The sequence below is a fragment of the Microbulbifer echini genome, from assembly GCF_041447225.1.
GTDB lineage: Bacteria > Pseudomonadota > Gammaproteobacteria > Pseudomonadales > Cellvibrionaceae > Microbulbifer > Microbulbifer echini.
Map to the genome: position 1 here is coordinate 1 of NZ_JBGMEL010000009.1, position 57,671 is coordinate 57,671.

Consider the following 57,671-nt stretch of genomic DNA (forward strand, 5'->3'; position numbering starts at 1 on the left):
TTTTACACATCCTGGTCGCTGAATCAAGTGTTTTTTTCAGCTTTTTTCTCGGCGATCCGTGTGGCCCAAAGAGCTTTCCGGATCCCTGCAAGGCCGTTTCCGTCCTTGCTTGAGTGGCGTGCATTATAGCGGCCTCTCGGTGCTTGGCAAGCTCTTTTTTGAAGTAATTTTCTTAAGAAAATCAATCACTTGGAGCTGCCTTCCCGCTACTGCCTGAGCAGCGAGGAGGCGAACTATACGGACTTCAGGGGGGGGGGGCAAGCACTTTTATGACAAAAGTGTAAAAAAGTTTTCAGTCTCGAAATTGCTGAAAAAAGCATCAACCTTCAAGGGTAAACAGGTGGTACTTTTTCTTGCCGAGACGCACGATAAAGTAGTGTTCATTCAGCGCCTTATCGCCAGCGAATACAGAAGCCGGTTGTGCATTGGCATCCATACCGACACCCTCACCATTTACCAATACCGCATTGCGTCCCAGCGCATCTTTCACCGGCTTACCGGAGGGAGCCATTCCTGCATCAACCAGCAAGTTAATCAGACTCTGCTCACCAAAATCCTTAGGGAGGATAGACGAGGGCAAACCATCGAGACGCAATTGCTCGAGATCACCAGCCGACAGATCGGTAATATTTCCCGTAAAGAGCGCAGCAGAAATGCGCTCAGCTGCGGCCAGTCCATCGTCACCGTGAACCAAGCGGGTTACTTCGCGTGCCAAAATCCCTTGAGCCTCTGGTTTGCCTGCACGCTCCCGGTCAGCAACCTCAATAACGTCAATGTCATCAACACTCAGGAAAGTGAAGTAGCGCAAGAATTTGTAGACATCCGCATCCGCGGTATTGAGCCAGAACTGGTAAAACGCGTAAGGGCTTGTGCGCTTGGGGTCGAGCCAGATGGTGCCGCTTTCCGTTTTACCAAACTTTGTGCCGTCCGATTTGGTCACCAACGGCAAAGTTAACCCGAAGACTTTGCCGCGGTGCTGGCGCCTAGTGAGGTCAACACCACCAGTAATATTACCCCACTGATCAGAGCCGCCGATCTGCAGGGTGCAGCTGTTGCGCTTATACAGCTCGGAGAAATCCATGGACTGCAACAACATATAGGAAAACTCCGTAAAGGAGATACCCTCACCCTCACGCTCAATACGTTGCTTTACCGACTCTTTATTAACCATGTTGTTAACAGAGAAATGCTTGCCTACATCGCGTAGAAAATCGAGCACATTGAGCTCGCGCGTCCAGTCCAGATTATTCGCCACAATGGCGCTACTTTCCCCGCAATCGAAGTCGATAAACTGGGAGACCTGGTTTTTCAGTTTTTCCACCCAGCCAGAAACCACATCTGGGGTATTCAGGCTGCGCTCTTGAGCCTTAAAAGAAGGATCACCGATCAAGCCCGTGGCACCACCGACCAATGCAATCGGTTTGTGTCCTGCCGCCTGAAACCTCTTCAAAGTCAGCAGCGGTACTAGACTGCCTATATGAAGGGAATCTGCGGTGGGGTCAAAACCGCAATATAGGGTCCGACTCTCCGACAAATGCTGTGTCAGTTCGCCGTCACCAGTCGCCTGATTAATTAATCCGCGACGGTCCAAGTCTTCTAGCAGTGTCATGTCGACCCCAGCCATGCTTACCCCTCATATTTAAGCTTGAAAAAGCGCCACCGGCCGGCGGCAAAATGCGCTGCAACATTACCGAACTTTGTGGCAAATACAAGCGGGTGATATTTCCCCCGCGTGGACAAGAAATACAAACTGAGGAACTAACTCATGGCCATATGGGTCAATTACCCAGTGAACCTAGGCGGCTTTTTTGCTATAAAGCCCCCTCAATGCCTGTTTTTTAAACACCCATTATTCCAAGCGCAGATAACAACGACAGCCGGCGGCGCCCGCTAATACCATGCAGAATCATCGCAAACCGACTTCACGTGTCCGTATAGGCGCCTTGCCCAAACATTTCCCCCGTGTACATGCATTCACGGCGAGTGCCGCTGCATGTGTGCTGGTGTTGGCGATCTTTATCCCAACTCCAGATGTTGAGGCTAGGCGTATGCCCCTCCCCGTCAACCTGACCTCTGCCGAGGAGGTGGTGGAACAACCCGAAAAGGTGGTGCCGTTAACTCCCCGCAAGGCTATTCCACTGGCTGCCGCGGCGACGGAGGCAATCCAGTCCCTTAGCCTGACAGTGCGTAATGGCGATACCCTGTCCGACCTTTTTAAACGCGCCAAGATCAGTGCTGGCGAGATGTACCAGCTGCTCGGCAGCGGCAGTGAAGCGAAGAAACTGGCACGCCTAAACCCCGGTGAGGAATTGACCTTCACTGTCGATACGGATGGGAAGCTGCAGCGCCTGGCACTGCAAAAAGATCGTCTCAGCCAAGTCAGGTTTACTCGTGATGCACAGAGCCAGTTTCAGCATGACCTGGTTCAGCGGGAGCCCGACAGTCATCCTGCTTATCGCCAAGCACTAATCGACAGCTCTTTGTTTGTTGCTGGCAGCGATGCCGGTTTAAGCGACAGCCTGATTATGGAAATGGCGGATGTCTTCAGCTCCGATATCGACTTTGCCCTGGATATCCGCAAGGGCGACAACTTCAGCGTGATGTTCGAAGAAAAATTTCTCGACGGAGAAAAGATAGGCAACGGCCCAATTCTGGCGGTCAGTTTTACCAACCAGGGGCAGACTTATAATGCGGTGCGTTATGTCGACGGCAATGGCGACGCCAATTACTACACCCCGGATGGCAAGAGCATGCGGAAGGCGTTCATTCGCACGCCCTTGGATATCGTGCGTATCAGCTCGCACTTTAACCCTCGACGCCTGCACCCAGTATTTAAATCCCGCCGCCCACATAATGGCACCGACTATGCGGCCCCGCGAGGCACGCCGGTTTACTCCACTGGCGATGGCCGTGTGATCGCTTCCGGTTACAGCAAAGCGAATGGCAACTATGTTTTTATCCGCCATGGCGAACGCTATGTCACTCGCTACCTGCATTTGACCAAGCGCAAGGTGAAAAAAGGTCAGAGAGTAAAGCAGCGCCAAATTATCGGTACCGTTGGCTCCACCGGTTACGCTACCGGGCCACACCTGCACTATGAGTTTCTGCTGGATGGCAGGCACCGCAATCCGGCCACAATTGTACGCAAACTGCCCAAAGCGAAGTCAGTTCCCTCATCTGAAATGACACGCTTTAAGAACCAAACGCAACCTCTGCTGGCTAAGCTGGAAAATTACCAGGGCCCGGCACTGGCAAAACTCGACGACGACAATTAATAAGCACCCTACTCTATGCCCGATCTTTTTATCGGTCTGATGTCCGGTACCAGCGTCGATGCCATCGACGCTGTATTGGTCGACTTTGGCGGCGAAGACAAAATTAAGCCGCATATTCTCGCCGCCCTGAACCATCCAATCCATCCCTCTATGCGCGATGCCATCCTGGCCCTGTGTTCCCCCGGACCATCGGAACTGGATCGCGCCGGGCAACTGGATCGACAACTGGGCCAGGTGTTTGCCGAGGCGACCAACACTCTACTGGCCCGTGCCGGCATTGAGCCGGATGATGTCACCGCAGTTGGCAGTCACGGTCAGACTGTGCGCCACCGCCCGCCTGGCACCGTGAATTCACCCTTCACTTTGCAGCTGGGTGACCCCAATACCATTGCCGCGCTCACAGGTATCCGCACGGTGGCCGACTTCCGGCGACGCGATATGGCGCTGGGTGGCCAGGGTGCGCCGCTGATGCCCGCCTTTCACCGCGCCGCCTTCAAAACCGGGGGCAATCGGGCAGTAGTCAATATTGGTGGCATGGCCAATATTACCGAGCTAAACGCCGATGGCAGCGTGTACGGATACGACACCGGGCCCGGCAATGCCTTGCTGGATTACTGGGTTGGCCTGCACAGAAAACAACCCTTCGACCGAGACGGTGCCTGGGCCACCAGTGGCCGAGCCAATCCCGAGCTGCTGAACCGCTTAATGTCTAACCCTTACTTCACTGCGGAGCCCCCAAAAAGCACCGGTCGCGAAACATTTAACGCTAGCTGGCTGGAGCAATCCCTGACCGGATTAGAACTGGCTCCAGCGGACGTGCAGGCTACTCTGTCGGAAGTCACCGCAGCGAGTATCGCCGAAGCGGTGCATTTATTCGCAGATGGTGGAGAATTACTGGTGTGCGGTGGCGGAGCCAGGAATAAAGACCTGTTATCCCGACTGCGAAGACGCTTGCCCACATGGTCGATCGCCGATACAGGAACCTATGGCATTGATGCAGACTGGCTGGAGGCGGTGGGCTTTGCATGGCTGGCGCGGCAGACACTACTCGGCCTGCCCGGCAATTGTCCCGGGGTGACCGGAGCCAAAAAAGAAGCCATTCTGGGAGCTATCTACCCCCCCTAAAACAGCCAGCAGGTGGGCGGCTCAGATTGAGAAAGAGGAGCCGCAACCACAGGTCGAGGAAGCATTCGGGTTTTGTACCAAGAAGCGCGAGCCGGCCAGCCCCTCTTCATAGTCCACATTGGCACCCACCAGATAGGGGTAGCTCATCGCGTCTACCAATACCTGAATACCATCTTTCTCGATAATAGCGTCGTCATCGGCAACCAATTCATCAAAGGTAAAACCGTACGAGAAACCCGAGCAGCCTCCGCCGGTGACAAATACCCTGAGCTTCAGATCCGGGTTGCCCTCCTCTTCCAACAGGCTCTTGACCTTGGCCACCGCTTTATCGGTGACCACCAGTGGCGCAGGAGAAAAGGATACAGCTTCTGACATAAGTCTCTCTCAACTCATCGGGACATTCGCAACTCGCATAAAAGCTATACAAAGTGCAGCCTCGGGGGCGTCATCTTGCTTAAACCCAGGAAATCAGTCAAGTATTTGGCGCAACAGACTCCGGCATTAGCGAAAAACGTAGTCCGTTAGTGATAGCCAGCCTCAGGAGGCCTCAATCACTGTTTCGTCTTCGGTGTAACCAATCATCGGGGTCTCACCGGCAGAGCTGAGATCCGCATTGGACAACAGTGCGCCATTGACCTGAGCACCTTTCATCATTTCGATCAGTTTGTAGTGTACGTTGCCTTCAACCATAGCCTTGGAGGCCAACTCCAGATGGCGAGCTGCGAATACATCACCATTTACATTGCCGTTAATGACCACCTGAGGTACACGGATCTCTCCTTCGATGACTCCGCCGTCTACGATCTGCAGGCGTGCATCGCTGTCGCTATGGGCCGATACATTACCTTTTACCTTGCCCTCAATAACCAGGTTTCCACGAAAGTGGATATCGCCGGTCACTTCCGTCTGGCGCGCTATCAAAGTGGTATGGTTACTACTGGTGCTGGCCATAGTTACTTGTTTCTCTTTTTTTCTTAACATAATCCCTAAACCTCATGCCTCTGGCATCAATGCTAGCTTTTCTGTACTAACCAGCCGTAACGCTGCTCAATATTAAAACCTTTGCGTCCGCTGGACTTGAGCGAAAGCTCCACACCCTCGGGAACAAACCCCTCCGGCAGATGTAGCTCACCCTCAATGTTCTGAAAATACTTAAAACGCAGTGGAATAGACTCTGCATCCACCTGCTTGGACAAATCCTTTAGCGAGTAGCGCTTTGGCTCTCCGTCCTGACGGCCCACTACGGTGAAGGTAGCCATCCCTTTAATGACATTGCGGCGCACAGCAGACTGTTGTACCTGCAACTTGTACTGATAACTGCGCGTATCCGCCGTTTGCGAGAGTATGAAGCGGCCAATGGAAACTCCGTCCTCCCCTTCCGCCGGAGCCATAACCCCGCGGTAGAAGGAAATCTCTTGTTTCAATTCGGCTATCTGACTCTCTTTTTGCACCAGCTCACTACGTACGGATTCGCTCGCCTGCTCGCCAATCACCAGGGACTGCTCGGCAGTGGCGGCACGCATACGCAGGGTTTCGTTTTCATTCTTGAGCGCCTCGAGTCGCTCTAGCACCCTGGTGTACTCCGAGGTCTTCTCATCGAGGTTCTTGCGCAGATGATACTGGCCGGCAAAATAGGAGCCAGCAGAGGTAGCCAATACCACCAGGGCGACGCCACCTACGGCAATCACGCCGGAGAAGGGACGGTGGGGCACCACTTTCATACGGTACTGCTTGCTGCCTTTCACTTTGAGCTCCATAAAATTCGCTGGGGCTTAACCGGAAAAAACCGGTTGTCGTATTTTTTTGATTTTAAGGCAGCAACGCAGGGCTCTCCAAGCCCAACGTCTCAGTTAAACCAAACATAATGTTCATATTCTGAACCGCCTGAGCCGAGGCCCCCTTGGCCAGGTTGTCGATCACCGACATAACCACCAGGGTATCCCGATCCTGTGGCTGCATCACAGAAATCCTGCACATATTTGTACCGCGCACACTGCGCGTCTGTGGGTGACTGCCGGGGGGAAGTACATCCACAAAGGGCTCATCTTTGTAGCGTTGTTCGAATAGGGTTTGCAGTTCCGTAGGCGACAAGCCGGCGCTGGATTTGGCGAAGAGCGTGGCGTGAATGCCCCGAATCATCGGCAGTAAATGTGGCACGAATGTCACTTGCGCCGGGCTTGCACCAGAGGGCTGAACCCCGCGCAAGCCCTGTTCGATCTCTGGTAGGTGGCGGTGACCTGCAGCGGAATACGCACGGAAATTATCACTATTTTCCGCCAGAATGAGTTCGGTTTTAGCCTGGCGCCCAGCACCACTAGCGCCGCTGGCCGCACTGGCGATCAACTGTGCCGGCTCCACCACTCCCGCCTCCAGTAAAGGAATCCAACCCAGTTGAATTGCCGTGGGGTAACAGCCGGGACAGGCCACCAGCTGAGCATCAGCGATATCTGCACGATTGACTTCAGGCAAACCGTAGATCGCCTCTTGGGCCAATGCTGGAGCCGCATGTTCCTGCCCATACCACGCCTCCCAAGCGGGAATATCCTTGAGGCGGAAATCCGCGGAGAGATCAATGACGCGCACCCCCCGCTCGATCAGTGCCGGCACCTGGGCCTGCGCAACTCCGTGTGGTGTGGCAAAGAAAACAAGGTCACAAGCACACAGCTGTTCGATATTTGGCTCACAAAAAGCCAGGTCGTAATGGCCGCGCAGGCTGGGAAACTGCTCGGATACGCGTGTGCCATTGAGGGAGCGCGAGGTGATAGCGGTCACGTCTACCTGTGGGTGTGTCGCCAAAATCCGCAACAGCTCCACTCCCGTGTAGCCGGTGCCCCCGACAATTGCTACCTTAATCACCTTGCTAGACTCTCCCGATCAATCTGCCAACTGAGACGATAATCATAAAATTAGCCAAGTACTCTACCACAAGCCTCAGACCTTAAAGGATGTGCGGTGTCACAGCGCCCCAGGAATTCACTTAAAAGTACCCTGACCCGTTACTTACCCAAGACGAACGGCCTGGAGCGCATTCGCCTGCAACTCTCCGCCCGGGACGCCCTGGCCCCTCTAGTTGGGATGGCCTTGATTACCGGAGCACTTGCCGGCGGTGTAACCGTGCTGTTCCGTTTCGCAATGGAGTGGCCGACCACCTTTTTCCTCTCGGTACCGCAGAATTATGAATCCCTGACACCACTATGGCGGTTTGCCCTGCCGGTAATCGGCTCGCTGTTAATCGGTATTATTTACCTGCTGCTCAGCCCCAAACGCTATGACGTGGGTGTGGTCCACGTGCTCGACCGCCTGTACAACCACCAGGGCAATATGCCGGTGCAAAATGCCCTGCTGCAGTTTTTCGCGGGCGCCATCGCCCTAATTAGCGGGCACTCGGTAGGTCGAGAGGGCCCAGCTGTGCATTTGGGTGCGGCCAGTGGCAGCTGGCTGGCGCGCACTCTGCGCCTGCCCAATAATTCTGCGCGCAGCCTGCTGGGCTGCGGCGTAGCCGCCGCCATCGCCGCATCCTTCAATACCCCGCTGGCCGGTATGGTATTCGCCATGGAGGTGGTCATGCTGGAGTATTCCGTAGCCGGCTTTTTACCCGTCATGCTGGCGGCCGTAACCGGCAGTGCGATTACCCAGGTTACTTTTGGCCGTGAACCAGACTTTAATGTCCCCGCAATTCAGTTGAACTCACTGGCAGAACTCCCCATTTTGTTCTTTTGCGCGCTGGCCATTGGAGTGCTTGCGGCGCTCTTCATACTGGCCCACCGAACCCTCACACGACAGAATACCCGCTCTCCTCTGCTGCGCTTTCTAGTCGTTGGACTGGTAACAGGCACCCTTGGTATTTGGGTGCCGGAGATTCTCGGCGGGGGGTACGACACACTGCAAATGGCGATGCTGGGGGAGCTGGGCGTAACGACTCTGGCGGTCATTGTTGCGGCCAAACTGGTGGCTACCGCCCTGGGGTCCGGGCTGGGTATTCCCGGGGGAGTCATTGGACCGAGCCTGATTCTCGGCGCCTGCCTCGGAGGTATTGCCGGGGGCCTTGCCAACACTTGGTTGGGTGAAAACACCGCGAGCCCTGGTTTTTACGCCATGGTTGGTATGGCCGCAATGATGGCGGCGATGCTCAATGCCCCCCTCGCAGCCCTACTCGCCATTCTCGAACTCACTTACAACCCCAATGTGTTGTTCCCCGGCATGATGATGATCGTAGTAGCGACACTAATCAGCCGCCAACTATTCTCCACCCAGGGGATTTACCTGGAGACGCTTCGCGCTCTGAACAAGGCCGGCACCCCCACCTGGCGCCAGCGGATGCTGAGTGGAGTGGGTGTGGCCAGCCAGATGGACCGACGCTTTGTGGTCGCTCAACAGGAGGTCAACCTGGAACAGGCGAAAATTTTTATCGCGCAACACCCCCAGTGGATACTGATCGATTTGCCAGACGGAAAGGCTCCTGAACTCTTGCGTGCCGTCGACCTGGCCACATTTTTACAGAGCTGTGAAAAAGGAGAGAGCGAAGATCAACTTCTCGAGCAGGAGCAAGAGAGAGAGGGAACAACAACACAGATCGACCTGCTGAAAATCCCCGGCGAGCGCAAACAGATGGCCGAGCTCAATTGGCGGGCAACCATGCTGGAAGCTCAGCAAGAACTCAAAAATACCGGGGCCGACGCCCTGTATATCAGTCGCCATCAAAGCGGCCCACTGGACAATCGCATTGCGGGCATTATTCTGCCGCTACAGATCGATAACTTTTACCGGAAATAAACAATTTCCAGCTTTTAATTTTTTAATTTTTGAGGGGATATTCGATGGAGTGGATCAAGGCTTTTCACATTATTGCCATGGTGTGCTGGTTTGCCGCGCTATTTTATTTACCACGCCTTTTTGTCTACCACGTAGATGCTACCGATGCCGTTAGCCGCGACCGATTCTGCATCATGGAACGGCGCCTGTACCGAGGTATCGCGATTCCCTCCATGATCGCCACCGTTGGCCTGGGTATCTGGCTTTATAGCTTGAACCCCGCTTACTACACTTCCGCGGGATGGATGCACGCGAAACTCACCTTCGTCGTACTACTGCTGGCCTATCATCATATGTGTGGCGCCTACGTACGTAAGTTTGCCCAGGGCAAGAATACCCGCAGTGGACGTTATTTCCGTCTCTTCAATGAGGCTCCCACAGTGGCCCTATTCGCTATCGTGATCCTGGTAGTGGTGAAGCCTTTTTAATTTGGCGCGTGATCATTCTTTGTATGGGGCACCCAGCAACTAAAATTAGGCGCACAGCAATTGGCAGTCATGTAGATTTTCTATGGATACACCGCAGCCTGTAATTTTGACCGTCACCCACCACGATCCCAGTGGCAGCGCCGGAATAGGCGCCGATACGGAGACGGCCGTTAGCCTGGGCTGCCACGCAGCCTCCGCCGTTTCCGCCATCAGCGTCTGCAATACTGGGGAACTCCTCGGTGTAGCGCCAGTGGATGACAGCCTCCTCGTTGAGCAAACCCGCACGGTCCTTGAGGATATGCCGGTAGCGGCTATCAAGGTGGGTTACCTGGGCTCGGTGGAGAATGTGCGCGCACTGCACAGCGTATTGCGGGACTACCCAGACATTCCCGTTATCATCGATCCAGATGCCACCCTGGCCGACAAAGAAAGCGTGCTGGCTCCTCCCCTGTGGGAGGCTATGACTTCCCTGCTACTGCCCTACGCCACCATGGTCTGTCCCAATCGGCGCGAGGCCCGTGCCATGGCCGTCGAGGCCGATGTTTTAGATGCTATGGCGCAGGAGTTACTGGAAAGTGGCTGTCGCTATCTATTGCTCACCGGGGTGCCCCACCAACAGCAGCTGCAAAATCGCCTCTACGACGAACGCGGCCTGATCCGGGAATTCCACTGGGAGCGCCTGCAACCCGCCGCCTACGGTGTCTGTGGCACCCTGGCCACCGCTATCGCCTGTCATATCGCTCACGGCCTAACGATTACCGAGGCGGTCAGCCGCAGCCAGCAATACGCCTGGAGCGCCATCCGCGACAGCCGTCGCCTGGGAATGGGCCGGCCGATCCCCAACCGCTTATTCTGGTGTGAGCGCTGACAGGCCCCAGCTCACGTTCCCATAAGCTTCAGCGAACGGGTAAGTCGATCCGCTCACCAAGCCGATCGACTTACCGGCCACCCCACTCTTCTGTGCCCTACCTAGCGCCACATTGTCCTCGAGGCCCAGCACCGCGATAATGGCCGCTGACTCTTGGCCTTTTTCGCAATTTCTGAATGAATTTTATGAGTAAATCCGAGCAACTCTTCGCAGAAGCCCAGCGGGTTATCCCCGGCGGCGTCAACTCACCAGTACGCGCCTTCCGCGCTGTGGGCGGCACACCGTTGTTTATCCGTCGCGCCGAAGGCGCCTACCTCTTCGATGCCGATGAAAAGCGCTATATCGACTATGTGCAATCCTGGGGACCCATGGTGCTCGGTCACGCCCATCCCGAGGTTATTGAAGCCGTTGTGGAGCAGGCCCAGTCCGGCCTGAGTTTTGGGGCCCCCACCGAGCTGGAAACTGAGCTGGCCGAGGAACTGTGCCGCCTGTGGCCGAATATGGACCTGGTGCGCTTCGTGAACTCAGGGACCGAGGCCACCATGAGCGCAATTCGCCTGGCGCGTGGTTTTACCGGACGCGATAAAATTGTGAAGTTCGAGGGCTGCTACCACGGCCATTCGGACTCCCTGCTGGTCAAGGCCGGCTCTGGGGCCCTGACGATGGGCGTGCCCTCCTCGCCTGGCGTTCCCGCTGCGCTAGCAGATCACACTATCACCCTAAGCTACAACGATGCCGAAGGCGTACGCAGCTGCTTCGAAGCATTGGGTGATCAAATCGCCTGTATTATCGTCGAGCCTGTCGCCGGCAACATGAACTGCATACCGCCAGTGCCGGGTTTTCTGGAAGCTCTGCGCGAGGTTTGCGACCAGCACGGCGCGCTGCTAATTCTCGACGAAGTAATGACCGGCTTCCGCGTGAGCCTTACCGGTGCCCAGGGTTTCTATGGAATCGAAGCGGATATCACTACCCTCGGCAAGGTAATCGGTGGCGGTATGCCAGTGGGCGCCTTTGGTGGTAAACGCGAAATTATGGAGCACATTGCACCACTGGGCCCTGTCTACCAGGCCGGTACCTTATCCGGAAATCCCGTGGCTATGGTTGCGGGCCTGGAGACCCTGCGCCTAGTGGAAGAACCCAGCTTCTACGAGCCACTTGTAGCCAGAACCAACCACCTGGTAGAAGGTATTTTGGCTGCCGGCAAAGCCGCAGGTATCCCCATTACCGCCAATAAAGCCGGTACCATGTTCGGTTTCTTCTTCACAGAGGAACCCCAGGTAACGAACTATCAACAGGTTATAGCGTGCAATAACCAGCGCTTTAATCAATTCTTCCACGGCATGCTGGAAGAGGGCATCTACCTAGCTCCCGCCTCTTATGAAGCAGGATTTATGTCCTCCGCGCACAGCGATGAGGATATTGAGGCAACAATCGCAGCCGCCGAGCGTGTCTTCGCCCGCCTCGACTAAATTTGCCTTTCCCCTATCCAGCACCCGCCTCCGGCGGGTGCTGCTATCCAATAAGAATCTCCACCTAAATCGTACTTCCAGCTTGGTGACGCCGCATTTCACTTTGCCGTAAAAGCATTGCACTTCAATAATTAACAATTAAAAATGTATACATAAAATTAAAGGTATACATTTTGAAAAGCTCACCACTTACAGACGCCAGCTTTTCCACTATCAGTGCGGGTTTTGTCGCGGTACTGGTCGGGGTAGCCAGCTCCGCCGCAATTGTGTTTGAGGCGGCGCGGGCCGCTGGGGCCAATGAGGCGATGATTGCCTCCTGGATTGGGGCACTGGGACTGGGTATGGGTCTCACCTGTATCGCCTTCTCCTGGTATTACCGAGCGCCCGTGATTACCGCGTGGTCAACCCCAGGAGCCGCACTATTGGCCACCAGTCTAAGCGGCATTCCCCTTGGTGAGGCCATTGGCGCCTTCCTATTCAGTGCGCTGTTAACGCTATTGGTTGGCTTGTCCGGGGCCTTTGAGCGGGTAACGCGAATGGTGCCGACGCCTATCGCCAACGCCATGCTCGCAGGCATACTGCTTCAGTTCGGCCTCTCTGTATTTACCTCCCTGCAGGCACAGCCGCTCCTGGTGGGTACTATGTTGTTGACTTATCTGGCCGGACGACGCTGGGCTCCCCGTTACGCCATTATTTTGGTATTGGCGGTGGGGGTGGCGACCTGCTGGAAACTGGAAATGATCGTACTTGAGCAGGTGCGCTGGCAGACAGCTCACCCGGTATGGGTTACCCCAGAGTTCCGCCTCTCAACCCTCGTCGGTATAGGCCTTCCTCTGTTTATCGTCACCATGACCTCCCAGAATCTACCCGGCGCAGCGACCCTCGCCGCCAGCGGTTACGGACGAGTCCCCCTATCACCAGTCATCAGTGGCACCGGCCTGACCTCCCTATTGCTAACGCCATTTGGCGGCTTTGCGTTCAATCTGGCAGCCATTACCGCCGCCATCTGCACCGGACCCGAGGCTCACCCCAATCCAGACAAACGCTATACCGCAGGCATTGCCGCCGGTGTCTTTTACCTCATGGTGGGTTTGTGCGGTGCCAGTGTGGTGGCATTATTCAACGCCTTCCCGCAGGCGCTCATCGCCACACTCGCCGGTCTGGCATTGATCGGGGTTATTGGCAGCAGTTTGGCCGGGGCAACGGCCGAAGCCGACAGCCGAGAGGCGGGAATGATCACCTTCCTAATCAGCGCTTCAGGTATCAGTCTCTTCGGCATTGGCGCCGCTTTCTGGGGTTTACTTGGCGGACTCCTATGCTACTGGTTTTTCAAACGCAGGAATTGATAAGCTTCGATGAGCCTTTACGAAAAAATCAAAGCGGATATACAGCAAGGACGCTTTGCGGCCGGTCAGCCTTTAAAGCAAGTAGAGCTTGCCAATTTCTATCGGGTTAGCCGAATACCGGTGCGCGATGTTTTGCAAAAATTGAAGAATGAAGGCTGGTTAATCCGACATGGCAAGCGCGGGGTCGCGGTGCCCCAATTCGATCCACTGGAGGTAGAAGATCTCTATCTGATGCGTGCGCGCCTGGAGCCACTGCTGCAGTCCCTGGCCCTGGAGAAACTCAGCGGGGAAATTCTCGGCCGTGCCAGAGATATATTGCTGTCTATGGAAGCTAGATCCGGGCTCTCCGCCGAACAGATCGGCAATCTGAACTGGCAGTTTCATGCCTGCATTTACCGGGCCGCCGCGCGGCCCACGCTCTTCGCCACCATAGAGCAACTGCACCGCCAGTGTGAGCGCTATATCGGTTACCAGTCCCGCAGTTTGCACTACCAAAGCACCAGCCAGGAAGAGCACTTTGCGATTCTCGAAGCCCTGCATCAGGGGCATGGGGAGCAGGCCGCTGCACTGCTGGCACAGCATATCGAAGCCGCCGGCCAATTACTGGTGAATCACCTGCGCCAACCCCAACCTTGAGCCCGTCACCCATAGACCCAAAATCACCTGTAACGGCAATTTGTTATGATGGCTGCCAGTTGCGGCCGCGGCGTTTCCGCGGCCCTATGGATAGCCGGAGTAAATTCCCTATGAGCCAAAGTTTCGGCCGCGGTGCCTACCCCAACACCCGCCTGCGTCGCCTGCGCGCACAGGATTTTTCCCGCCGCTTGGTGCGGGAAACCCAACTCAGCTGTAACGATTTGATCCTGCCCTTGTTTGTAATCGAAGGGCGTAGTGAGACCCAAAAAGTGGCTTCGATGCCGGGTGTCGAGCGCCTCAGCGTGGATCTCCTGGCGAAAAAAGCGAAGTCTTTACAACAACTGGGCATTCCCGCCGTGGCGCTTTTCCCCGTGGTTGATCCATCGGCAAAATCTGACTGCGCCAGTGCCGCCCACGACGCCAATGGTCTGGCCCAGCGAGCGGTTCGCGAGTTAAAAAATGCTGCGCCGGAACTCGGTGTCATTACTGATGTGGCCTTAGATCCATTCACCAGCCACGGTCAGGATGGATTGATGGATCACAGTGGATACATCGTCAACGATGAAACGGTGGAGGTGCTGGTACAACAGGCCCTGTCCCACGCCGCCGCCGGCGCGGATATAGTGGCGCCCTCGGATATGATGGATGGTCGTATCGGTGCGATTCGCGAGGCTCTAGAAGGCGCGGGCCACAGCAATACCCTGATTATGTCTTACGCCGCCAAGTACGCCTCTGCCTACTACGGCCCCTTCCGCGATGCGGTCGGCTCGGCCGGCAACTTGAAAGGCGGCAATAAGGCCAGCTATCAGATGGACCCCGCCAATACCAATGAAGCACTGCACGAATGTGCCCTGGATCTGCAGGAGGGTGCGGATATGGTAATGGTGAAACCCGGTATGCCCTACCTAGATATAGTGCGACGGGTGAAGGAAGAGCTGCGTGTACCCACTTTCGCCTACCAAGTGAGCGGCGAGTACGCCATGCACTGTGCCGCTTTTGAAAACGGTTGGCTACAGCGAGAAGCCGTGATTATGGAGTCCCTATTGGCCTTCAAGCGCGCCGGTGCCGACGGCATCCTCACCTACTTTGCCGAGGAAGCCGCGCAACTGCTGCAGAGCTGAGAGACCTGAAACAGAGCGCGGCTTTTGCCGCGCTGCTAACTCAGGGCCACTGATCTTCCAGGGCCGGGCCTATGGGCTGCGCCTCTTCCACAGGAACACGGCGGTACTGCACCTCACTGGATTCATCGCGGGGGAGCTCGATGGGCTCTAGTGCAGAGCCTCTTCCAAACTCCTCCGCATCGTCACCGCGCAGCTGTTCGCGCAACTGGCGGCGACGCTCACTGCGCTGCTGCGCTTCCCTGGGATCACTACCCCAGCCAGGAGTCATCTGCTCCCGCGGTGCCGCCTCGGAGCGCTCGTTGCCAAAGAGATTACGGAACCAGCGCCAGCGATTCTGTCCCTGACACTCCGGCGCCGGCTGCAGACGGGTTTCATAGGAGAAGGGGATCTCGTAGCCACCGCGGCAATAATCCGGGTCCATGTACTGTCCGCGCGCATTCACCGCTTTGAACTCAACACCACGCGGTGCCTCAACCGGGCCGTGCTGATGGGGCAACTTGCGCATAATCTCTGTCCAAATTGGCAGCGCACCAGTGGAACCGGTCAGGCGGGTGCGCACGTTGTCGTCCCGCCCGAGCCACACCACCGCGGTAACTTCCGGGGAGAAACCAGCAAACCAACTGTCGCGGTTGTTGTTCGTAGTACCCGTTTTGCCGGCAAAGGGCACACTACTGGGCAGGCGTTTGGCCGATCTGCGTCCGGTCCCCTCGCGCATGGCCTGCTCCAGTCCCCAGCGCAAGAGATAGGCCGGCACCGGATCAACACCGCGATTGGTGCGACGGCGAAAGCGCTGAACCCGCTCACCATTGGCGTCAGACACCGCTAACAGAGTGCGCGCCTGTACCGTTTCACCTCCATTGGCAATGGTCTGGTACATGCCCGCCACCTCAAATGGCGTCATCTCCACGGCACCCAGCAGCATGGCTGGTACACGCGGCAAATTGGTATCCACACCCAGGCGACGGATCGTTTGGCGCACATTCTGCAGTCCCAGATCGAGGCCCAGGTGGGCGGTGGCCAAGTTATAGGACTTGGCCAACGCCACATAAAGAGGCACTTGGCCGTGGGCCAGCTTGTCGAAGTTCTGTGGCATCCACACATCGCCATCAGCCTCCTCAATACGTACCGGAGCATCGTCAATCAGAGTGGCCAGATTGTACTCTTCGGGGCGCTCCAGCGCGGTGAGAAAGACCGCCGGTTTGATCAGGGAGCCCACTTGGCGGCGCGCTTCCAGGGCCCGGTTAAACCCGGGGAAGTCCGGGTCGCGGTCACCCACCATCGCGAGTACCTCACCCGTACCGTTATCCAATAACACCGTCGCGGCCTGCAAGGTATTCGCCTGGATCTTTCGATCTGTCTCCAGTTTCTGTAGACCGTTGCTGACAGCCTCTTCGGCGAGTTTCTGTACCGAAGGTGCCAGGGTCGTGTAGACACGCAGCCCCGTAGTGCGGAGCTCTTCATAGGAATAATAGGGGCGCAACTCGAACAACAGACGTTCAGTAAAAGCCGGATAGGGATTCTGCGCGGTCACACCACCTTTCACCACACCTAGTGGCTTGGCAGCGTAGAACTCAAATTGAGACTGGGTAATTAGCCCCTGCTCACGCATCAGCTCAAGTACCGTATTGCGCCGCTTCAGGGCCCGCTGAGGGTTACGCCAGGGATTGTAATAAGAAGCGCCTTTGGCGAGCCCCACCAACAGAGCCACCTGATGGGGCTCTAGGGTATCTAGGGGCTGCTGGAAGTAAAACTCCGAGGCCAGACCAAAACCGTAAATCCCCCGGGCCCCCTGCTGCCCCAACCACACCTCGTTGATGTACTCCTGCAGGATGTAGCCCTTGTCGTAATGGAGCTCCATCAGCACCGCCATCAGCGCTTCATTGATCTTGCGCTGGAGGCTCGGTTTGTGGTCAAAAAAGATATTCTTGACCAACTGTTGGGTGATCGTTGATCCCCCCTGAACGAATCTTCCGGCTTTGACGTTGGCGACCATAGCGCGGGCTATGCCCCGCAGGGAAATTCCGTGGTGATTGAGAAAATCCTGATCCTCGACCGCAATCAGGGTATTCGCCACCAGTGGCGGAATATCGTTGAAGCGGACCGGATTGCGGTCATCGCCACCGCCGAGTAGTGAGCCAATATTGGCCGCATCCAGGCGGAACTCTGTGATTCGCTGGCCATCACCATCGCGCAGGTTGTCTATTTCATCATTGCGCAGACGGAAAGTGGCCATCGCAGCGGGTTCGCGGCCATCCGCGTGAATAAAGTCCCGGCGCCAAACCCGGTAACTCATCCCCTCCTGGGTCCAGGAGCCGGGTTCCGCGAGGGTTTTTTGCTTGCGGTAATTGAGGGCGGCAAATTCGCTCGCCAGCTCATCCGGATGCATCGCCATGCCCTCGCGCAAAATCAGGGGGCGCGCAAAAACCCGCGCAGGCAACTGGTACTGACGACTGTCGAGGCGATCGCGCAGCTGTACATCCAGGTAGGCCATGTAGCCAGCGAGGGCGAGCGCAGCTACCAGGGCCAGCAGAAATAGGAATTTTAGCCAGCGATAGCGTCTTTTCGGTTTTGACGCTTTGCTGCGCCGGCGTTTCGTCGAGGCCATATTTAAGTAATTTCCAGCTGCCAACTCAGTACATCTCTCGACAGCGGGAGCACACAGCGTCTCGCCATCTCAGGCAGGACACCAGCAGGTGACAGCTCCGCTGGTATCTTGCCGCAGGCGCCTGAATCGGCACCTTGGGGAACATCCATGCACGGCCATAATCCGGGCCAAAAACCCAGGAATCATGTCACAGGCACAATAGATACCTGTCCGTGGATTGACCGCGGCTGCCTACTATAAGTTCATATTGAGGCATACGACGCCTTTATAAAGGCTGCCCGGTTGAAGTCAAACCCGGCGCCTTGCACTTGCTGTAATCACAGCCATAATGCGGCGGAAATCTGAACAAATCGCCCGAAAAGGATGGATATGCAGCAATATGACCTCTACGGCATTGGCGCCGCCCTGCTGGACACAGAAATCGAGGTATCCGACGGGGACCTGTCGGCCCTCGGTGTTGAAAAGGGAATTATGACCCTGGTGGACGACGCCCGGCAAAAGCAACTGGTAGACGATCTGCAGGATAACCTGATCACCGCCAAGCGCGCTTGTGGCGGCTCCGGCGCTAATACCGTTATCGCCGCCAGCTACTTTGGTCTGCGTACTTTTTACTCTTGTAAGGTCGCTGGCGATGATAATGGTGACTTTTATCGCAACAATCTCACCGCTGCAGGTGTTGACTACCCAGCCACGCTTCAGCGGGCCGATGGCGGTACCACCGGCAAATGTCTAGTGCTGATTACTCCCGATGCGGAGCGCAGTATGAATACTTACCTGGGCATCAGCGAACAGCTGTCGGTAACCGAGCTGGACAACGAAGCCCTTACTACTTCCCGCTGGGCCTACATCGAAGGTTATCTGGTCTCTTCCGAGACCGGGCGAAAGGCGGCGATTACTCTGCGTGAACAGGCGCAGCAGGCGGGTGTAAAGACTGCGCTTAGTTTATCGGACCCGGCAATGGTGCAGTTCTTCGGCGAGGGCTTGCGGGAAATGATAGGCGGCGGCGTAGATATGCTGTTTTGCAACCGCGATGAGGCCCTGGGCTTTACCGGCACCGATTCGCTGGATGCCGCCGCCGAGGCCCTGCGCGACTACTGCCGCAGTTTCGCCATCACTCTGGGTGCCGAGGGCGCTCTTTTGTGGGATGGCGCCCAGCATTATCAGGTGGCCAGCCCACAGGTACACGCGATCGACACCAACGGTGCTGGGGACATGTTCGCTGGCGCTTTCCTATACGCGATCAACCGGGATATGGGCTTTGTCGAGGCGGGGGAACTGGCCTGTCGTGCCGCCGCCCAGGTGGTCAGTCAGTACGGGCCGCGCCTGCAGGCGGAGCAGCACTCTGAACTATTAGCTGCGGTTATTTAGGGCCCCAGCAACAAACCGGGGAGCGGCCTATGGTCGCTCATCCTAGAATCCCTGAGCCTCTCCGATCTCCGGCAGCCCCGAGGCTGCAGCAATGCCAAAGCCCTGGGCATAATCCACTCCCATTTGGCAGAGTTTTTCCATCAACTCCGGGCTCTCGACATATTCGGCGATAGTGCTGATCCCCATACGCTTGGCCAAGTGGTCAATGGTGCTGACCATCGCGCTGTCGATTTCGTCTTCCAGCATATTACGCACAAAACTTCCATCAATTTTGAGGAAGTCCACCGGCAGCTGGCGCAGATAGGCCAGAGAGGAAACGCCCCGGCCGAAGTCGTCCAGAGCAAAACTACAACCGGCAGCGCGCAGCTTGTGAATAAAGATCAGCGCCCGCTCCAGATTATTAATGGCACTGGTTTCGGTGATCTCAAACTGTACCCGAGAGGGCGTCACCCCAGCCTCAGTCATCTCGCCCAGCACAAAGTCTGCAAAGGTGTCATCGCCGAGACTGATGCCTGAAATATTGATCGCATAGCTTGTTGCAGGAATGCCGATCAGTTGCTCCTGAGCCATATAACAGAACACCCGGCGAATAACCCAGCGGTCCACCTCTTCGATCAGACCATAGCGCTCCGCCGCCGGTAGGAACAGGCCCGGTGATATAACACCACCATCGCGCCCACGCATGCGCACCAGAATCTCGTAGTGATGAATCTGGCGCTCTCCCTTCAGGGAGATCACCGGTTGCCGATAGAGGAGCAACCGATCCTCGCGCAGGGCTGCGTGGATTTCCGCAACCCAGGTCGACTCACGGCGCTTTTCCAGTACTTGGCGCGAATCTCCGAACAGCTTCACCCGATTGCGTCCCTGATCCCTCGCGGAACAGCAGGCATCGTTTGCCGTCGCCAACAGCTGACTGGCATTGGGGGTAAAGCGGTCTACTCCGACCACTCCAATCGATAGCGCCACACGGCTGTCGCTTCCCTGCCAGTGAAAACCGAAGTTCTGTACAGATTCCCTTAGACGCGCCACCACACGTCCCCCCTCTTCCAGAGTGCAATCCCGCAGCAGAATGGCAAACTCGTCACTGCCCACCCGCGCAAATAAATCGGCTCTCGACAATCCGCGCTTTAATAGGGACACCAATTGCACGAGCAATTGATCACCGGCGACAAAACCGAGGGTGTCGTTGATCACTTTGAATTGATAGACGTCCAGATATAGCAGCACATGGTGCTGGCGCTTATCGACACACTGTGACAGCAGGTTTTGCAGCTCACCCTCAAAGTACTGGCGATTGGGTAAACGGGTAAGAGCGTCGTGGCTGGTCTGCCAGCTGAGACGGGTGGATACACGCCGGGCGGCGGAAGTATCCCGCAACACCAGCACATAATTTCTCAGTGTTCCAGCATCCCACAGGGCCATGACCTGCACCGAAACCTCCAGCGGGGGAAGGCTTTCATCCGGCCGCCTGATACTCGCGCGGATCTCTCGCACGCTGGGGACTTCATGGGGGGGGGTATCAGAGATTAACGGCGGTAAAAGCGCCCCTTGGCTGTCACACAACCGCAGCCCCTCATTGACCAACTGGCCGGGCAGAAGCCCCACCAGATCCCCGCTCATCTCACTGACCAGCGGATTGGCATACTGAATAATACCGTGAGAATCCGTGACAATGACTCCGTCGGCAATTTCCCCCAGAGCCGCCTCCGCCGCCTGCAGACTGATCCGCTCACAGGGGGAGAGCTGTGCCTCCAGCTCGGCCAGCTGTCCTAAATATTGGGCAGTTTGAGGATCAAAAAAGGGCACAACCGCACTCCCTGCGGAAACCGGAAGCCGCCCGGAAAGCAGCTACCGGCACGACCCGTTCAGGCGCATCGATGCAGAATATGGGCAAAATCAACATCTTGAACACCCAAAACCGCCGTTTTTATTCAACTCTTCGGCCTCCCGCCAAAACCCCTCTCCAGGATCTTAAGTTGCCTACTCAAAGATTTGCGCGCAAGAAGTTTTTTAATTTCTCATCCTCGAACACTCTCTGCATAGTTGCGCTCAATAGGCTATTTACCCGGCTTTCCACTTCTTCGCGACTGGGTTTAACCAGATTGCGATCTTTACCCGAGGTGCTATACGTACCGAAATAAGTGGCCCGGCCCGCCTTCACTTCCAAATGAATCTCGGCCGAAGTGTCAATCTGGGTGGTGTAGACCTTGCTGGGGCTGTTGTAGGTCAGCTTCACCAATTTCGCCGTAACCTGTACCTCGGGAGCCGAGTCGGTGATACGGAAAGACCAGCGGGCAAAGCCCTCACTCAACCCCGCGGCAATGGCGTCCCCTGCATCATTGGCGATACTCACCTGTGAGGTATCCGCATAGACACCGCCCAGAGAGCCAAGCCCGCCACCGGGTAAGTCATTCATACCACGGACATTGAGGCTGTGCCCCGCCCCAATAGATTCCGGCGCAACCTCGACCTGAGGATACAGTTGAATTTGCAGTGGACTGTGAGCACAGCCCGCCAGTATCAGAGCCCCCACCACCAACAACAATTTTTTCATTTTCTTCTTCCTTCTTTACTTCAATAAAAACTATTCACCCAGCACTGCGATGATGGCGGTGCCGATCTTTTTCAACCGCTTTCAGCCCCATTACCGGTACCTGAACCTGCAAGCTGGTCCCATCGGAGAAGAGGAGACGCAGTGGCAGCGACACCCCTGCATGCAACCGCACGCCGTGAATCATCAGGTGTACCCCACCCGGTGTCATCTGCAGCTGCTCCCCCGGAGCAATAACGAGCTTATCCAGAGGGCGCATACGACTGATGCCATCTTCCAGCCCGGTGGTATGTAAATTGACGGAGCCCCCGTCTATACCGGGAAGCTCTACCGCTGTCAGCTGCAGCAGCTGCTCACCGGTGTTGTGTAAAGATAGATAGGCCGCGCTCATCGGAGCCCCCGGCGGCGTTTCTCGGGCATATCCCGTCACCGACAAAGGCTGAGTAAGTGCGAAAGCGTTCAGGGTGAGCAACAGCACACCCGCAAATATCCCTGTGCGGATCGTCTTTTTATTCACTGGCCCCTCCACTGGGCTGGATAAGAATTAAGCGGGCGGGGCTGCCGATCTTTATATCTCCCCGAACCCGATAACCGGGAACGGCCTCGCGTAACTGCTGGTAAATCCAGCGGCCCGCAGTATCGTTCCCGGCGACAATTATGACGCGTAGCTGCTCACTGCGAACCCTATACGCCACTTGGTGCAGCTGCTCAACCAAGCTTTGCGATCTGGTTTTCAGACCCTCAGCAGGCAGGCCAATAGTCTCCCCCCTGGGCAAATCCAAGTGCGCGCGGCCACGCTCTCGAGCCAACTGTGCATGCACCTCGGCCACCAGGGGATTACCCGGTGCCAACATTTCTGCACGCTGCAGCAGGCGCCCCACCTCAGCAAAAGCACGCCGGCGCAAAGCCTCCCGCGCCCGCTCCACATAGGTGACCACAATCGTCTGGATTCCGGTCTGTGCATGACGATTTCCTGGATCCAGTTGCTGTACCCGCAGGTAGTAGTCATAAGCACTGGCACCGGCGGGTCGAGTGAGATGCCCCTTACCCAGAGCCCGTTCAGCGCGTTTCAGAAAATACGCCACATTATTGCGCCGCACCTGCTCGGCGGATGGTTTGGGCTTTTGCACGACCGGGCTGGGCGGAGGGGGGGCGGGGGCAGGCTTGTTCGAGCCGCAGGCGCCGAGGAAAACCGCCATCAAAAGACAGATTCCAAAGCTGTGAAGGCGTTCAAGTGACGGCAAAGCAATCCCTCGTTGTTGTTTTTTTGTACCACTGGCATCGCTATACTGCTTGCGCAACTGAACCCCCGTCCGGTGCAGCAGTCAAATCATGCGCCCGACTATAATGAATTTTTTCATCTATGGCTGTGATGACCAAAAGTTTCAGAAATAATTTCCTCGCCCTGCTGGCAATCTTGCTATGCCTTTCCGGTATCAATGCATTCGCACAGGTGAATAGCAACCCTTTTACGACTCTCGACGCCCCCCAGGAAAACTCTTTCCTCCCGGTGGAAGAGGCCTACCGACAGGACCTGCTGCTGAGCGGCAAGCAACTCAGCGCCCTGTTTGAAATAGCCCCAAAATACTACCTCTATCGTGACAAACTCGCGCTCTACCGAATTGAAAATGGGCAAAAGACCGCTGTTCCCCTGAGTTTGCCTAGCGGTGAAGTCATCTGGGACGATTACTTTGAAAAAGAGACCGAGGTTTATCGAGGTCAGCTGGAGTTCACAATCCCCGTCGCCGGCAGCCCCAGTAACCTACAGTTGGAACTGCACTACCAAGGCTGTGCCGATGCAGGGCTCTGCTATCCGCCAGAGGTCCGCCACTATCGCGTCAACATGAACTCAAGCAGTATTGAGGCCATCGCGGGCGGCTTATCCAGCTCAACACCGGACACTGGCAACACCTCCCCAAATACTCCTCAGGCCAATGGCAGCAGTATCAGCCTGCCTTTCGCCCTGCTCTTCGCCTTTGTTGGCGGCCTGCTACTCAACTTGATGCCCTGCGTGTTCCCAGTGCTCTCCATCAAACTGTTGGCAGTGAGCCAGTCGGCACATAGTGCCAGCCAGCGCCACCACCACGGCTGGGCCTACACTGCCGGTGTAGTATTGAGCTTTGTCACCATCGCCGCTGTGATGCTGGCTCTGCGCGCAGGCGGTGAGGCAATTGGCTGGGGCTTCCAGCTGCAGTCGCCATGGCTGGTAGCCGCCCTGGCCTACCTGTTCTTCATCATGGGCCTGAGTCTGTCCGGGGTCACCGAGTTCGGCAGCAGCCTGATGGGAATTGGCGGCAACCTGAGCAATAGCCGGGGGCTGCGCGGCTCACTCACTTCCGGCGCCCTCGCCACCCTGGTAGCCAGCCCCTGCACCGCGCCCCTGATGGGCTCAGCCCTGGGCTTCGCGGTAACACAGTCTGCGCCTGTAGCTCTCAGCGTATTCGCCGCTCTCGGCGCAGGTATGGCCGCCCCCTTCCTTTTGCTCACCTATATCCCCGCACTGGTCGATAAGTTGCCGCGCCCGGGGCCCTGGATGGACAGGCTCAAACAGTTACTCGCCTTCCCGATGTACCTGACCGCAGTCTGGCTGCTGTGGGTATTGGGACGCCAAGCTGGTGGCGACGGCGTCACCCTGGTGCTCAGCGGTGCGGTGGCTATCGCCTTCGCCCTGTGGCTATGGCCCAGCCCTCAATGGCAGTGGTTGCGAGGCTCAGTGGCCGTTGCAGCCCTGGCCTTTGCGGTTATGCTCTTGCCGCGTCTCGACACCATCCACCAGGCGCCGCAACAGGCCAGCGACTACTGGCAACCCTACTCTGCCGAACGCCTAGAAACTGCCCGCAGCGAGGGGCGCCCAGTACTCGCTAATATGACTGCGGCCTGGTGTATAACCTGTCTGGCCAACGAGAAGGTGGTGCTATCGAGCGATGCGGTGAGCGATGCCATCGAGCAGCTTGGCGTAGTGGCGCTCAAAGGGGACTGGACCAATCAGGACCCACACATCAGCAAACTGTTGGCGAAGTACGGCCGTACCAGCGTTCCTCTGTACCTGCTCTACCCCGCCAATGGTGGCGAAGCCAAAATTCTGCCGCAGATACTCTCCCGCGAGGCGTTACTGATGGAACTTGAGAGTGCCGCCGGGAGTGGGCTCAGCACCTCCTCTGTTCCCTAAAGGAAACTCCCGCCTTTGTAGCCAATTGCTCGGGTAAAAAAGCCACAATATGGATATATTGCACTAATTTTTAGGCAATTATCGCCGAACTGCCTCTAACTTCGATAAACTGAGCAGCAGGCATGGACAGGGAGTCACTTTTGCGGCACACTCGCCTAAAGCACTCGGGCAAAAAAGCCAAAATTCGAGTTTGCCCGCAAGATAGCCAACTTTAGACCATATTTTATGGTTTTTCGGCAATTTTCTCAGGGCAAATTATGGCTAAAATTCTTCTCCTGCACGGCCCCAACCTCAATCTACTCGGTAGTCGCGAGCCGCATATTTATGGTGCCGCTACGCTTGCGGAAATTAACGAGGCCGCAGGGCACCAGTGCGACAATGCCGGGCACGAGTTGGAGACTATGCAGAGTAACAGCGAGTCAGCCCTGATCGAGAAAATCCACCTGGCCGCTACCGGCGGGGTGGATTTTATTGTGATCAACCCTGCGGCATTTACCCATACCAGCGTAGCCCTGCGGGATGCCCTGGCCGCCGTTTCCATACCGTTTATCGAACTGCACCTGTCCAATCCCCACGCAAGGGAGACATTCAGGCACCACTCCTATTTATCCGACTTAGCCCGCGGCGTGGTATGTGGCTTCGGCCCACACAGCTACACCCTGGCCCTACAGGCAGCCATACACCAACTGGATCTGGCGCCTCACAACCAATGAATCAAACCTGCGAGTGAAAGAACTATGGATATCCGCAAAATTAAAAAATTAATTGAGCTGCTCGAGGAATCGGATATCGGCGAGCTGGAAATCAAAGAGGGCGAGGAATCCGTGCGCATCAGCCGTGGTGTTAGCAGCGCCCCCCAACCAATTGCCCCGTTTTACGGCGCTCCTGTAGCCCCGGCACCCGTCCCGACACCCCCGATCCAGACTGCAGCCCCGACAGCAGTCGAGAAAGAAGCCAAGCCGGCTATCAGTGGCCACGCGGTAAAATCTCCCATGGTCGGCACCTACTACGCCGCTGCCAGCCCTGGCGCTGAGCCCTTTGTTAAGGTGGGCCAACAAGTCAAAGTGGGCGATGTGGTGTGTATCGTTGAGGCCATGAAAATGATGAACCAAATTGAAGCCGACAAAAGCGGCACCATTGAGTCCATCCTGCTCGAAGACGGCCAACCGGTAGAGTTCGATCAGCCGCTTGTGACCATTGTCTGAGTGGGGTAAGTCACTATGTTCGACAAAATCCTGATCGCCAACCGCGGCGAAATCGCCTTGCGGATTTTGCGCGCCTGTAAAGAGATGGGTATCGCCACCGTCGCGGTGCACTCTCTCGTAGACCGCAACCTGAAGCATGTACGCCTGGCCGATGAATCGGTCTGTATCGGGCCCAACCCCTCTTCGCAAAGTTACCTGAATATACCCGCCCTGATCTCTGCTATGGAGATTACCGATGCGGTAGCTGTGCACCCCGGCTACGGCTTCCTCGCGGAAAATGCCGACTTCGCCGAGCAAGTCCAGAAAAGTGGCTTCACATTTATCGGCCCTGACCCGGATGTCATCCGCCTGATGGGTGACAAGGTATCCGCCATCGCCGCAATGAAAAAGGCCGGCGTCCCCACAGTGCCGGGCTCTGACGGCCCCCTGCCGGACAATAGCGAGCGATGCCTGGAGGTCGGTGAAAAGGTCGGCTACCCAGTGATTATCAAGGCCGCCGCTGGCGGCGGAGGTCGCGGTATGCGTGTAGTTGAGCGCGCTGAAGACCTAATTAACGCCATCGCCGTGACCAAATCCGAGGCTCAGGCCGCCTTCGGTGACGGCACTGTGTATATGGAAAAATTCCTGCAGAACCCCCGCCATGTGGAGATCCAGGTGATGTCCGACGGCCAGGGCAACGCCATTCACCTGGGGGACCGCGACTGCTCCCTGCAGCGCCGCCATCAAAAAGTGCTCGAGGAAGCGCCTGCCCCCGGTATCCCCGCCGAAGTGCGCAAACAGGTACTGGAGTCCTGCGTGCAGGCCTGTATTGATATTGGCTACCGCGGCGCCGGCACTTTTGAGTTCCTCTACGAAGATGAACGCTTCTATTTTATCGAGATGAATACCCGTATCCAGGTGGAGCACCCCGTCACCGAGATGGTCACGGGCGTGGATCTGATAAAAGAGCAGATTCGAGTCTGTGCGGGCGAGAAGCTCTCCCTCACACAGGAAGATATCGTGATTAGAGGGCACGCCTTTGAGTGCCGTATCAATGCGGAAGACCCACAGACCTTCTTCCCCTGCCCCGGCAAAGTGAACAACTTCCACATGCCCGGCGGCCTAGGTGTGCGTGTCGATTCACATCTCTACTCGGGCTATACGGTCCCCCCCAACTACGACTCGATGATTGCCAAGGTCATCACGCATGCCGAGGATCGCGAAACTGCTCTTGCGCGCATGCGCGTAGCCCTTTCAGAGCTGGTTGTGGATGGCATCAAAACCAATATTCCCCTGCAAGAAGAACTCGTTCGGGACGAAGCCTTTGCCAAAGGTGGGGTCAATATTCACTACTTAGAGAAGAAGCTGAGGATTTAGTCCCTCGCCAGCCGGGGCAAAGTTGGAGAGAATTGCACGGTTACGATGAATCCGAGCGCCAGGGATGGCGACAATCATCACAGGAAGGGGCGTTCAGCCCCACAGCTGTTACTCACCGTGGAATTCTTATGCCCTGGTTACAACTTCGCATCGACACAGATCGTGCACAAGCGGAAAAAATCGAAGACGCACTGCTTTTTGCCGGTGCCGTATCCGTTACCCTGCAGGATAACGCAGACCAACCCATTCTTGAGCCCGGCCTCGGCGAGACCCCCCTGTGGGACCAGACACGAGTAACCGGCCTATTCGATGCCGAGGTCGATACTTCAGTAACCGAGGCCAAAGCCGCCTCATTTCTGTGCGAACTTCTCCCCAATACCCGCTGGGAGCAGCTTGAAGACAAAGACTGGGAGCGCGAGTGGATGGACCACTACAAACCCATCCAGTGCGGTGACAATCTGTGGATCTGCCCCAGCTGGTGTGAGCCGCCGCATCCCGAAGCCGTCAACCTGTTGCTCGACCCCGGCCTCGCTTTCGGCACTGGCACCCACCCCACCACCTTCCTTTGTCTGCGCTGGTTGGCGCGAGAAGCTCTGCGAGGGAAAAGCGCCATCGACTTTGGCTGTGGCTCCGGCATTCTCGGTATCGGCGCCCTACTGCTCGGTGCGGAACATGCCATAGGCACAGATATTGATCCTCAGGCCCTGCTTGCCAGTCGCGACAACGCAGTGCGCAACGGCATAGATCCGCAACGCTTTCCCGTCTATCTACCCGAGCAAATGCCGCAAGAGCACGCGGATGTGATGTTGGCCAACATCCTTGCCGGCCCCCTAGTGGAGCTCTCTTCACAACTGATTGCCCTCACCAAAATCGGCGGGCGGATCTGTCTATCCGGTATCCTCACCTCCCAAGCAGAACAGGTAAAAAGTGCCTATGCGGAGAATATCGACTTCGATGAAAATGGAGAACACGAGGGCTGGGTGCGTTTAAGCGGCACCCGTATTTGCTAAATACGCTACCCACCACTACGCGGGGACCGGGTGGACTGATAAACTTGAGCGCAAAATAAACTGCGCCATAGTCGAATGTCTCAACTGGTAACCCGCTGCCCTCATTGCAGCACTTCATTTCATGTCAATGACCAACAGCTGCGCGCCGCCCGCGGTGCGGTGCGCTGTGGCTCCTGCCTGCAGGTTTTTCGCGCGGATGAGAATATCGTCTTCAATGACAGCGACCCCGGCACTCGCAGTGACCTGGAGGCGCTGCTGGAGGACGACGATTTCCTGATCCACGACGATATCGAACTGGAGGATGACGAGCCCGCAGAGGGGAAAGCGCAGCCCCACCCCCCTGCGCAACAACTGCTTTCCGACGCCCAAATCTCTGGAGAAGCGGCGCAATCCAGCCCGTACACAACAGCGGAAGCCAGCCCAGAAAGTTTTATCGGTGATGCATTTGGCGATAGTGAATGGCAGGAGCTGCAGGAAGAAACCGATAGTGCGGGGGAATCCGAAGAAGATCTTGCCTCGGTCCTCAAGCCAGACTGGAACGATGCCCCCGATTTCGACAGCGGCGCAATAGAGACGAGTGACGCCAAACTAACGGCTCCCACAGACAGTCACCCGGATGACAAAGGTCCCTGGGAACAGCCCCTCGGGGTTCAGGCTACAGAAAGCGTACCAGGGTCAGAGCCTGACGCTACCGCAGCGGCTTCCAGCCCCTCCCCACTAGACAGCCCTGAACCTTTAACCGTCCCCAGTAATGGGCGCCAAGAACCCTTTTTTGACTCTCCAGGCGACGCCGATCGCCAGCCCCAGGCGAAGCCTGAGCGCGAGCCCAAGCCAGTGCGAGAACAGCTTATCTCCGCCATCCAGCCGGCACCTTTAGAGGTATCCTGGGGTAGGACAACGCCGAAAAGATCCTTTAGCCCCTGGCTGTGGTGGCTATTACTGCCCCTGCTAAGCCTCGCGCTGTTCGCACAAGTGGCCTACTTCCAGTTTGATCGACTCAGCAAGCAGCAGCCATGGCGCAACCTCTACGCAGTAGCCTGCCCGATTTTCAGCTGCACCCTGCCCCAGCTCAAAGACCCCAGCGCCATCCAGGCTTCTAACCTGATGGTACGCAGCCACCCACAATTGGATGGCGCCCTGGTGGTGGACGCGGTGTTATTGAATACAGCTCCCTACCCGCAACCCTTCCCCAACCTGTTACTGAATTTCAGCGACCTGAAAAATAAAGCGGTGGCCAGCCGCCGCTTCACCCCCAGGGAGTACTTACAGGGCGAGCTGGCCGGGCGCAAGTTGATGCCCAAGGGTAGCCCCATCCATATTGCTATCGAGGTGGTTGATCCGGGCACTGAAGCGGTGAATTACGAGATGAAGATCACTCCATAGAAGAGTCATGCGCGCCATAGCCATTTACCCATTGGCATGAAAAGCCACTGAAACTGACCACTCCACAAGCTAAACGCACAGGGATCGATCAATTTGCCCGCTTTTTCGCTTTGCCAACGCTGGGCCAATCGTTATCATAGGCGGCCATTTTGCCAGGGCCCAGATCGCCCTTCCAAAGCCCAAACGGAGCTAGCGTGTCTATTGCTATAGGCCCCTACATTATCGACAACCCGGTAATCTTGGCGCCTATGGCCGGAGTCACCGATCGCCCCTTCCGCCAGCTGTGTCGCCAACTCGGTGCCGGGCTGGTGGTTTCGGAGATGGTAACCTCGGACACCCGCCTGTGGAACAGCCGCAAGTCACGCCTGCGCCTGGACCACAGTGGTGAGGCCGCTCCGATATCGGTGCAGATCGCCGGCGGCGATCCCGAGATGATGGCCCAGGCCGCTCGGGAAAACGTCCGTCGCGGCGCTCAAATCATCGATATCAATATGGGCTGCCCGGCAAAAAAAGTGTGTAAAAAAGCAGCGGGGTCCGCCCTGCTGCGGGATGAAAAGCTGGTTGCGGATATATTGCAGGCCGTGGTCCAGTCTGTCTCTGTCCCGGTGACGCTGAAGATTCGTACCGGCTGGTGTGCGGATTCCCGCAATGGCGTCACTATAGCCCAAATGGCCGAGAATGCCGGTATCGCCGCTCTGGCGGTTCACGGCCGCACTCGTGCCTGCGGCTACCACGGACAGGCTGAATTCGATACCATTGCCGAAATTGTATCCAGGGTAAGCATCCCGGTTTTTGCCAATGGCGACATTGGCAGTGCCGAGAGAGCCCGCCAGGTGCTTGATTACACAGGCGCGGCGGCGGTTATGATTGGCCGCGCCGCACAGGGAAGACCATGGATTTTTCGGGAAATAGCTCACTATCTCGCCACCGGCGAGCGGCTATCCGAACCAACATTGGACGAAGTGAGAAAAATACTGATCACCCACCTGAATGAATTGCACCAATTCTACGGTGAGGTGATGGGGGTCCGTATCGCCCGTAAACATGTGGGCTGGTACTTGAAGACACTCGCGAACAGTGAGTCCTTCCGCAAGACCTTTTTCCAGATAGAGAGCGCAGAAGTACAACATGCCAGCGTTCACGAGTGGTTTGAACGCCGAATAACGAGAGGGGCACAAGCGGCATGAATAACGAAGTATTGATTCCGGATACTGGCAGCGAAGAAGTATCCTCCAAGGGGCAAACGCAGCTGGCACAGCCACAGCAGCAGTCCCTGCGCGATGCCGTAGAGCACGCAATGGAGAACTATTTCCGCCACCTGGATGGCCAGATGGTTACCGATGTCTACGACATGGTGCTGTCAGAAATTGAAGCGCCCATGCTCGAAGTAGTGATGAAGTACACCCGTCACAACCAGACACGCGCCGCGCAATTGCTGGGTCTCAACCGCGGCACTCTGCGCAAGAAGCTGAAGCGCTACGGGCTTCTGTAAGCTTCCCACCGAGCAGAATTTTGAAGGGGGATGAGGTGACTCATCCCCCTTCGCTATTTTCCCGGCAGCACTTTTGTTGCCCCAGCGGACACTCCGCTACAACCTTTAAAAATCCTTTTCGAAAACCAGTTGGATCAAGTGCAATGACAGACAAGGTTTCCATCCGCCGCGCTCTCATTAGTGTCTCTGACAAGAGTGGCATCGTAGAGTTCGCCCAACAGCTCTCCGTCATGGGTGTTGAGATTCTTTCCACAGGCGGCACCCATCGTCAGCTCAAAGAGGCAGGCATTCCCGTCGTGGAAGTTTCCGACTACACCGGTTTCCCAGAAATGATGGACGGTCGCGTCAAGACTCTGCACCCCAAAGTACACGGCGGTATTCTCGGTCGCCGCGGCACCGACGATACGGTGATGGGCGAACACGGTATCACTCCGATCGATATGGTTGTGGTCAACCTCTACCCCTTCGCACAAACTGTTGCCAAGCCGGACTGCTCTCTCGAGGACGCCATCGAGAATATCGATATCGGTGGTCCCACCATGGTGCGCGCCGCGGCCAAAAACCACAAAGACGTCGCCATCGTGGTCAATGCCAACGATTACGACAGCGTTATCGATGAAATGAAAGCCAATGCCGGTGCGCTCAGCCACACCAGCCGTTTCGACCTTGCCGTAAAAGCTTTCGAACATACCGCCAGCTACGACGGCGCTATCGCCAACTACCTGGGCACCATCAAAGGCGAAGAGAAACAGCTATTCCCGCGCACTTACAACAGTCAGTTCATCAAGAAGCTGGACCTGCGCTACGGCGAGAACCCCCACCAGAAATCGGCGTTCTACACGGAGGCCAACCCGGCGGAAGCCAGCATCTCTACAGCAACCCAGCTGCAGGGCAAAGAGCTGTCCTATAACAATATCGCCGATACCGATGCGGCACTGGAGTGTGTCAAAGCCTTCGATGAGCCCACCTGCGTGATTGTCAAGCACGCCAACCCCTGTGGCGTCGCCACCGGCGAGGATATCGGCAAAGCCTACGATCTGGCCTTCGCTACCGACAGCGAATCCGCGTTCGGCGGTATTATCGCCTTTAACCGCGAACTGGACAGCGCCACCGCCCGCGCCATTGTCGAGCGCCAATTCGTCGAAGTAATCATCGCGCCCTCTGTCTCCGAGGACGCCAAGCAGGTCGTTGCCGAGAAGAAAAATGTGCGCCTGCTGGTCTGCGGCCAATGGGGTAGCGAGCGCACCCCAACCCTGGATTACAAGCGTGTCAACGGTGGCCTGCTGGTGCAGGATCGCGACGACGGTATCGTCACCGCCACCGACTTGAAAGTGGTCTCCAGGCGCCAGCCTACCGCAGCGGAAATCCGCGATCTGCTGTTCACCTGGAAAGTGGCCAAGTTCGTAAAATCCAATGCCATCGTGTACGGCAAAGACGGTCGCACCATCGGTGTGGGCGCCGGGCAGATGAGCCGTGTTAACTCCGCACGTATCGCCGCAATCAAAGCCGAGCACGCCGGCCTCGCTGTGGAGGGTTCCGTGATGGCCTCCGACGCCTTCTTCCCCTTCCGCGACGGCATCGACAACGCGGCCGCAGTGGGTATCCAGGCGGTGATTCAACCAGGCGGCTCCATGCGTGACGAAGAAGTTATTGCCGCAGCCGACGAGCATAATATGGCCATGGTCTTTACCGGCATGCGTCACTTCCGCCACTAAAAATGGCCAGCACCGCGGATCGCACGCTGCGATCCGCGGTAGCCTAATGATAACGGCCTTTACACTGGCTCCAATCAAGCGCCCACCCCAACGAGGCGCTCATTGCAGGCGGGCTACGCCACCTGTAGTGATTCCGCGCTAAACTAGCGCACCTGATACCTGTCCAATGGACCCAAGTGGTCGACTTAGGGGGATTTAAGAATGAATGTTTTAATCATCGGCTCAGGTGGCCGCGAACATGCCCTGGCGTGGAAAGCCGCGCAAAATCCGGCGGTTGGCACCGTCTTTGTGGCACCGGGCAATGCCGGTAGTGCCCGGGAAGACAAAGTAGAGAATGTGGCCATCGGCGTGGATAACTTCTCCGCATTGGCGGACTTCGCTGAAGAAAATGGCGTGGAACTCACTATCGTCGGCCCAGAAGCCCCGCTGGTTGATGGTATTGTGGACTTCTTTAACGGCCGCAGCCTCGCTATTTTTGGTCCCAGTAAAGGTGCCGCTCAACTCGAGGGCTCCAAGGCCTTTACCAAAGATTTTCTCGAGCGCCACAAAATTCCCACCGCCGCCTATCGCAATTTCACCGAAATTGAACCGGCCATCGAATATATTCGCGAACGCGGCGCTCCCATCGTAGTGAAAGCGGACGGCCTCGCCGCCGGCAAGGGCGTCATCGTCGCCGAAACTGAAGAGCAGGCTGAGCTAGCAGTACGCGATATGCTGTCTGGCAACGCTTTTGGCGAAGCCGGCTGTCGCGTCGTGATTGAGGAGTTCCTGCAGGGTGAGGAAGCGAGCTTTATTGTCTTGGTGGATGGGGAGAATATCTTGCCGATGGCCACCAGCCAGGATCACAAGCGTGTCGGCGACGGCGACACCGGTCCCAATACCGGCGGCATGGGTGCCTATTCCCCCGCACCAGTGGTTACCGATAGCGTATACCAGCGCATTATGCAGGAAGTTATCGAACCCACCGTAAAAGGTCTCGCCGCCGAAGGTACTCCTTATACCGGGTTCCTCTATGCCGGCCTGATGATCGACCCGGAGGGTGCTCCGCGGGTAATCGAATACAATTGCCGCTTTGGCGATCCGGAAACCCAGCCTATTTTAATGCGCTTGAAATCAGATCTGGTTGACCTGTGTCTGGCCGCGCTCGACAAGAAACTCGACAGCGTAAACGCAGAATGGGACCCGCGCCCATCTCTCGGTGTCGTACTGGCGGCACACGGCTACCCGGCCAGCTACCGCAAGGGCGATGCGATCAGTGGACTCGAGAAGGCCGACAGTGAAAATGCCAAGGTCTTTCACGCCGGTACCGCCGAAGACGGCGAGCGGGTGGTTACCAACGGCGGCCGTGTACTCTGCGCCACCGCTCTGGGCGACAGCGTTGCCGAGGCCCAGGCCAACGCCTACGAAGCCGCCCGCGCCATCTACTGGGACGGCGTTTTTTACCGGAAAGATATTGGCTATCGCGCAGTCGAAAGAGAACAAGCCGACAGCGTCAAGTAGTATCAGGCAAACATGGCGGTCGCTTCGGGCAACCGCCACCCAGAGGGAGCAACACGCAATGAGTGAACGCAATCTGAGTGGACTCGACCGCCTACTGATTCAGGCCGATCGGGCCCTGCGCACCCTGAGTCCGGGCGAACCCTGCCATAGACGTACCTCACCGGCAAAAGGTGAAACGGAAGCCGAACTCAGCGATGCTGAGCGCAAGCACGCCGCCGCCTTAATGCGCGTCAATCACAGCGGTGAGGTATGCGCACAAGCCCTTTACCAGGGCCAGGCGCTCACGGCAAAACTGCCCGAGGTGCGCGGGGAGATGGAGCGCGCCGCCGATGAGGAGATTGATCACCTGGCCTGGTGTGAGCAACGCCTCAAAGAATTAGACAGTCGTCCGAGCCTGCTCAACCCACTCTGGTACGGCCTGTCGTTTGGCCTCGGCGCCGCCGCCGGCAAAGTCAGCGATCGTATCAGCCTGGGGTTTGTCGCCGCGACGGAGGAACGGGTGTGCGAACATCTGGAGAGCCACCTGCAAAAGCTACCGCAGCAGGATAAAAAGAGCCGCGCAGTGGTAGAACAGATGTTAATCGATGAGAGTGAACACGCGCATGCCGCGCTGGCGGCGGGTGGAAAACGCTTCCCCGCCCCAGTGAAGGGCGCCATGTCCTTAGTTGCCAAGGTAATGACCTCAGCTAGCTATAAAGTTTAAACCCAACTATCGAGTCCCGGCGAAAGCCCGGCAAAAAATAACCGACCTCAGAAAACACTATTGGCCCGTTAAAAATTGAAAGCTTTTTAACGGGCCTTTTTATTATTCTTGTAAGTCCTGACTCAGGCCTCTTCCACGCGATAACTGTGCACAATTTCCACTCCCGCGTTGCGCAACATAATAGAAGCGGAGCAGTATTTCTCCGCGGAAAGCTCTACCGCACGTGCCACATGGGACTCTTTTAAACCGCGACCACGCACGACAAATTCCATCTCGATACGCTCGAATGGAGAAGGTGTGGTATCTGGGCGAATCCCGTTCAATTCGCAGTGACAGGAAATAATATCCTGACGCGCCTTCTGTAAAATGGAAACCACATCGTAAGCCGCACAGCCGCCTACACCGAGGAGAATCATTTCCATCGGACGCACGCCATTGTTAGTGCGCCCCCCCTCCATTACTACCGAATTACCACTGCCGGCCTCGCCGACGAAAGTCAAATCATTGACCCAGGTTACCTTGCCCTGCATTGCCATGCTCCCGCTAAAACTCAAGTCGCGAAGCTTAGCACACAGCACAAGATTATCCCGATACGCAGAATATTTCCGGTATAGTAACCACAGCACCTCCGCGCGAAATACCCACCGCAGAAGTTTCCATGCTTCATTGGTGAATTTACAGTCCAATCGCACCGGCGCCAGAGTGTCACAGGTCACACTGCGGAACTTTGCCGCAACCTACCTCTGTTGGGGACTGATTTTTCGCGCGATAATTCAATAGTGCTCAGCTGCCAAAGCCGGGATAGAGCACGATACAAAAAATGAGGAATAAATCCGTGACGGTTGCTATCGAAGACCCCATGACTATCGGCAATATTGAAGACTTTCTGGCCCACTGCCACCGGCGTCGCTATCCGGCCAAGAGCACCATTATCTATGCCGGCGACCGCTGTGAATCCCTCTATTTCATCATGCGCGGCTCGGTCACCGTCCTGATTGAGGATGACGAAGGCCGCGAGATGATCGTCGCCTACCTGAACGACGGTGACTTTTTCGGTGAGATGGGCCTGTTTGATCAGGATACTCGCAGTGCTTGGGTGCGCACCAAAACCGAGTGTGAAGTTGCGGAAATCTCTTACACCAAGTTCCAGGAACTCACCCGCCAGCACCCTGAGTTCTTATTCGCTCTGGCTACGCAAATGGCCGGACGCCTGCGCAACACCACCCGTAAAGTGGGCGACCTAGCTTTCCTTGACGTTACCGGTCGCGTGGCGCGCACCCTGCTGGACCTGTGCAATGAGCCCGATGCAATGACCCACCCAGAGGGCATGCAAATCAAGATCACACGCCAGGAAATTGGCCGCATTGTCGGTTGCTCCCGCGAAATGGTCGGACGGGTACTGAAAACACTGGAAGAACAGGGGCTGGTATCCGTCAAAGGCAAGACCATGGTGGTCTACGGCACGCGCTAAAAGCCTCGCCTTAAGCCACAAAAAAAGGGCGATTTATTAATCGCCCTTTTTTTGTGGCTGAGACTTTATTGCTCGACTTTTTTGGCAAAGCCATCCTGTACTCAGTTAAACATTTCCATCAGTTTACGTCCCGGCTCCTCTTCGCGCATAAAAGCCTCACCAACCAAGAACGCATTAACACTGTGTCCGCGCATGGCCGCGACATCATCGGTCGTGTGGATGCCGCTTTCTGTCACAACGATGCGATCGTCAGGTATCAAATCGAGCAGCTTAAACGTATTCTCTAGCTGAACGTCAAAGGTGTGCAGGTTGCGATTATTAATACCCACCAGGCGGTTGGGTAAAACCAGGGCTCGCTCTAGCTCCGCGCGATTGTGCACCTCCACCAAAACATCCAGCCCCAATTCCAAAGCCAGCGTATTGAGTTCCTGCATTTGCTGATCTTCCAAGCAAGCAGCAATCAGCAAAATGCAATCCGCGCCTATCGCCCGCGCTTCATAAATCTGGTAGGGGTCTACGGTAAAATCCTTGCGCAATACCGGCAGGCGCACCGCATTGCGCGCTTGTTGTAAATAATTGTCGGCACCTTGGAAAAAATCGATATCGGTAAGTACTGACAGACAGGCCGCACCACCCCGTTCATAGCTGGTAGCAATTTCCGCGGGAAGGAAATCCTCGCGAATCACCCCTTTACTGGGTGAGGCCTTTTTGATTTCGGCAATCACCGCGGCCCCGCCCTCAGCAATTTTGTGCTCCAGAGCTGTAACAAACCCCCGAGCCGGGGGCTGGTCCTGTACGCGCAGACGTATATCATCCAAGCTACATTGGACTTTGCGCTCCGCCACTTCCTGCCACTTGCGCTCGATAATAGTTTTTAAAATGGTCGGTGTGCTCACGATTTCACTTCCTCGGGGCGAAAGGCGCTGGTAAAGGCTGCCAGGTCATTAATTTTTTCCGCGGCCAAGCCGCTATCGATAGCGTCCTGGGCCATCGCGACACCCTGCTCCGCCGTGGTTGCCGTACCGCTGACATAAATTGCCAGGCCGGCGTTCAAGGCAATGATATCGGCGGCTTTTTGTCCGGCCTCGGTCTCGCGTTTACCCAGCGCATCGCGGATGAGTGACAGAGACTCTGCAGCTCCCGATACAATCAAGCCATCCAGCTCACGCCTCTGCAGACTAAAGTCTTCGGGGCGCAGGACAAATTCACTGATAGCGCCATCTTTCAATTCCACCGCGAAAGTATCTGCGGCGATACTAGCCTCATCGAGGCCATCATCACTGTGCAAAACCAACACGTGTTCGGAGCCAAGACGCTGCAAAACCTCCGCCAACAGGCGGCAGTAGCGCTTCTCATAAACGCCAATGACTTTGTGTTTTACCCCGGCGGGGTTAGTCATGGGACCAAGCAGATTAAAAATAGTGCGAAGCCCAAGTGCTTTACGCGCCGGTCCCACGTGGCGAACCGCACTGTGAAAACTCGGAGCAAACATAAAGCCGATGCCGATAGTTTCCACACAGCGCGCCATTTGCTCGGGACTCAGATCCAAATAAACCCCGGCGCGTTCAAGGAGGTCGGCGGAGCCACTACTAGAGGACACCGATCGGTTACCGTGTTTGGCGACCCTGGCCCCCGCTGCGGCCGCAACAAAACTACTGGCGCTGGACACATTAAACAGGTTGGCACCGTCGCCACCAGTGCCAACGATATCCACGGTATTGTCCAGGTTGAGTTCCACCTTGGTGGCCAGTGCGCGCATAGTTTCCACCGCACCGACAATCTCCTCGACGGTCTCACCGCGAATACGCAATGCGATCAGTAGCGCCCCTATCTGCGCCTCCTGAGTTTCGCCGCGCATGATTTGACCCACCGTCTCACGCATTTCCTCACGGGTTAGATGCTCCCCATCTACCAGCTTGGCGATGGCCTGTTGAATATTCATTGTGTCCCCTCTGCCCCGCGCTCTATTGATTGATACGGAAGAAAAAACCCCTCCGCATTTTTTGCCCTTTACATTCAGGACTCGAGAAAATTCCTCAGCATATCGTGACCGTGCATAGTGAGAATGGACTCAGGGTGGAACTGCACCCCCTCTATTGCCAATTCACGGTGGCGCAGCCCCATAATTTCATCAATCTCACCCTCGGCGGTCTCCGTCCAGGCGGTAACTTCCAGGCACTCCGGCAGGCTGCCCTTTTCTACCACCAGGGAGTGATAGCGAGTCGCCTCAAAGGGGTTGGACAAACCGTGAAACACCCCGAGATTGTTGTGCACTATAGGCGATGTTTTGCCGTGCATTACCTGCCCGGCACGCACTACGCGGCCGCCAAATACCTGTCCGATACTCTGGTGCCCAAGACAGATACCCAGGATTGGGGTTCGCCCGGCAAAATGGCGGATCACCTCCAGGGAAATCCCCGCCTCGTTGGGCGTACAGGGCCCCGGCGAAATAACAATTTTTGCTGGGGCCATCTGTTCGATTTCCTCCAGGGTAATCTCATCGTTGCGCTTGACTACTACCTCTGCACCCAACTCCTCCAGGTACTGCACCACATTCCAGGTAAAGGAGTCGTAGTTATCGATCATTAAAATCATTATTCGGCCCCCATAGCCTTATCGGTACTACCGGTTTTTTCCATACGTTTTTGCAGACGCGCCAAGGCCGTCTGAGTAGAGCGCAGCTCGCGCAGGATTTCAGTTTGGCTGGGCGGTAGGCACATCTCATCCATACGGCGCAGCTTGGCCTCCTCCAGGTTATTGAGCACCACCCCAATAAACAGGTTGATCATGACAAAGGCGCCCATAACCACAAAGCTAATAAAATACAGCCAAGCCCAGGGCATTGCGTCCATGGCCGTGTACATTATGTCGGTCCAGTCTTCGAAGGTCACAATACGGAACAGGGTCAACAAGGCAATCGGCAAACTGCGCCAGTGGGTTGGGTCCACTTCGTGGAAGAGAAAGTAACCCGCCACACCATAGATATAAAAAATAATCCCCATCAACAGGGCGATATGCATCATGCTGGGCAAACTGCGCAAAAGTGTGTCCACCAGAGTGCGCAACTCGGGGAAGGCGGAAACCAAGCGCAATACCCGCAGCACCCGCACCAGACGCGCGAGCGTAGCCAGGGGCCCGGTAGCGGGTATCAAACTCAGGGCAATAATGGTGAAATCGAAGCAGTTCCAGCCATTGGCAAAATAACGCCAGGGCCGCGAGCCATGGGAGACCATTTTTACCGCCGCCTCAAGGATAAAAGAGGCCAGCACCAGCTGATTTATAACGCCCAATGGAGCGCCGAAGCGCTCCATCACCCAGTTTGAGGTCTCCAGGCCCACCGCCAGCGCATTCAGCAGAATCATGCCGATAATCACCTGATTAAACAGGGGTGTTTCGGCAATCTGCTGACAGCGCGTGGCGAGGGATACTTTTTGAGAAATACTAGCTTCGCTCATTTTGTTCGGTCTTTACTTCTTTACAACGACTGCCCAGGGCCATGCCCGCTGCGCGGAACAGTGCCCGGGCTTTATTCATGGTTTCGTCCCACTCGGACTGGGGGTCGGAATCAGCCACCAGGCCGGCGCCTGCCTGGATAAACAGCTGACCATCCTTGATCACCGCGGTGCGGATTGCGATAGCCGTGTCCATATTGCCATTCCAGGCCAGGTAACCCACCGCACCGCCATAGATACCGCGCTTCTCAGGCTCCAGCTCATCGATAATCTCCATGGCGCGAATCTTTGGTGCCCCAGACAGAGTGCCGGCCGGCAGCGCCGCACGCAGTGCATCCATACCGGAGAATCCCTCCCGCAGCTTGCCGGTCACATTGGAGGTGATATGCATGACGTGGGAATAGCGCTCCACAACCATCTGCTCGGTGACCCGCACACTGCCGGTAGCGGCTACGCGGCCCACATCGTTACGTCCCAAATCGATCAGCATCAGATGCTCGGCACATTCCTTGGGGTCCGCCAAAAGCTCCGCCTCCAGGGCCTTATCCTCCTCTTCAGAGGCACCCCGGCGGCGGGTGCCGGCCAGTGGGCGCACCGTCATCTCACCCTCTTCCAGGCGCACCAGGATCTCCGGGCTTGACCCCACAACCTGGTGATCGCCCAGATCGAGAAAATACATGTAAGGCGAAGGGTTCAGGCTACGCAAGGCGCGATAGAAATTGAGTGGGGGCGCATTAAAAGGCGCCGATAAGCGCTGGGAGGGCACGACCTGCATCACATCTCCGGCGAGGACATAGTCCTTAACCCGATCCACTGCCGCTTTAAAATTATCTTCACCGAAGTGGGAGTGAAAGGCACTCTCCTCGATCCCGTTACCATCCAAGTCCAGAGGAACAGTATCCGGCAGTGGCTGCGCAAGTCGTTCGACCAACTGATCCAGGCGCCGCTGGGCCCGCGCGAAGGCATCCTGCTGTTGTGGGTCCGCGTGCACAATAAAAATTACCGCGCCCGCTAGGTTATCAAACACCACCAACTCGTCGCTGACCATCAGGAGAATGTCAGGATTCCCCAAATTGTCCTGCGGCATGCTGTCAGCCAGACGCGGTTCTATATAGCGCACACAGTCATAACCAAAATATCCGACTAGGCCACCATTGAAGCGCGGTAAATCGGGAAGCTCCGGCACTCGATAGCGCTGCTGGAAAGCTTCCACAAAGGCCAACGGGTCCCGTTCGGTATGACGCTCGATAATTTCTTCAGCCCGCTCCACCGTGACCTCATTGCCACGCACCCGCAGCAGGGTGCTCGCCGGCAGTCCAATAATGGAGTAGCGACCCCATTTCTCCCCTCCCTGAACAGACTCGAGCAGATAGCTGTAACGGCCTTCACCGAGCTTCAGGTAAGTGGACAGAGGTGTTTCAATATCGGCCAGTACTCGGCGCACCAGCGGTATACGGTTATAGCCCGCAGACACAAGTTGGGCGTATTCGGTTGGGGTCATAGAGACTCCGATCTATTGGGTATTTTTCTAGTTGGCGCCAGAGTATAGGCGGCGCCCACAGGAGAGGTGGCCGAATGGTATTGCCTACCGATTTGGCCTCAGTGAATCAGCGGCGCCATCGCCCGCTGTTAAGTGTGGAGGTAGTGTGGTTCACGGAAATTCCCTCAGTGCAGGCGCACAAGTTTACAAATCCCGTAAACAGCGGGCAAGGGGCTGCCCGCTAGGTTTTTTATTGGGAGAGACTCTGGCGCATTGCTCCAATCACTTCAGAATAGTCTGGAGCATTGAAAATAGCGGAGCCGGCCACAAAGGTATCCGCACCTGCGGCGGCGATTTCCGCAATATTATCGCGGTTCACCCCGCCATCAATCTCCAGGCGAATATCGTAACCGGAAGCATCGATCAGCTGGCGTGTTTCGCGCAGCTTTTCCAAAGTGCCTGGGATAAATTTCTGCCCACCAAAGCCCGGATTGACCGACATCAGCAAAATCATATCCAGCTTATCCATCACATACTTCGCCGCATCCAATCCAGTGGCCGGATTGAAGACCAGACCAGCCTTGCAACCGAGACTGCGAATCAGCTGTAGGGAGCGGTCTGGATGACGCGAGGCCTCCGGGTGAAAGGTGATATAAGTAGCGCCCGCATCGGCAAACATACGAATCATATCGTCGACCGGCTCCACCATCAGGTGCACATCGATAGGCGCTTCAACGCCGTGTTTGCGCAGTGCCTGGCACACCATGGGGCCAATGGTGAGGTTGGGGACATAGTGGTTGTCCATCACGTCGAAGTGCACCCAATCGGCTCCGGCAGCCAAAACATTGTCCACCTCTTCCCCAAGGCGCGCAAAGTCGGCGGAGAGAATGGAGGGGGCAATCTTGTAATCTGACATCTTAGATTCCTTCAGTAACTCAATTTTCCGCGGTTAGGCGGCGATGCAGTCTTTCCAGGCGCTCGGGGGTCCCCACGTCACACCAGTCGCCCCGGTATAACTCTGCCTGTAATTTGTCTTCATGGAAGGTGAACACTTCACCAAGGCCGAAGCATTCACGCACCTTGGGGTAATGAGCAAGGGTTTGCGGGCGCAGCCAACTGATACCCGCAAAGGTAAAGCGGGGCTTGGCGGTTCCAGACAAGAGCCCGTTTTCAATACCAAAGTCCCCTTCCGGGTTGTGCGGAGGGTTTGGCACCATAAGTAGGCGCCCAGGACAATACTCGGGCAACGGGCGGGCCGCCCAGCGGGAGAGGTCGAAATCGCACCAGACATCCCCATTGACCACCAGAAAAGGAGCCTCGCCCAAGTGCGGCATCGCATTGAGAATTCCCCCGGCAGTCTCGAGAGGTCTGTCTTCGTGCTCAACGGAGTAATGGATATCGAGCCCCCAGCGATCGCCACTACCCAGGTAGTCCCGAATCATATGCCCCAGGTAGCCCAGATTGATCACCACCCGCTTGACCCCAACGCCCTGCAGGCGCTCCAGAGCGTGTTCGATTAACGGTTTTCCCGCTACGGCCAGTAGAGGTTTGGGAGCTTGGTCGGTCAGTGGACGCATTCGGCGCCCAAAGCCCGCGGCCAATACCATGGCCGTTGTCGGGGCTGTCTCGGTGAGGTCGGTCATTCAATTAATCTATACAATTTTTAGGCGGGTCTCCGGCATAGCGGTAGTCGCTGTACCAAGGCTGCTGTTCGATCAATGGGAGCAATTGGCTCTCGAACCAGCGGGCAAATGGCTTCAGCTCTGCATAGCGCCCGGCCGTTTCCAATATGTAGCGTATCACCAAGGGCAAATCCCCCAGGTAGCCCTGCTTACCATCGCGCAATGCCAAGCGCGGAAACAGACCCAGCACTTTAATATGGCGCTGCAGCCCCATCCAGTCGAACCAAGCTAAGAACGTCTCCGGCTCCACAGGTTCCAGTACCCCGGCGGCTTCCGCAGTGGCGGCATAAGCTAGCGCCCAGCGCTCCACCCGCTCCCTCGGCCAGCGGATATAACAATCCCGCAGCAGTGAAACCAGGTCATAGGTGACCGGCCCCCAGACAGCGTCCTGAAAGTCGACAATTCCGGGGCGTTCGCCGCCACGTATCATTAAGTTTCGGCTGTGATAATCCCTGTGTACCAAAGTCTGCGGCTGGTTGGCAGCACTCTCCAGTAACTGCTGGAAGGTGTCTTCCAGCATGCGGGTTTCCGCCTCTTGAAGCTGATAGCCAAGCAATTTACTCACCAGCCATTCGGGCATAATACGCATTTCGGTAAGCAACAGCTCGGGACTGTATGTCGGCAACAAGTCCTCTTGCCTCGGTATTTGCTGCAAACTCAGAAGCTCGCTCATCACCTCCGCATAGAGCCCTTCAACGCTGTCATTACCCAGCACACTGAACAACTGAGTATCCCCAAGATCCTCTAGCAACAGATAGCCATCGGTCGCATTGGCAGCAATTACCATAGGCGTGTGAACCCCATTGCGTCGCAGGTAGTCAGCAAGAGCCACAAAGCGGGCGGGATCGGTGCGCTCAGGCGGGGAGTCAACAGCGATCAATCGAGGCTCAGCCGAGGTACGAAAATACCGCCGAAAACCCGCATCGCCGGCGAGGTTGACCAGTGCTGCAGGGGACTCGTCATCAAGTACTCTCCCCACCCACCGGGCCAATGCCACTTGTCGGAGATCTTCACTCACAGTACATTCTTCATTCATTCGCCAGCCTGTCGCTTGCTCTCTATTAAAACAGTTTCCCATTCAGCGGTTCGCATTATAACCCTGCCCTGGGCGACGCACAGCGACTTTAACATCCGTCTACTTACACCCGTACCACCTGTTCGGCTATTAACCACTTCTACATTCAAGTAGAATTGGGCGATAATTTTTTGCGCGCCCCGGCTGGATAGCTGTCGCTCGCATCTGCCGATAAAGAAACTCTCAAGAATAGCCGGAACCTATCGATTGATGCTTGAAGTCTCCCGGTGGCGTCGCCTCGCGCTGGCGATAGCTCAGAACCCTCGAGTCCACTCTCTGGCGCTCGGCCTGATCGCCGTACACCCCCTATGGGCTCTAGCCGAACAGGGCGTTGCCGACCCGGAATACAACCCCTATTTGTATTTGGACTGGTTACCCCGCTCCGAATTAACCCCAGAAGAAAGGGCCAGGATGCCTGCCATTTGTTCTGGAGCCTTTGTGGCGCCGCCCAGAAATTATCCGGACGCAAACCTTCCACCTGAAGACGCCCCGCTGCGTGCCACCGCTGAGCAGTCCCGCTTACTGGAAAACGGCACTGCGGAATTGAGCGGCAATGTTCATATCACCCAAGGCTATCGCCAGTTGTTTGCGGATCGGGTGGACCTCAACCGCCAGAACAATACCGCTTACCTGAGCGGCGCGATCGAACTGCGCGAGCCCAACTTGTTGATCCGCGGTGCCTCCGCCGAAGTGCAAACCGATAGTGAAGCGGCCTCCGTTGAAGACGCCACCTATGTTGTGCACGATGCATTTATCCATGGCACCGCAGTTCAAGTCGCCCGCCAAACCAGTGGTGAGTTGACGCTTACCCAGGGTACCTATACACGCTGTGAGCCGGGGCGGGAGTTCTGGCGTCTAACCGGCGGCGAAATCAATATCGACGAGGTGGAAAGCCAGGGGACCGCGCGCGATGTGCGCCTGGAGATACTCGATGTGCCTGTACTCTACTTCCCCTATTTTCGCTTTCCGGTAGGCGACGCGCGCATGTCGGGCTTTCTCTTTCCCTCCCTGAGTAATAGCGATAAAAACGGCTGGGACTTATCTGTTCCTTACTACTGGAATATAGCGCCACAGATGGATGCAACTATTACGCCGCGCTATATCCAGTATCGAGGCACCGGCTTAGAAGTAGAGTTTCGGCATCTCAGTCCCATATTCAATACCGAAGTGCGGGTGGCCGATCTACCCAATGACCGTGGGGGCAATGATGACTTGTCCCAGAAACTCATTGATCGGGGTTTCCCACAGGATCTGGTCCTGCCCTATAAGGGCGAGGACCGCTGGCTGGTTAACCTCGAGCAGCAAGGCGGCTACAGCGGCAGTATCTGGCGTACGGATATCGACTTCACTAAGGTCAGTGACCCGGATTATTTCCGGGATTTGAGTACGGCCAACCTTCAGGTCAACGCGGAAACCAAGGTGAACCAAACGGCGCAAGGTAGGCTGACCAGTGAAAACTGGCGGGTTACTCTACGTGCCCAAGACTACCAAGTGTTAGAGAATGACCTCTTCGATGAATTTGCCCAACTGCCCCGCCTGGATGTGGACGGCAATTACCGCTGGGGCGACTGGCAACTCGCCCTGCAAAATGAAGCCACGGTATGGCGGCACCAGGACACCCAGACGATACAATTTATTCGAAATACCAATGACCCAGAGAGCGTCATCACCAAGACGAGTGATTTTATAACCGCAGATCGCCTGCGCCTGGACTATGAACTTTTTTGGGACAAGGAATGGCTGTGGGGCTATTTTAAGCCTGGCTTGGCTGGCCGCTACCTGGGCTATCAGGTTAGCGATACCTTCCTGCCGGAAGGTGCCAACGACACACCCAGCGCCGCCGCCGCCCAGCTCACCCTGGATACCGGCCTCTACTTTGAGCGGGATAGCTTTGCCTTTAACCACGAATACATCCAAACCCTGGAGCCCCGGCTTTACGGTCTGCTGAGTAGTAATGCGAAACAGGCAGATTTCTTCGATATCAGTAGGGAAGAAATTAATTACCCTGATACAGAGGAAGTCTTTATCGACCCTGATAGTAATAATCTGCTTTACGATACCGCACTGTTTACCTTCAGCTACGACCAGCTGTTCCGTAACAGCCGCTTTACCGGTAATGACCGGATAGACGATGCAGACCGTATTGCTTTGGGGTTGACCACCCGCTTTATCGAGCCCGTTAGTGGCCGCGACCTTTTCTCCGCTAGTATTGGGCAGGTTTTTTATTCCAGCGATACGCAAATCGGGCTGGAAGAGCTAATCGAGGAAACACCTCGGTCTGAGCTGGCCGCACGACTGGAGAGCCGCCCAATACAATCCCTGCGCATCCGCAGTGAGCTGGTCTACGATGACACGGAGCACAGCGTTAATCGCGGCAACTTCAGCCTGCGCTACTTTGATGACGATGCCCGTATCTTCAACCTCAGCTATTACTATGAGCGGAATGACAATCCGCTTTTCCCCGATGAGATTAACAACGACGATGACTCCTCTGTCCGACAGCTGAATAGCTCCGCCGTACTACCCCTCAATATCCATACCTCTATAATGGCTGGCGCAGCCTATGATTTCACCTTGAATCGGGAACTGGAATACCTGGCAGGTATCGAATACGACGATTGCTGCTATCGGGCGCGGCTGGTATGGCGCCGTACCTTAGATAATGATTTGGCTGGGGTGGTAGCGGCTAAAGACCTGGAGTATGACCAAGGTATATTCCTCGAGGTACAACTGAAAGGCCTAGCCGGGTTTGGCGCGACCGTCACCCAAATGCTCACCCAGGGAATCGCCAATTTTGATCAGAGAGAAAAGCTGAAACCGTGATGAAAATAATGCAGAATTTTATGTCGAAATTGGGGCTGTCATCCGTTCTGGCTGCCTATGCTCTGATCGCCAGTACAGTCACCGCACAGGTACAAACCCTGGACCGGGTAGTCGCAGTGGTCGATGAAGATGTGGTGATGGCCAGTGAGTTGGCCCAGCGCATCAACACGATCGCCAGCCAAATTCAGGCCCAGCAAGTTCAGGCTCCGCCGATTGATATATTGCGCCGCCAGGTTCTCGAACAACTGATCATCGAACGATTGCAGTTGCAAATGGCTTCCCGCGCAGGCGTTACCATCTCTGAGTCTGAGCTCGATCAGGCCATAGCCCGAGTCCAGCAAAACGCCAGCGTCAGCCCGGAAGAGTTTCGTCAGCGCTTGCGCGCCGATGGCATGACCGTGAAGAGCTTCCGCCAACAGATCCGCCAGGAGCTGATGATCCGCCGGGTGGAACAAGGCAGTGTCAACCGCCGTATCCAGATCACCGATCAGGACATCGATAACTTCCTGCGCTCTAAAGAAGGGGAGTTCTGGAAATCCCCCCAGTATGAATTGGGCCACATTCTAATCCCCATTAGCTCCAGCGCCCCAGCCAGTGAAGTTACCCAAGCTCGTGAGAAAGCCGAAGACCTGTCTCAACAGGTGCGCGGCGGCGCCGATTTCCGACGCCTGGCGATCGCCAACTCTGCCGGGCAGAATGCCCTCGCCGGCGGCGACCTGGGCTGGCGTAAAACCGTCGAACTGCCCACCTTATTTGCCGATGCACTCAACGGCCTCAAGGTAGGCGATGTAAGCGAACCCTTCCGCAGTGATGCCGGTTTCCACCTGCTAAAGATACATGCACAAAAAGGCGCTAGTGAACAGCTTGTAGAACAGACTAAGGTTCGTCATATTCTCCTTAAACCCTCAGCAATCCTCTCCGATGACGAGGCGTACAACAAGCTGGTGGCGATTCGTGAAGAGGCGATGGACAGTGATAATTTTTCTGAGCTGGCTCGGGAAAACTCGGAAGATATCGGCTCAATGCTGTCCGGTGGTGATCTGGGCTGGTCCATGCCCGGCCAATTTGTGCCGGAATTTACCCAGGCCATGAAGACCACAAGTATTGGTGAAATCAGCCTGCCGTTTCGCAGTCAATTTGGTTGGCATATTCTCAAGGTGGAAGATCGCCGCAAACAGGATATGACGGATCAGTATATCCGCAACCAGGCTGCCAGTCTTTTGCGTAACCGTCGCTATGAGGAAGAGCTGCAAAATTGGCGCCGGGAAATCCGCGACCAGGCCTATGTTGAAATTAAACTGACCGAAGAGAAAGAAGGCAGCGCAGACGAAGCGCAATAAAAGCTCTTCTCAAGATCTCTGGAACCGGGCCAAAGTGCCCGGTTTTTTATTCGCATCAAAAATGGCACCGCTATGATACCCAGAATTGCTCTCACTCCCGGGGAACCTGCCGGTGTTGGTCCAGAGCTGAGCGTGAAAATTGCCCAGCGCGGCAGCCACGCACAACTCATTGCTATTGCCGACCCCAACCTACTGGAGCAGACGGCACACAGGTTAAAGCTTCCCCTGCAACTCCTACCGCTTTCAGAAGGCGCGCCGGTATCCGCCACGCCCCCGGGCAGTCTCTATATCCGGGCGTCCCCACTGGCACAAAGTGCCCAACCTGGAGCGCTCAGCACCGCCAATGCCCCCTATGTCCTCAAGACATTGGAAATGGCCGCCGATGGATGTCTCAATGGTCAGTTTGATGCCCTGGTCACCGGCCCGGTACACAAGGGGATCATCAATGAAGCTGGCGTCTCTTTTAGCGGGCATACGGAGTTTTTTGCTGAAAGAGCGGGTGTGCCACAGGTTGTCATGATGCTTGCCGCAGAAGATCTACGTGTAGCACTTGTCACCACGCACCTTCCACTGAAAGATGTTAGTGCCGCGATCACTGGCGAACGCCTGGAGAGTGTCACAGAGATTTTGCACCGAAGCTTATGTCAGCAATTCCGCATCGATTCCCCCCGCATCGGGGTATGTGGCCTAAACCCCCATGCAGGAGAGACTGGGCACCTGGGCCGGGAAGAAATTGAAGTGATTGAACCCGCATTAGCCCGGCTGCGCGACCGAGGACTGCATTTGGTCGGGCCTCTGCCAGCGGATACCCTTTTTACGCCCCCTCAGTTAGCCCATTTCGATGCGGTACTAGCCATGTATCACGATCAGGGGTTGCCGGTGTTAAAATTCAAAGGGTTCGGCAATGCTGTCAATATCACCCTGGGCCTGCCTTTTATTCGCACCTCCGTAGATCACGGCACCGCCCTGGATCTGGCTGGCAGCGGCAAGGCCAGCTGCGGCAGCCTTCAGGCAGCCCTATGCCAGGCAATTGAATTGGCACAACTCCAGAACCATTAGGCAGCCGCACTCAGTGTATGCCCCAAATCACGATTAGAATTGCAGATTATTTAATGGACAACTTCTTCCAACACAAGGCTCGCAAGCGTTTCGGCCAGAATTTTTTGGTTGATGGGAATATTATTGAACGAATAGTGCGCTCTATTGCGCCAAAAGAGACGGATCAACTCGTTGAGATCGGACCTGGTCAGGGGGCGATTACAGAATTGTTATTGCAACGCTGCCCATCCCTTACTGCAGTGGAGCTCGACCGGGACCTGATTCCGCTTTTAGAATTTAAGTTTAGGGACTACCCCGAGTTCAAGATTATTGAGCGGGATGCACTCAAATTTGACTTTGGCACCTTCGCCGCGGACGGCGCCCTGCGCATTGTTGGCAACCTCCCCTACAATATTTCCACGCCTCTTTTATTCCATTTACTCAGTTTTAAGGGCAAAGTGCAGGACATGCACTTTATGCTGCAAAAAGAGGTCGTCGACCGCCTTGGAGCCAGCCCCAGCACTAAATCTTATGGACGCCTAAGCGTAATGGTACAGTACTACTGCCGAGTACAAGGGCTATTCCCTGTGCCCCCACAATCGTTTAGACCCGCTCCCAAGGTCGAGTCTGCCATTGTTCGCCTTGTCCCCCACAGTCAAATTCCCTACATCGCCGAAGATGAAAAATTACTGGAGCGCGTTGTCAATGTGGCCTTTCAACAGCGCCGTAAAACACTGCGTAATGCGTTAAAACCTCTATTTCCAGCACTTGATCTAGAGCAGCTACCAGTCGACACCAGCCGCCGACCCGAAACTCTGAGCGTGCAGGAATTTGTAGAGCTGACAAATTACTGTGCAGGGCTTAGGCAACAATAAGTACCACAAGTAGAATTTTCTGGGGATAAGGTTTTGGCTACTTATGCAATCGGCGATATACAGGGCTGCTTAGAGCCATTGCAACGCCTACTGAAAAAAATCCATTTTCGCTTTGACCGCGACAAACTATGGATAGCCGGAGACTTGGTACACCGCGGTGATGACAGCCTCGGCACTCTGCGATTTCTCTATGAGCACAGACACCAGGTTACCGCCGTCCTTGGTAACCATGATTTGCATCTCCTTGCCCTCGCACATGGTGCCAAACATCTCTCAGAAAAAGAGCAGGATCTGGCGAAAATTCTTAAAGCTAAAGATTCTGATCGTCTGCTAAATTGGCTGCAAAGCCTGCCCTTACTCGTTCATAAGAAGGGGTATACCATGGTACACGCCGGTATCCCCCCGATCTGGAGCATTACTAAAGCCCAGAAACTATCCCGAGAAGTCGAGCACGCCCTTTCCGATGATGCGATGGCTAAAGCCTACTTTTACGGCATGTATGGTAACGAACCCCATTGCTGGGACGATCACCTAATTGGCATTGAACGATTGCGCTCTATTACCAACTATTTCACGCGTATGCGTTTTTGTAAGGAAGATGGCACACTCGATCTTGTCACTAAACGCGGTCCCCAGGCATCTCATGGTGAGTACAAGCCCTGGTTTAGCTTTCCCAACAGAAAAACTAAGGAAGAAAAAATCATTTTTGGGCACTGGGCCGCTCTTGAGGGGCGAGCCGATACCCCAAATGTATTCGCCCTGGATACGGGTTGTGTATGGGGAGGCTACCTAACTGCCATGCGACTTGGTGAAGAGGAGTTTTTTTGTGCCGACTGCAGCCTCTAAGAGTGAATCCACTATAAAATAGAGAAGCCAATTGCCTTCAACAAAAACTGATTAGCCAATGAGAAGCCCCCCATCGGCTAAAGTCTTATATTCCTGAATATTTAATCAGCACTATATCCATTCGGATTGTTGGATTGCCAGCGCCAGGTATCTTCAACCATTCGCTTCAGGCTATACTCAGCTCGCCAACCTAGCTCTCGTTCTGCCAACGCAGGATCTGCATAGCATTCGGCGATATCTCCCGATCGACGAGCGGTAATTTTATAGGGCACAGACCTACCACTGGCTACCTCAAAGGCACTGACGACCTCTAACACAGAACTTCCCCTTCCTGTGCCGAGATTATGGGTATAACAACCTGCTGGCGTTGAGGGCTTGCGCAACAGCTCCAATGCAGCCAAATGGCCTCTTGCTAAATCCACCACATGGATGTAATCCCGAACGCCGGTTCCATCCACCGTCGCATAGTCATCACCAAAAATCTGTAAAAAAGGCCGGCGCCCCACGGCAACTTGAGCGACATACGGCAATAAATTATTAGGTATTCCAAGAGGATCTTCTCCGATCCAGCCACTCTCGTGAGCACCAATTGGATTGAAATAGCGCAGTAAACTCACCTTCCAAGGGTTCTCAGGTGCCCCACAGATATCCCGTAGAATATCTTCAGCCATCAGCTTACTTGCGCCATAGGGGTTCGTTGCACCAGTGGGGAAATCCTCCCTGATTGGCACTGTTTCAGGGTCGCCATAGACTGTAGCCGATGAGCTGAAAATGACTTCAAACACATCAAATTCCTTCATCACTTCCAGAAGAATCAAGGTGCCAGCGACATTATTCTGATAATAACGGAGTGGCTGAGCGACAGACTCACCAACAGCTTTTAAACCTGCAAAATGAATTACAGCCTCAATCTTATGATCGGTAAATACCCGGCGAAGCCCCTGCCTATTGGATATATCGAGATTATAGAAAGGAATTTTTTTACCAGAGATAGACTCTACGCGCCGCAGGGATTCTTCACTACTATTCGAAAGGTTATCCACCACCACTGGCTGAAAACCCGTCGAAAGTAACTCCAAACAAGTATGGCTACCAATATACCCTGCACCGCCCGTCACTAGAATCGCCATAATGGCTCCTTATAACTCTGTACAGATTTGAAAGGGAGCAAGTAAAGCTTAAAACTGCCGCTGTTTTCAACCTATCTGGGAGACATTCCCTTACCGCCGTGAGACGGAAAGCTATGCTGGAAAAGCTGGGACCGATTGATCGCACCCAGAGTAGAACAAGGTTAGCAACGGCGATAATCAATAGCGCTTTATGCCGGGCAACGCTCAAACATGGAAATGACTGTATTACTGCCAATCACAGCTCTCTGTGGCACGAGCAGCGCGTACAGTCTCTGAAACAACTAGTCAGTGCACTGAATCCAAACGATAAGCAGGACGCTGGACTCTGTCCATAGGGCTACAGGGAGGTAAATATTATGACAATTTTCAATCACTACCTGGAAAGATATGAGTCAATCCAGGATGAAGAATTAAGCATCCAGGAGTATCTGGAGCTGTGCAAAACAGACCGCAGCGCCTACGCCTCTCCCGCCGAGAGAATGCTCATGGCTATTGGCGAGGCGGAACTGATAGATACCTCCCGCGATCCCCGCTTATCACGCATTTTCTGTAATAAAGTCATTAAGCGTTACAAGGCTTTCGGAGAATTCTATGGCATGGAAGAAGCCATAGAGCAAATCGTCTCTTTCTTCCGTCATGCTGCTCAGGGCCTAGAAGAGAAGAAACAAATCCTCTATTTGCTAGGACCAGTAGGAGGCGGAAAATCCTCTCTTGCAGAACGACTCAAGGCACTTATGGAGCAGGTGCCAATATACGCAATCAAAGGCTCTCCAGTTTTTGAATCTCCTTTAAGCCTTTTCTCCCCGGATGAAGATGGACGGATCCTTGAGGAGGACTACGGCATTGCCAGACGTTATGTGAACACCATAATGTCTCCCTGGGCAGTTAAGCGCCTACATGAATTTAAAGGCGACATCAGCAAGTTCAGGGTGGTAAAAATTCGTCCATCCATTCTCGACCAAGTTGCGATCTCAAAAACTGAACCCGGTGATGAAAACAACCAGGATATCTCTTCGCTGGTTGGAAAAATTGATATCCGAAAACTTGAGGATTACCCTCAAAACGACCCTGACGCTTACAGTTTTTCCGGTAGTCTCTGCCGCGCTAACCAGGGAATTATGGAATTTGTTGAAATGTTCAAGGCGCCAATCAAGGTGCTACACCCTCTACTCACAGCGACCCAGGAAGGCAATTACAACAGTACCGAGGGTCTGGGTTCAATTCCATTTAACGGCACTATCCTAGCCCACTCCAATGAGTCGGAATGGCAGTCGTTCCGCAACAACCGGAATAATGAAGCGTTTCTGGATCGAATCTATATCGTCAAGGTGCCCTATTGCGTACGGGTTTTAGAAGAGATAAAAATCTATCAAAAACTTTTGGAAAACAGCTCCCTATCAAAATCCCCCTGTGCTCCAGATACCTTGCGTATGCTGGCTCAGTTTTCCGTACTTTCACGCATTAAGAATCCGGAGAATTCCAGCCTCTACTCAAAAATGCGTATCTATGATGGAGAAAACCTAAAGGACACCGATCCAAAAGCAAAAACCATTCAGGAATATCGAGATAATGCCGGTGTTGATGAGGGCATGAATGGCCTCTCTACAAGATTTTCCTTCAAAATACTCTCCAAGGTTTTCAATTTTGATGCAACAGAAGTAGCAGCCAACCCGGTTCATTTGCTCTACGTTTTAGAGCAACAAATAGAGCAGGAGCAGTTTCAACCGGAAATACAGGAGAACTATCTCGGCTTTATCAAGGAGTACTTGGCGCCCAGGTATGTAGAATTTATCGGCAAGGAAATTCAAACCGCCTATCTGGAATCTTATGCTGAATACGGACAAAATCTGTTCGATCGCTACGTAACCTACGCCGATTTTTGGATTCAGGATCAGGAATATAGGGACCCAGAAACCGGGGAAATTCTTGATCGTGGTGCACTGAACGAAGAACTGGAAAAGACCGAAAAACCTGCGGGAATATCCAACCCGAAGGATTTTCGCAATGAAATTGTCAATTTCGTTCTACGTGCCCGCGCCAACAACCAGGGTAAAAACCCCGACTGGCGCTCCTATGAAAAACTGCGTGCCGTTATCGAGAAAAAAATGTTCTCTAATACGGAAGATCTCTTACCGGTAATCTCATTTAACACCAAGGCCTCTGCGGACGACAAACGCAAGCATGCAGACTTCGTTGCCCGCATGGTAGAACGCGGCTATACCGAGAAACAGGTTCGCCTGTTGTCAGAATGGTACCTGCGGGTGCGAAAGTCACAGTAAATGAAGTTTATGCAGATAAGCTCGCGAACCATCTCAGCTTGCCTGACACAAGACCGCAATCGCTAACGGGCTCCCCTTGGGGGCCCTAGCAGCCCTGTAGAGAGCGTCTGAATAGATTGCATAATGGCCTTTGCCCAATTGTTTTATTCAGACTAAAGGCAGAATTATGAGCTACATCATCGACCGCCGCCTGAATGGAAAAAAGAAGAGTACCGTTAATCGTCAGCGATTTTTAAGGCGCTACAAGGCCCATATAAAGAAAGCCGTTGGCGACGCCATGAACAGCCGTTCCATAATGGATATGGATAAAGGCGAGCGAATCAGCATTCCCACCCGAGATATCAGCGAACCGTTATTCTCTCATGGAGATGGTGGGCATGTTGAGCGTATCCTGCCAGGCAATAAAGAGTTCACAGCCGGTGATCGCATACCACGCCAAAACCCCAAAGGTGGAGATGGCAGTGGCGGCGGCGCTAGTGACAGTGGCGAGGGCGTTGATGACTTTGTCTTCCAAATTTCTCAGGAAGAGTTTCTCGACTTCATGTTTGAAGGGCTACAACTACCCAATATGATCAAACAGCGGCTCGCTGGCAACGAGTCTTTTCAGGTAGTTCGCGCGGGTATCAGTAAAGAAGGTACGCCAGGCCGCCTCAACGTCATTCGTTCGTTAAGAGCTGCCCATGCACGTCGTATCGCCCTCACTAGCAACAAAAGAAAACAAATTCGTGAACTGGAAAAAGTCCTTGAAATCGAGGAACAAAAAGATACGGCACTGCGTGATCAGCGTAAAATAGAAGCGCTGAAAAGCGAGATTATCGAACTGCGCAGACGTGTTGGCCGAGTGCCATTCCTAGATGATTTTGATCTTAAGTACAATCTATTGATCCGCCAACCAAAACCTCGCTCCCGCGCCGTCATGTTTTGCCTGATGGACGTATCCGGCTCTATGAATCAGGCCACCAAGGATATAGCCAAACGGTTCTTTTTACTGCTTTATCTATTCTTACAACGCAGTTATGAATATACAGAAGTAGTCTTTATTCGTCATCACACCAGCGCCAAGGAAGTGGACGAAGAGGAGTTTTTTTATTCCCGGGAAACGGGCGGAACGATTGTTTCCAGTGCTCTAAAGCTAATGCGTCGGATTATGCGCGAGCGCTACCCGGACAGTGAATGGAACATATACGGTGCACAGGCTTCCGATGGTGACAATTGGAACGATGACTCCAGTACCTGTCACAGAATCCTGATCGACGACATCATGCCCCATATGCAGTACTACTCCTACGTAGAGATTACTCCCAGAGATCACCAAGCCCTGTGGGAGGAGTACGAGAGCGTGCGTACACTTTTTCCGAGTCACTTTGCCATGGAGCAAATTGTGGACGTTCAAGACATTTATCCTGTTTTCCGCCAACTGTTCAGCCAGAAGGTGACCGCTCGATGCTAGACACTTTTGCCAGCGGCAGCGATTCGCAAAAACCTGAATCTGCAGAACCCATATCCACCACTTCGGAGTGGACTTTCGAGCTGATCCAGGAGTATGACAGAGCCATTAGTGAACTAGCAGATGAGTTTGGTCTGGATACCTACCCCAACCAGATTGAGGTGATCAGTTCCGAGCAAATGATGGACGCCTATTCATCGGTTGGCATGCCCGTGGGCTATAACCACTGGTCTTTCGGCAAGCAATTTATCAGCGTTGAAAACAATTACCAGCGAGGTCTGATGGGGCTTGCTTATGAAATAGTGATCAACTCTAACCCCTGCATCGCCTACCTCATGGAGGAAAATACCATGACGATGCAGGCACTGGTTATCGCCCACGCCTCTTATGGACATAATTCGTTTTTCAAAGGAAATTACCTGTTTCGTTCATGGACGGATGCCGGCAGCATTATTGATTACCTGATCTTCGCTAAGAATTACATTTCTCGCTGTGAAGAACGCCATGGGCTTGGGGAGGTCGAGGCCATACTGGACTCCTGTCACGCCCTGATGAACTACGGCGTTGACCGCTACAAACGCCCCTATCCCATCTCTGCTATCGAAGAGGAGCGCCAGCAAAAGGAACGTGAAGAATACCGGCAACGACAACTAAATGACCTTTGGCGAACCATTCCGAAGCTTGGTGAGGGAACCGAAGAGGCCATAGAAAAACGTTTCCCAGAGGAACCTCAGGAAAATATTCTCTACTTTATCGAGAAAAATGCCCCCTTACTCGAGAGCTGGCAGAGAGAGTTAGTACGTATCGTTCGCAAGCTTGCTCAGTATTTTTATCCCCAGCGTCAGACACAGGTTATGAACGAGGGCTGGGCCACTTTCTGGCACTACACCCTACTCTCAGAGCTCTATCGACGCCGCCGGGTCACTGAAGGCTTTATGATGGAGTTTCTGCAAAGCCACACTAACGTGATCTACCAACCCAGTTTCGACAGCCCTTATTACAACGGTATCAATCCCTACACTCTGGGCTTCAGCATTTTTAGTGACCTGAGGCGTATCTGCGAGAACCCAACGGAAGAGGACCGCCATTGGTTTCCGGATATCGCCGGCAGTAACTGGCGCGAAACACTTCAATTTGCCATGCGCGATTTTAAGGATGAGAGCTTTATCTTGCAGTTCCTCTCCCCCAAAGTCATTCGGGATATGAAACTTTTTTGTATCAGTGATAACGATCAGGAAAATGAAATAGTGGTGAGTGCCATACACGACGAGAGTGGTTATAGGCAGCTACGGGAAAACCTCGCAGGCCAATACAATCTGGGTAACCGTGAACCCAATATCCAAGTCTACTCGGTAGATACCCGGGGAGACCGTTCACTCACCCTGAACCATACCCAGCACCGGCGCCGGCCACTGGGCAAAGAAACACCCGAAGTGCTTAGGCACCTGCACAGGCTTTGGGGTTTTGATATACATCTCAATAGTCTCAACGGAGATCAGGTTACGGCTAGTTACCATTGTCCAGAGCAGGGGCGCGACCGGCAAGAAGGGGAAGAGGAGTCGATGTTAATTCCGAAACCCATTTAGATTTTGCACG

General features: G+C 55.1%; 51 protein-coding genes. 30 read left to right on the forward strand and 21 right to left on the reverse strand.

The window, feature by feature from the left end:
* Positions 1-319: 319 nt before the first annotated feature.
* Positions 320-1,624 carry a tyrosine--tRNA ligase gene (gene tyrS / locus ACCI51_RS10180; RefSeq protein WP_299586047.1) on the reverse strand — a complete coding sequence of 435 codons (1,305 nt, stop codon included), beginning with the start codon at positions 1,622-1,624 and terminating at the stop codon, positions 320-322.
* A 274-nt stretch (positions 1,625-1,898) separates the two neighbouring features.
* Here tyrS and ACCI51_RS10185 point away from each other — a divergent pair, with 274 nt between their 5' ends.
* Together ACCI51_RS10185 and ACCI51_RS10190 are read left to right on the forward strand one after the other, a co-directional pair.
* Positions 1,899-3,275: a peptidoglycan DD-metalloendopeptidase family protein gene (locus ACCI51_RS10185; protein ID WP_371843495.1), complete on the forward strand. Its 1,377-nt coding sequence runs from the start codon at positions 1,899-1,901 to the stop codon at positions 3,273-3,275.
* A gap of 15 nt (positions 3,276-3,290) precedes the next feature.
* Positions 3,291-4,400: an anhydro-N-acetylmuramic acid kinase gene (locus tag ACCI51_RS10190; RefSeq protein ID WP_299586051.1), complete on the forward strand. Its 1,110-nt coding sequence runs from the start codon at positions 3,291-3,293 to the stop codon at positions 4,398-4,400.
* Between the two features lie 21 nt (positions 4,401-4,421).
* Here the strand turns inward: ACCI51_RS10190 and erpA are convergent, their stop codons facing one another.
* The 4 genes from erpA to argC form a co-directional block, all read right to left on the reverse strand.
* Complete coding sequence (gene erpA, locus ACCI51_RS10195; RefSeq protein WP_299586053.1) at positions 4,422-4,775, reverse strand: iron-sulfur cluster insertion protein ErpA; 354 nt, start codon at positions 4,773-4,775, stop codon at positions 4,422-4,424.
* A gap of 162 nt (positions 4,776-4,937) precedes the next feature.
* The gene (locus tag ACCI51_RS10200; protein ID WP_299586056.1) at positions 4,938-5,381 is read right to left on the reverse strand and encodes a bactofilin family protein; all 444 of its coding nucleotides are present in this window, start codon (positions 5,379-5,381) and stop codon (positions 4,938-4,940) included.
* Positions 5,382-5,413: 32 nt separating this feature from the next.
* On the reverse strand, positions 5,414-6,145 hold the full coding sequence (locus tag ACCI51_RS10205; protein ID WP_299586059.1) for a DUF6776 family protein: 732 nt from the start codon (positions 6,143-6,145) through the stop codon (positions 5,414-5,416).
* A gap of 64 nt (positions 6,146-6,209) precedes the next feature.
* Positions 6,210-7,256: an N-acetyl-gamma-glutamyl-phosphate reductase gene (gene argC / locus ACCI51_RS10210; protein WP_299586061.1), complete on the reverse strand. Its 1,047-nt coding sequence runs from the start codon at positions 7,254-7,256 to the stop codon at positions 6,210-6,212.
* A 96-nt stretch (positions 7,257-7,352) separates the two neighbouring features.
* On the opposite strand from argC, the gene ACCI51_RS10215 reads away from it, so the two are divergent.
* The 7 genes from ACCI51_RS10215 to hemB all read left to right on the forward strand — a co-directional run bounded on the left by ACCI51_RS10215 (position 7,353) and on the right by hemB (position 15,080).
* Positions 7,353-9,173 carry a chloride channel protein gene (locus tag ACCI51_RS10215; protein WP_299586063.1) on the forward strand — a complete coding sequence of 607 codons (1,821 nt, stop codon included), beginning with the start codon at positions 7,353-7,355 and terminating at the stop codon, positions 9,171-9,173.
* A gap of 44 nt (positions 9,174-9,217) precedes the next feature.
* A complete protein-coding gene (gene hemJ, locus ACCI51_RS10220) occupies positions 9,218-9,640 on the forward strand; it encodes a protoporphyrinogen oxidase HemJ (protein WP_299586066.1) in 423 nt (140 codons plus the stop codon).
* Positions 9,641-9,722: 82 nt separating this feature from the next.
* The gene (gene thiD / locus ACCI51_RS10225; RefSeq protein ID WP_371843496.1) at positions 9,723-10,508 is read left to right on the forward strand and encodes a bifunctional hydroxymethylpyrimidine kinase/phosphomethylpyrimidine kinase; all 786 of its coding nucleotides are present in this window, start codon (positions 9,723-9,725) and stop codon (positions 10,506-10,508) included.
* Between the two features lie 185 nt (positions 10,509-10,693).
* Positions 10,694-11,977 carry a glutamate-1-semialdehyde 2,1-aminomutase gene (gene hemL, locus ACCI51_RS10230; protein ID WP_371843497.1) on the forward strand — a complete coding sequence of 428 codons (1,284 nt, stop codon included), beginning with the start codon at positions 10,694-10,696 and terminating at the stop codon, positions 11,975-11,977.
* Between the two features lie 173 nt (positions 11,978-12,150).
* Positions 12,151-13,323, forward strand: a complete 1,173-nt coding sequence (locus tag ACCI51_RS10235; protein WP_371843498.1) for a benzoate/H(+) symporter BenE family transporter — start codon at positions 12,151-12,153, stop codon at positions 13,321-13,323.
* Between the two features lie 9 nt (positions 13,324-13,332).
* Positions 13,333-13,959, forward strand: coding sequence for a GntR family transcriptional regulator (locus ACCI51_RS10240; protein ID WP_371843499.1), 627 nt, complete (start codon positions 13,333-13,335; stop codon positions 13,957-13,959).
* Positions 13,960-14,069: 110 nt separating this feature from the next.
* Positions 14,070-15,080: a porphobilinogen synthase gene (hemB, locus tag ACCI51_RS10245; RefSeq protein WP_299586080.1), complete on the forward strand. Its 1,011-nt coding sequence runs from the start codon at positions 14,070-14,072 to the stop codon at positions 15,078-15,080.
* A 40-nt stretch (positions 15,081-15,120) separates the two neighbouring features.
* Here the strand turns inward: hemB and mrcB are convergent, their stop codons facing one another.
* Positions 15,121-17,685 carry a penicillin-binding protein 1B gene (gene mrcB / locus ACCI51_RS10250; RefSeq protein ID WP_371843500.1) on the reverse strand — a complete coding sequence of 855 codons (2,565 nt, stop codon included), beginning with the start codon at positions 17,683-17,685 and terminating at the stop codon, positions 15,121-15,123.
* 2 nt (positions 17,686-17,687) lie between these two features.
* A complete protein-coding gene (locus ACCI51_RS10255) occupies positions 17,688-17,834 on the reverse strand; it encodes a hypothetical protein (RefSeq protein WP_299586085.1) in 147 nt (48 codons plus the stop codon).
* 220 nt (positions 17,835-18,054) lie between these two features.
* Between ACCI51_RS10255 and ACCI51_RS10260 the strand changes: the two genes are divergently transcribed.
* Positions 18,055-19,053: an adenosine kinase gene (locus tag ACCI51_RS10260; protein ID WP_299586088.1), complete on the forward strand. Its 999-nt coding sequence runs from the start codon at positions 18,055-18,057 to the stop codon at positions 19,051-19,053.
* Positions 19,054-19,095: 42 nt separating this feature from the next.
* On the opposite strand, the gene ACCI51_RS10265 is transcribed toward ACCI51_RS10260, so the two are convergent.
* The 4 genes from ACCI51_RS10265 to ACCI51_RS10280 form a co-directional block, all read right to left on the reverse strand.
* Complete coding sequence (locus ACCI51_RS10265; RefSeq protein WP_371843501.1) at positions 19,096-20,859, reverse strand: EAL domain-containing protein; 1,764 nt, start codon at positions 20,857-20,859, stop codon at positions 19,096-19,098.
* Positions 20,860-21,037: 178 nt separating this feature from the next.
* Positions 21,038-21,607, reverse strand: coding sequence for a YajG family lipoprotein (locus ACCI51_RS10270; RefSeq protein ID WP_299586095.1), 570 nt, complete (start codon positions 21,605-21,607; stop codon positions 21,038-21,040).
* A gap of 34 nt (positions 21,608-21,641) precedes the next feature.
* The gene (locus ACCI51_RS10275) at positions 21,642-22,121 is read right to left on the reverse strand and encodes a copper chaperone PCu(A)C (protein WP_299586098.1); all 480 of its coding nucleotides are present in this window, start codon (positions 22,119-22,121) and stop codon (positions 21,642-21,644) included.
* Entirely contained in the window at positions 22,114-22,905 is a 792-nt protein-coding gene (locus ACCI51_RS10280) for an N-acetylglucosaminyltransferase (protein ID WP_371843502.1), read from the reverse strand. Before ACCI51_RS10280 ends, ACCI51_RS10275 begins: the two co-directional genes overlap by 8 nt.
* A gap of 71 nt (positions 22,906-22,976) precedes the next feature.
* On the opposite strand from ACCI51_RS10280, the gene ACCI51_RS10285 reads away from it, so the two are divergent.
* The 11 genes from ACCI51_RS10285 (at position 22,977) to coq7 (ending at position 35,137) form a co-directional block, all read left to right on the forward strand.
* Positions 22,977-24,773 carry a protein-disulfide reductase DsbD family protein gene (locus ACCI51_RS10285; protein ID WP_299586102.1) on the forward strand — a complete coding sequence of 599 codons (1,797 nt, stop codon included), beginning with the start codon at positions 22,977-22,979 and terminating at the stop codon, positions 24,771-24,773.
* Positions 24,774-25,030: 257 nt separating this feature from the next.
* Complete coding sequence (aroQ, locus tag ACCI51_RS10290; protein ID WP_299586104.1) at positions 25,031-25,486, forward strand: type II 3-dehydroquinate dehydratase; 456 nt, start codon at positions 25,031-25,033, stop codon at positions 25,484-25,486.
* A 24-nt stretch (positions 25,487-25,510) separates the two neighbouring features.
* Positions 25,511-25,978 (forward strand): acetyl-CoA carboxylase biotin carboxyl carrier protein, encoded by a 468-nt coding sequence (gene accB, locus ACCI51_RS10295; protein ID WP_299586107.1) that lies wholly within the window; start codon positions 25,511-25,513, stop codon positions 25,976-25,978.
* 15 nt (positions 25,979-25,993) lie between these two features.
* On the forward strand, positions 25,994-27,334 hold the full coding sequence (accC, locus tag ACCI51_RS10300) for an acetyl-CoA carboxylase biotin carboxylase subunit (RefSeq protein ID WP_299586110.1): 1,341 nt from the start codon (positions 25,994-25,996) through the stop codon (positions 27,332-27,334).
* A 128-nt stretch (positions 27,335-27,462) separates the two neighbouring features.
* Positions 27,463-28,344, forward strand: a complete 882-nt coding sequence (gene prmA, locus ACCI51_RS10305) for a 50S ribosomal protein L11 methyltransferase (RefSeq protein WP_299586113.1) — start codon at positions 27,463-27,465, stop codon at positions 28,342-28,344.
* A 75-nt stretch (positions 28,345-28,419) separates the two neighbouring features.
* Complete coding sequence (locus ACCI51_RS10310) at positions 28,420-29,727, forward strand: DUF3426 domain-containing protein (RefSeq protein ID WP_371843503.1); 1,308 nt, start codon at positions 28,420-28,422, stop codon at positions 29,725-29,727.
* A gap of 248 nt (positions 29,728-29,975) precedes the next feature.
* A complete protein-coding gene (gene dusB / locus ACCI51_RS10315) occupies positions 29,976-30,914 on the forward strand; it encodes a tRNA dihydrouridine synthase DusB (protein WP_299586193.1) in 939 nt (312 codons plus the stop codon).
* Positions 30,911-31,219: a DNA-binding transcriptional regulator Fis gene (gene fis / locus ACCI51_RS10320; RefSeq protein ID WP_299586119.1), complete on the forward strand. Its 309-nt coding sequence runs from the start codon at positions 30,911-30,913 to the stop codon at positions 31,217-31,219. The genes dusB and fis overlap by 4 nt, the downstream gene beginning before the upstream one ends.
* 143 nt (positions 31,220-31,362) lie before the next feature.
* Positions 31,363-32,934, forward strand: coding sequence for a bifunctional phosphoribosylaminoimidazolecarboxamide formyltransferase/IMP cyclohydrolase (gene purH, locus ACCI51_RS10325; protein ID WP_371843505.1), 1,572 nt, complete (start codon positions 31,363-31,365; stop codon positions 32,932-32,934).
* 201 nt (positions 32,935-33,135) lie between these two features.
* Positions 33,136-34,434: a phosphoribosylamine--glycine ligase gene (purD, locus tag ACCI51_RS10330; protein WP_299586125.1), complete on the forward strand. Its 1,299-nt coding sequence runs from the start codon at positions 33,136-33,138 to the stop codon at positions 34,432-34,434.
* Positions 34,435-34,492: 58 nt separating this feature from the next.
* Positions 34,493-35,137, forward strand: a complete 645-nt coding sequence (gene coq7 / locus ACCI51_RS10335) for a 2-polyprenyl-3-methyl-6-methoxy-1,4-benzoquinone monooxygenase (protein WP_371843506.1) — start codon at positions 34,493-34,495, stop codon at positions 35,135-35,137.
* Positions 35,138-35,259: 122 nt separating this feature from the next.
* On the opposite strand, the gene ACCI51_RS10340 is transcribed toward coq7, so the two are convergent.
* Complete coding sequence (locus tag ACCI51_RS10340; RefSeq protein WP_371843507.1) at positions 35,260-35,667, reverse strand: OsmC family protein; 408 nt, start codon at positions 35,665-35,667, stop codon at positions 35,260-35,262.
* Positions 35,668-35,957: 290 nt separating this feature from the next.
* Here ACCI51_RS10340 and crp point away from each other — a divergent pair, with 290 nt between their 5' ends.
* Complete coding sequence (gene crp, locus ACCI51_RS10345) at positions 35,958-36,608, forward strand: cAMP-activated global transcriptional regulator CRP (protein ID WP_051089460.1); 651 nt, start codon at positions 35,958-35,960, stop codon at positions 36,606-36,608.
* Between the two features lie 101 nt (positions 36,609-36,709).
* Here crp and trpC read toward each other — a convergent pair whose 3' ends face one another.
* The 8 genes from trpC to ACCI51_RS10385 form a co-directional block, all read right to left on the reverse strand.
* Positions 36,710-37,507, reverse strand: coding sequence for an indole-3-glycerol phosphate synthase TrpC (trpC, locus tag ACCI51_RS10350; protein WP_371843584.1), 798 nt, complete (start codon positions 37,505-37,507; stop codon positions 36,710-36,712).
* Positions 37,501-38,550, reverse strand: coding sequence for an anthranilate phosphoribosyltransferase (gene trpD, locus ACCI51_RS10355; RefSeq protein WP_371843508.1), 1,050 nt, complete (start codon positions 38,548-38,550; stop codon positions 37,501-37,503). Before trpD ends, trpC begins: the two co-directional genes overlap by 7 nt.
* 74 nt (positions 38,551-38,624) lie before the next feature.
* The gene (locus ACCI51_RS10360; RefSeq protein WP_299586136.1) at positions 38,625-39,203 is read right to left on the reverse strand and encodes an anthranilate synthase component II; all 579 of its coding nucleotides are present in this window, start codon (positions 39,201-39,203) and stop codon (positions 38,625-38,627) included.
* The gene (locus ACCI51_RS10365) at positions 39,203-40,063 is read right to left on the reverse strand and encodes an ion transporter (protein WP_299586140.1); all 861 of its coding nucleotides are present in this window, start codon (positions 40,061-40,063) and stop codon (positions 39,203-39,205) included. Before ACCI51_RS10365 ends, ACCI51_RS10360 begins: the two co-directional genes overlap by 1 nt.
* Complete coding sequence (gene trpE, locus ACCI51_RS10370; protein ID WP_371843509.1) at positions 40,050-41,561, reverse strand: anthranilate synthase component I; 1,512 nt, start codon at positions 41,559-41,561, stop codon at positions 40,050-40,052. The genes ACCI51_RS10365 and trpE overlap by 14 nt, the downstream gene beginning before the upstream one ends.
* Positions 41,562-41,790: 229 nt before the next feature.
* Positions 41,791-42,456: a ribulose-phosphate 3-epimerase gene (gene rpe, locus ACCI51_RS10375; protein ID WP_299586145.1), complete on the reverse strand. Its 666-nt coding sequence runs from the start codon at positions 42,454-42,456 to the stop codon at positions 41,791-41,793.
* 19 nt (positions 42,457-42,475) lie between these two features.
* The gene (locus ACCI51_RS10380; protein WP_299586148.1) at positions 42,476-43,183 is read right to left on the reverse strand and encodes a nucleotidyltransferase family protein; all 708 of its coding nucleotides are present in this window, start codon (positions 43,181-43,183) and stop codon (positions 42,476-42,478) included.
* A 4-nt stretch (positions 43,184-43,187) separates the two neighbouring features.
* Positions 43,188-44,240 (reverse strand): aminoglycoside phosphotransferase family protein, encoded by a 1,053-nt coding sequence (locus tag ACCI51_RS10385; RefSeq protein ID WP_371843510.1) that lies wholly within the window; start codon positions 44,238-44,240, stop codon positions 43,188-43,190.
* Positions 44,241-44,507: 267 nt separating this feature from the next.
* Between ACCI51_RS10385 and ACCI51_RS10390 the strand changes: the two genes are divergently transcribed.
* The 5 genes from ACCI51_RS10390 to ACCI51_RS10410 all read left to right on the forward strand — a co-directional run bounded on the left by ACCI51_RS10390 (position 44,508) and on the right by ACCI51_RS10410 (position 51,219).
* Positions 44,508-47,120: an LPS-assembly protein LptD gene (locus ACCI51_RS10390; RefSeq protein ID WP_371843511.1), complete on the forward strand. Its 2,613-nt coding sequence runs from the start codon at positions 44,508-44,510 to the stop codon at positions 47,118-47,120.
* 8 nt (positions 47,121-47,128) lie between these two features.
* Positions 47,129-48,460: a peptidylprolyl isomerase gene (locus tag ACCI51_RS10395; RefSeq protein WP_371843585.1), complete on the forward strand. Its 1,332-nt coding sequence runs from the start codon at positions 47,129-47,131 to the stop codon at positions 48,458-48,460.
* A gap of 72 nt (positions 48,461-48,532) precedes the next feature.
* Positions 48,533-49,519 (forward strand): 4-hydroxythreonine-4-phosphate dehydrogenase PdxA, encoded by a 987-nt coding sequence (pdxA, locus tag ACCI51_RS10400; protein ID WP_371843512.1) that lies wholly within the window; start codon positions 48,533-48,535, stop codon positions 49,517-49,519.
* Positions 49,520-49,572: 53 nt separating this feature from the next.
* Positions 49,573-50,373, forward strand: a complete 801-nt coding sequence (rsmA, locus tag ACCI51_RS10405) for a 16S rRNA (adenine(1518)-N(6)/adenine(1519)-N(6))-dimethyltransferase RsmA (RefSeq protein WP_299586158.1) — start codon at positions 49,573-49,575, stop codon at positions 50,371-50,373.
* 33 nt (positions 50,374-50,406) lie between these two features.
* Positions 50,407-51,219 carry a symmetrical bis(5'-nucleosyl)-tetraphosphatase gene (locus ACCI51_RS10410; RefSeq protein ID WP_371843513.1) on the forward strand — a complete coding sequence of 271 codons (813 nt, stop codon included), beginning with the start codon at positions 50,407-50,409 and terminating at the stop codon, positions 51,217-51,219.
* 101 nt (positions 51,220-51,320) lie between these two features.
* On the opposite strand, the gene galE is transcribed toward ACCI51_RS10410, so the two are convergent.
* A complete protein-coding gene (galE, locus tag ACCI51_RS10415; protein WP_371843514.1) occupies positions 51,321-52,349 on the reverse strand; it encodes a UDP-glucose 4-epimerase GalE in 1,029 nt (342 codons plus the stop codon).
* A 356-nt stretch (positions 52,350-52,705) separates the two neighbouring features.
* Between galE and ACCI51_RS10420 the strand changes: the two genes are divergently transcribed.
* The 3 genes from ACCI51_RS10420 to ACCI51_RS10430 all read left to right on the forward strand — a co-directional run bounded on the left by ACCI51_RS10420 (position 52,706) and on the right by ACCI51_RS10430 (position 57,661).
* On the forward strand, positions 52,706-54,628 hold the full coding sequence (locus ACCI51_RS10420) for a PrkA family serine protein kinase (RefSeq protein WP_299586165.1): 1,923 nt from the start codon (positions 52,706-52,708) through the stop codon (positions 54,626-54,628).
* Positions 54,629-54,794: 166 nt separating this feature from the next.
* Positions 54,795-56,078: a YeaH/YhbH family protein gene (locus ACCI51_RS10425; RefSeq protein WP_299586167.1), complete on the forward strand. Its 1,284-nt coding sequence runs from the start codon at positions 54,795-54,797 to the stop codon at positions 56,076-56,078.
* Positions 56,072-57,661: a SpoVR family protein gene (locus tag ACCI51_RS10430; RefSeq protein ID WP_299586170.1), complete on the forward strand. Its 1,590-nt coding sequence runs from the start codon at positions 56,072-56,074 to the stop codon at positions 57,659-57,661. The genes ACCI51_RS10425 and ACCI51_RS10430 overlap by 7 nt, the downstream gene beginning before the upstream one ends.
* The last annotated feature ends 10 nt before the right edge of the window (positions 57,662-57,671 follow it).

What these genes read in the sequence shown, in the direction of transcription:
- ACCI51_RS10360 (WP_299586136.1), bottom strand. Translation starts at nt 39,203, where the DNA reads ATGATTTTAATGATCGATAACTACGACTCCTTTACCTGGAATGTGGTG.
- ACCI51_RS10420 (WP_299586165.1), top strand. Translation starts at nt 52,706, where the DNA reads ATGACAATTTTCAATCACTACCTGGAAAGATATGAGTCAATCCAGGAT.
- ACCI51_RS10340 (WP_371843507.1), bottom strand. Translation starts at nt 35,667, where the DNA reads ATGCAGGGCAAGGTAACCTGGGTCAATGATTTGACTTTCGTCGGCGAG.
- trpE (WP_371843509.1), bottom strand. Translation starts at nt 41,561, where the DNA reads ATGACCCCAACCGAATACGCCCAACTTGTGTCTGCGGGCTATAACCGT.
- dusB (WP_299586193.1), top strand. Translation starts at nt 29,976, where the DNA reads ATGGCCGGAGTCACCGATCGCCCCTTCCGCCAGCTGTGTCGCCAACTC.
- ACCI51_RS10285 (WP_299586102.1), top strand. Translation starts at nt 22,977, where the DNA reads ATGACCAAAAGTTTCAGAAATAATTTCCTCGCCCTGCTGGCAATCTTG.
- ACCI51_RS10380 (WP_299586148.1), bottom strand. Translation starts at nt 43,183, where the DNA reads ATGACCGACCTCACCGAGACAGCCCCGACAACGGCCATGGTATTGGCC.
- ACCI51_RS10270 (WP_299586095.1), bottom strand. Translation starts at nt 21,607, where the DNA reads ATGAAAAAATTGTTGTTGGTGGTGGGGGCTCTGATACTGGCGGGCTGT.
- mrcB (WP_371843500.1), bottom strand. Translation starts at nt 17,685, where the DNA reads ATGGCCTCGACGAAACGCCGGCGCAGCAAAGCGTCAAAACCGAAAAGA.
- accC (WP_299586110.1), top strand. Translation starts at nt 25,994, where the DNA reads ATGTTCGACAAAATCCTGATCGCCAACCGCGGCGAAATCGCCTTGCGG.
- ACCI51_RS10390 (WP_371843511.1), top strand. Translation starts at nt 44,508, where the DNA reads ATGCTTGAAGTCTCCCGGTGGCGTCGCCTCGCGCTGGCGATAGCTCAG.
- coq7 (WP_371843506.1), top strand. Translation starts at nt 34,493, where the DNA reads ATGAGTGAACGCAATCTGAGTGGACTCGACCGCCTACTGATTCAGGCC.
- galE (WP_371843514.1), bottom strand. Translation starts at nt 52,349, where the DNA reads ATGGCGATTCTAGTGACGGGCGGTGCAGGGTATATTGGTAGCCATACT.
- ACCI51_RS10255 (WP_299586085.1), bottom strand. Translation starts at nt 17,834, where the DNA reads ATGGATGTTCCCCAAGGTGCCGATTCAGGCGCCTGCGGCAAGATACCA.
- ACCI51_RS10240 (WP_371843499.1), top strand. Translation starts at nt 13,333, where the DNA reads ATGAGCCTTTACGAAAAAATCAAAGCGGATATACAGCAAGGACGCTTT.
- hemL (WP_371843497.1), top strand. Translation starts at nt 10,694, where the DNA reads ATGAGTAAATCCGAGCAACTCTTCGCAGAAGCCCAGCGGGTTATCCCC.
- purD (WP_299586125.1), top strand. Translation starts at nt 33,136, where the DNA reads ATGAATGTTTTAATCATCGGCTCAGGTGGCCGCGAACATGCCCTGGCG.
- ACCI51_RS10185 (WP_371843495.1), top strand. Translation starts at nt 1,899, where the DNA reads ATGCAGAATCATCGCAAACCGACTTCACGTGTCCGTATAGGCGCCTTG.
- rpe (WP_299586145.1), bottom strand. Translation starts at nt 42,456, where the DNA reads ATGTCAGATTACAAGATTGCCCCCTCCATTCTCTCCGCCGACTTTGCG.
- ACCI51_RS10310 (WP_371843503.1), top strand. Translation starts at nt 28,420, where the DNA reads ATGTCTCAACTGGTAACCCGCTGCCCTCATTGCAGCACTTCATTTCAT.
- hemB (WP_299586080.1), top strand. Translation starts at nt 14,070, where the DNA reads ATGAGCCAAAGTTTCGGCCGCGGTGCCTACCCCAACACCCGCCTGCGT.
- ACCI51_RS10260 (WP_299586088.1), top strand. Translation starts at nt 18,055, where the DNA reads ATGCAGCAATATGACCTCTACGGCATTGGCGCCGCCCTGCTGGACACA.
- trpD (WP_371843508.1), bottom strand. Translation starts at nt 38,550, where the DNA reads ATGAATATTCAACAGGCCATCGCCAAGCTGGTAGATGGGGAGCATCTA.
- ACCI51_RS10200 (WP_299586056.1), bottom strand. Translation starts at nt 5,381, where the DNA reads ATGTTAAGAAAAAAAGAGAAACAAGTAACTATGGCCAGCACCAGTAGT.
- ACCI51_RS10425 (WP_299586167.1), top strand. Translation starts at nt 54,795, where the DNA reads ATGAGCTACATCATCGACCGCCGCCTGAATGGAAAAAAGAAGAGTACC.
- erpA (WP_299586053.1), bottom strand. Translation starts at nt 4,775, where the DNA reads ATGTCAGAAGCTGTATCCTTTTCTCCTGCGCCACTGGTGGTCACCGAT.
- aroQ (WP_299586104.1), top strand. Translation starts at nt 25,031, where the DNA reads ATGGCTAAAATTCTTCTCCTGCACGGCCCCAACCTCAATCTACTCGGT.
- accB (WP_299586107.1), top strand. Translation starts at nt 25,511, where the DNA reads ATGGATATCCGCAAAATTAAAAAATTAATTGAGCTGCTCGAGGAATCG.
- crp (WP_051089460.1), top strand. Translation starts at nt 35,958, where the DNA reads ATGAGGAATAAATCCGTGACGGTTGCTATCGAAGACCCCATGACTATC.
- fis (WP_299586119.1), top strand. Translation starts at nt 30,911, where the DNA reads ATGAATAACGAAGTATTGATTCCGGATACTGGCAGCGAAGAAGTATCC.
- tyrS (WP_299586047.1), bottom strand. Translation starts at nt 1,624, where the DNA reads ATGGCTGGGGTCGACATGACACTGCTAGAAGACTTGGACCGTCGCGGA.
- ACCI51_RS10365 (WP_299586140.1), bottom strand. Translation starts at nt 40,063, where the DNA reads ATGAGCGAAGCTAGTATTTCTCAAAAAGTATCCCTCGCCACGCGCTGT.
- purH (WP_371843505.1), top strand. Translation starts at nt 31,363, where the DNA reads ATGACAGACAAGGTTTCCATCCGCCGCGCTCTCATTAGTGTCTCTGAC.
- hemJ (WP_299586066.1), top strand. Translation starts at nt 9,218, where the DNA reads ATGGAGTGGATCAAGGCTTTTCACATTATTGCCATGGTGTGCTGGTTT.
- thiD (WP_371843496.1), top strand. Translation starts at nt 9,723, where the DNA reads ATGGATACACCGCAGCCTGTAATTTTGACCGTCACCCACCACGATCCC.
- rsmA (WP_299586158.1), top strand. Translation starts at nt 49,573, where the DNA reads ATGGACAACTTCTTCCAACACAAGGCTCGCAAGCGTTTCGGCCAGAAT.
- pdxA (WP_371843512.1), top strand. Translation starts at nt 48,533, where the DNA reads ATGATACCCAGAATTGCTCTCACTCCCGGGGAACCTGCCGGTGTTGGT.
- ACCI51_RS10395 (WP_371843585.1), top strand. Translation starts at nt 47,129, where the DNA reads ATGCAGAATTTTATGTCGAAATTGGGGCTGTCATCCGTTCTGGCTGCC.
- ACCI51_RS10190 (WP_299586051.1), top strand. Translation starts at nt 3,291, where the DNA reads ATGCCCGATCTTTTTATCGGTCTGATGTCCGGTACCAGCGTCGATGCC.
- prmA (WP_299586113.1), top strand. Translation starts at nt 27,463, where the DNA reads ATGCCCTGGTTACAACTTCGCATCGACACAGATCGTGCACAAGCGGAA.
- ACCI51_RS10430 (WP_299586170.1), top strand. Translation starts at nt 56,072, where the DNA reads ATGCTAGACACTTTTGCCAGCGGCAGCGATTCGCAAAAACCTGAATCT.